This is a genomic window from Bacillus sp. N13C7 (genome assembly GCF_026790065.1).
In the GTDB taxonomy this organism is placed as follows: Bacteria; Bacillota; Bacilli; order Bacillales; family Bacillaceae; genus Bacillus.
In genome coordinates this window covers 50,181-107,851 of record NZ_JALAMO010000007.1, presented here as the reverse complement: position 1 = coordinate 107,851, position 57,671 = coordinate 50,181, and the positions used below count along the sequence as shown (strand labels likewise).

At 45.7% G+C, this 57,671-nt stretch carries 53 protein-coding genes and 5 pseudogenes (1 of these 58 only partly in view); 19 read left to right on the top strand and 39 right to left on the bottom strand.

Features of this window, described 5'->3' with window-relative positions:
• The 12 genes and pseudogenes from MOB98_RS08705 to spo0F all read right to left on the bottom strand — a co-directional run.
• Positions 1 to 187, bottom strand: the beginning of a protein-coding gene (locus tag MOB98_RS08705) for an AEC family transporter (RefSeq protein WP_268359990.1). 773 nt of this gene lie to the left of the window's left edge; the window shows 187 of its 960 coding nt (coding positions 1-187); the start codon lies at positions 185 to 187; its stop codon lies off the left edge, out of view.
• A gap of 80 nt (positions 188 to 267) precedes the next feature.
• Complete coding sequence (gene malS, locus MOB98_RS08700) at positions 268 to 1,965, bottom strand: oxaloacetate-decarboxylating malate dehydrogenase (RefSeq protein WP_268359989.1); 1,698 nt, start codon at positions 1,963 to 1,965, stop codon at positions 268 to 270.
• Between the two features lie 273 nt (positions 1,966 to 2,238).
• On the bottom strand, positions 2,239 to 2,841 hold the full coding sequence (locus MOB98_RS08695) for a thymidine kinase (protein ID WP_268359988.1): 603 nt from the start codon (positions 2,839 to 2,841) through the stop codon (positions 2,239 to 2,241).
• 86 nt (positions 2,842 to 2,927) lie between these two features.
• Entirely contained in the window at positions 2,928 to 3,128 is a 201-nt protein-coding gene (gene rpmE, locus MOB98_RS08690) for a 50S ribosomal protein L31 (protein ID WP_003151132.1), read from the bottom strand.
• A 118-nt stretch (positions 3,129 to 3,246) separates the two neighbouring features.
• Positions 3,247 to 4,530 carry a transcription termination factor Rho gene (rho, locus tag MOB98_RS08685; RefSeq protein WP_003221939.1) on the bottom strand — a complete coding sequence of 428 codons (1,284 nt, stop codon included), beginning with the start codon at positions 4,528 to 4,530 and terminating at the stop codon, positions 3,247 to 3,249.
• 30 nt (positions 4,531 to 4,560) lie between these two features.
• Positions 4,561 to 4,723 (bottom strand): annotated as a pseudogene (locus tag MOB98_RS08680) (hypothetical protein).
• A 212-nt stretch (positions 4,724 to 4,935) separates the two neighbouring features.
• Entirely contained in the window at positions 4,936 to 5,901 is a 966-nt protein-coding gene (glpX, locus tag MOB98_RS08675) for a class II fructose-bisphosphatase (protein ID WP_268359987.1), read from the bottom strand.
• Positions 5,902 to 5,931: 30 nt separating this feature from the next.
• Positions 5,932 to 7,221, bottom strand: a complete 1,290-nt coding sequence (locus MOB98_RS08670; RefSeq protein ID WP_268359986.1) for a UDP-N-acetylglucosamine 1-carboxyvinyltransferase — start codon at positions 7,219 to 7,221, stop codon at positions 5,932 to 5,934.
• Between the two features lie 211 nt (positions 7,222 to 7,432).
• Complete coding sequence (locus tag MOB98_RS08665) at positions 7,433 to 7,606, bottom strand: hypothetical protein (protein ID WP_268359985.1); 174 nt, start codon at positions 7,604 to 7,606, stop codon at positions 7,433 to 7,435.
• Positions 7,606 to 8,244: a fructose-6-phosphate aldolase gene (gene fsa / locus MOB98_RS08660; RefSeq protein WP_268359984.1), complete on the bottom strand. Its 639-nt coding sequence runs from the start codon at positions 8,242 to 8,244 to the stop codon at positions 7,606 to 7,608. Before fsa ends, MOB98_RS08665 begins: the two co-directional genes overlap by 1 nt.
• Before the next feature lie 118 nt (positions 8,245 to 8,362).
• Entirely contained in the window at positions 8,363 to 9,220 is an 858-nt protein-coding gene (locus MOB98_RS08655) for a class II fructose-bisphosphate aldolase (protein ID WP_268359983.1), read from the bottom strand.
• Between the two features lie 179 nt (positions 9,221 to 9,399).
• A complete protein-coding gene (gene spo0F / locus MOB98_RS08650; protein WP_003227621.1) occupies positions 9,400 to 9,774 on the bottom strand; it encodes a sporulation initiation phosphotransferase Spo0F in 375 nt (124 codons plus the stop codon).
• A 165-nt stretch (positions 9,775 to 9,939) separates the two neighbouring features.
• On the opposite strand from spo0F, the gene MOB98_RS08645 reads away from it, so the two are divergent.
• A complete protein-coding gene (locus MOB98_RS08645) occupies positions 9,940 to 10,461 on the top strand; it encodes a DUF2529 domain-containing protein (RefSeq protein WP_268359982.1) in 522 nt (173 codons plus the stop codon).
• Between the two features lie 81 nt (positions 10,462 to 10,542).
• On the opposite strand, the gene pyrG is transcribed toward MOB98_RS08645, so the two are convergent.
• From pyrG to MOB98_RS08625, 4 genes are all read right to left on the bottom strand, one after another.
• The gene (gene pyrG, locus MOB98_RS08640) at positions 10,543 to 12,150 is read right to left on the bottom strand and encodes a glutamine hydrolyzing CTP synthase (RefSeq protein ID WP_268359981.1); all 1,608 of its coding nucleotides are present in this window, start codon (positions 12,148 to 12,150) and stop codon (positions 10,543 to 10,545) included.
• 241 nt (positions 12,151 to 12,391) lie between these two features.
• The gene (rpoE, locus tag MOB98_RS08635; protein ID WP_268359980.1) at positions 12,392 to 12,913 is read right to left on the bottom strand and encodes a DNA-directed RNA polymerase subunit delta; all 522 of its coding nucleotides are present in this window, start codon (positions 12,911 to 12,913) and stop codon (positions 12,392 to 12,394) included.
• 182 nt (positions 12,914 to 13,095) lie between these two features.
• Positions 13,096 to 14,235: an acyl-CoA dehydrogenase AcdA gene (gene acdA / locus MOB98_RS08630; protein WP_268359979.1), complete on the bottom strand. Its 1,140-nt coding sequence runs from the start codon at positions 14,233 to 14,235 to the stop codon at positions 13,096 to 13,098.
• Positions 14,232 to 16,349, bottom strand: a complete 2,118-nt coding sequence (locus MOB98_RS08625) for a heterodisulfide reductase-related iron-sulfur binding cluster (protein WP_268359978.1) — start codon at positions 16,347 to 16,349, stop codon at positions 14,232 to 14,234. The genes acdA and MOB98_RS08625 overlap by 4 nt, the downstream gene beginning before the upstream one ends.
• A gap of 153 nt (positions 16,350 to 16,502) precedes the next feature.
• Here MOB98_RS08625 and cls (MOB98_RS08620) point away from each other — a divergent pair, with 153 nt between their 5' ends.
• From cls (MOB98_RS08620) to MOB98_RS08610, 3 genes are all read left to right on the top strand, one after another.
• Positions 16,503 to 17,693, top strand: a complete 1,191-nt coding sequence (cls, locus tag MOB98_RS08620) for a cardiolipin synthase (RefSeq protein WP_268359977.1) — start codon at positions 16,503 to 16,505, stop codon at positions 17,691 to 17,693.
• Between the two features lie 12 nt (positions 17,694 to 17,705).
• Positions 17,706 to 18,668 carry a UV DNA damage repair endonuclease UvsE gene (uvsE, locus tag MOB98_RS08615; protein ID WP_268359976.1) on the top strand — a complete coding sequence of 321 codons (963 nt, stop codon included), beginning with the start codon at positions 17,706 to 17,708 and terminating at the stop codon, positions 18,666 to 18,668.
• A gap of 80 nt (positions 18,669 to 18,748) precedes the next feature.
• Positions 18,749 to 19,021: a hypothetical protein gene (locus tag MOB98_RS08610; protein ID WP_268359975.1), complete on the top strand. Its 273-nt coding sequence runs from the start codon at positions 18,749 to 18,751 to the stop codon at positions 19,019 to 19,021.
• Between the two features lie 97 nt (positions 19,022 to 19,118).
• Here the strand turns inward: MOB98_RS08610 and MOB98_RS08605 are convergent.
• From MOB98_RS08605 to arfM, 9 genes and pseudogenes are all read right to left on the bottom strand, one after another.
• Positions 19,119 to 19,288 (bottom strand): annotated as a pseudogene (locus MOB98_RS08605) (dihydrofolate reductase family protein); the annotation flags it as partial.
• A 9-nt stretch (positions 19,289 to 19,297) separates the two neighbouring features.
• Positions 19,298 to 21,025 (bottom strand): ABC transporter ATP-binding protein, encoded by a 1,728-nt coding sequence (locus tag MOB98_RS08600; protein ID WP_268359974.1) that lies wholly within the window; start codon positions 21,023 to 21,025, stop codon positions 19,298 to 19,300.
• 88 nt (positions 21,026 to 21,113) lie between these two features.
• Positions 21,114 to 22,616 (bottom strand): cardiolipin synthase, encoded by a 1,503-nt coding sequence (gene cls, locus MOB98_RS08595; protein WP_268359973.1) that lies wholly within the window; start codon positions 22,614 to 22,616, stop codon positions 21,114 to 21,116.
• Positions 22,617 to 22,718: 102 nt separating this feature from the next.
• Positions 22,719 to 23,069: pseudogene (locus MOB98_RS08590) on the bottom strand (YitT family protein); the annotation flags it as partial.
• A gap of 82 nt (positions 23,070 to 23,151) precedes the next feature.
• Complete coding sequence (narI, locus tag MOB98_RS08585; protein ID WP_268359972.1) at positions 23,152 to 23,823, bottom strand: respiratory nitrate reductase subunit gamma; 672 nt, start codon at positions 23,821 to 23,823, stop codon at positions 23,152 to 23,154.
• On the bottom strand, positions 23,820 to 24,374 hold the full coding sequence (narJ, locus tag MOB98_RS08580) for a nitrate reductase molybdenum cofactor assembly chaperone (RefSeq protein WP_268359971.1): 555 nt from the start codon (positions 24,372 to 24,374) through the stop codon (positions 23,820 to 23,822). The genes narI and narJ overlap by 4 nt, the downstream gene beginning before the upstream one ends.
• A gap of 25 nt (positions 24,375 to 24,399) precedes the next feature.
• Positions 24,400 to 25,863 carry a nitrate reductase subunit beta gene (gene narH / locus MOB98_RS08575; RefSeq protein ID WP_268359970.1) on the bottom strand — a complete coding sequence of 488 codons (1,464 nt, stop codon included), beginning with the start codon at positions 25,861 to 25,863 and terminating at the stop codon, positions 24,400 to 24,402.
• Complete coding sequence (locus MOB98_RS08570; RefSeq protein ID WP_268359969.1) at positions 25,853 to 29,539, bottom strand: nitrate reductase subunit alpha; 3,687 nt, start codon at positions 29,537 to 29,539, stop codon at positions 25,853 to 25,855. Before MOB98_RS08570 ends, narH begins: the two co-directional genes overlap by 11 nt.
• Before the next feature lie 217 nt (positions 29,540 to 29,756).
• Positions 29,757 to 30,233 carry a Crp/Fnr family transcriptional regulator ArfM gene (arfM, locus tag MOB98_RS08565; protein WP_268359968.1) on the bottom strand — a complete coding sequence of 159 codons (477 nt, stop codon included), beginning with the start codon at positions 30,231 to 30,233 and terminating at the stop codon, positions 29,757 to 29,759.
• Positions 30,234 to 30,376: 143 nt separating this feature from the next.
• Here arfM and MOB98_RS08560 point away from each other — a divergent pair, with 143 nt between their 5' ends.
• Entirely contained in the window at positions 30,377 to 31,096 is a 720-nt protein-coding gene (locus MOB98_RS08560; RefSeq protein WP_268359967.1) for a YwiC-like family protein, read from the top strand.
• A gap of 33 nt (positions 31,097 to 31,129) precedes the next feature.
• On the opposite strand, the gene fnr is transcribed toward MOB98_RS08560, so the two are convergent.
• The 4 genes from fnr to MOB98_RS08540 all read right to left on the bottom strand — a co-directional run bounded on the left by fnr (position 31,130) and on the right by MOB98_RS08540 (position 35,364).
• Positions 31,130 to 31,846: a fumarate/nitrate reduction transcriptional regulator Fnr gene (fnr, locus tag MOB98_RS08555; protein WP_268359966.1), complete on the bottom strand. Its 717-nt coding sequence runs from the start codon at positions 31,844 to 31,846 to the stop codon at positions 31,130 to 31,132.
• Between the two features lie 100 nt (positions 31,847 to 31,946).
• Positions 31,947 to 33,134 carry a nitrate transporter NarK gene (gene narK / locus MOB98_RS08550; protein WP_268359965.1) on the bottom strand — a complete coding sequence of 396 codons (1,188 nt, stop codon included), beginning with the start codon at positions 33,132 to 33,134 and terminating at the stop codon, positions 31,947 to 31,949.
• A gap of 134 nt (positions 33,135 to 33,268) precedes the next feature.
• Entirely contained in the window at positions 33,269 to 34,939 is a 1,671-nt protein-coding gene (gene argS, locus MOB98_RS08545; RefSeq protein ID WP_268359964.1) for an arginine--tRNA ligase, read from the bottom strand.
• On the bottom strand, positions 34,936 to 35,364 hold the full coding sequence (locus MOB98_RS08540; protein WP_268359963.1) for a DUF1934 domain-containing protein: 429 nt from the start codon (positions 35,362 to 35,364) through the stop codon (positions 34,936 to 34,938). The genes argS and MOB98_RS08540 overlap by 4 nt, the downstream gene beginning before the upstream one ends.
• A 312-nt stretch (positions 35,365 to 35,676) precedes the next feature.
• On the opposite strand from MOB98_RS08540, the gene sboA reads away from it, so the two are divergent.
• The 9 genes and pseudogenes from sboA to MOB98_RS08495 all read left to right on the top strand — a co-directional run bounded on the left by sboA (position 35,677) and on the right by MOB98_RS08495 (position 42,615).
• On the top strand, positions 35,677 to 35,808 hold the full coding sequence (gene sboA / locus MOB98_RS08535; protein ID WP_003222002.1) for a subtilosin A: 132 nt from the start codon (positions 35,677 to 35,679) through the stop codon (positions 35,806 to 35,808).
• Positions 35,765 to 35,918, top strand: a pseudogene (gene sboX / locus MOB98_RS08530) (bacteriocin-like protein SboX). Before sboA ends, sboX begins: the two are co-directional and overlap by 44 nt.
• Positions 35,919 to 35,942: 24 nt before the next feature.
• Positions 35,943 to 37,289 carry a subtilosin maturase AlbA gene (gene albA / locus MOB98_RS08525; RefSeq protein ID WP_268359962.1) on the top strand — a complete coding sequence of 449 codons (1,347 nt, stop codon included), beginning with the start codon at positions 35,943 to 35,945 and terminating at the stop codon, positions 37,287 to 37,289.
• Between the two features lie 12 nt (positions 37,290 to 37,301).
• On the top strand, positions 37,302 to 37,463 hold the full coding sequence (gene albB / locus MOB98_RS08520; RefSeq protein WP_003222006.1) for an antilisterial bacteriocin subtilosin biosynthesis protein AlbB: 162 nt from the start codon (positions 37,302 to 37,304) through the stop codon (positions 37,461 to 37,463).
• Complete coding sequence (locus MOB98_RS08515) at positions 37,460 to 38,179, top strand: ATP-binding cassette domain-containing protein (RefSeq protein WP_268359961.1); 720 nt, start codon at positions 37,460 to 37,462, stop codon at positions 38,177 to 38,179. Before albB ends, MOB98_RS08515 begins: the two co-directional genes overlap by 4 nt.
• Positions 38,172 to 39,482, top strand: coding sequence for an antilisterial bacteriocin subtilosin biosynthesis protein AlbD (gene albD, locus MOB98_RS08510; RefSeq protein ID WP_268359960.1), 1,311 nt, complete (start codon positions 38,172 to 38,174; stop codon positions 39,480 to 39,482). The genes MOB98_RS08515 and albD overlap by 8 nt, the downstream gene beginning before the upstream one ends.
• On the top strand, positions 39,472 to 40,632 hold the full coding sequence (locus MOB98_RS08505) for a M16 family metallopeptidase (RefSeq protein WP_268360006.1): 1,161 nt from the start codon (positions 39,472 to 39,474) through the stop codon (positions 40,630 to 40,632). The genes albD and MOB98_RS08505 overlap by 11 nt, the downstream gene beginning before the upstream one ends.
• A gap of 4 nt (positions 40,633 to 40,636) precedes the next feature.
• Positions 40,637 to 41,917: a M16 family metallopeptidase gene (locus MOB98_RS08500; RefSeq protein WP_268359959.1), complete on the top strand. Its 1,281-nt coding sequence runs from the start codon at positions 40,637 to 40,639 to the stop codon at positions 41,915 to 41,917.
• Positions 41,914 to 42,615, top strand: coding sequence for a bacteriocin biosynthesis protein AlbG (locus MOB98_RS08495; protein ID WP_268359958.1), 702 nt, complete (start codon positions 41,914 to 41,916; stop codon positions 42,613 to 42,615). The genes MOB98_RS08500 and MOB98_RS08495 overlap by 4 nt, the downstream gene beginning before the upstream one ends.
• Before the next feature lie 5 nt (positions 42,616 to 42,620).
• Here MOB98_RS08495 and MOB98_RS08490 read toward each other — a convergent pair whose 3' ends face one another.
• Genes MOB98_RS08490 through MOB98_RS08480 form a run of 3 tightly spaced genes read right to left on the bottom strand, consistent with a single transcriptional unit; the run spans position 42,621 to position 46,788 of the window.
• A complete protein-coding gene (locus MOB98_RS08490; RefSeq protein WP_268359957.1) occupies positions 42,621 to 43,985 on the bottom strand; it encodes a YncE family protein in 1,365 nt (454 codons plus the stop codon).
• Positions 43,986 to 44,025: 40 nt separating this feature from the next.
• Positions 44,026 to 45,399, bottom strand: a complete 1,374-nt coding sequence (locus tag MOB98_RS08485) for a YncE family protein (protein WP_268359956.1) — start codon at positions 45,397 to 45,399, stop codon at positions 44,026 to 44,028.
• 33 nt (positions 45,400 to 45,432) lie between these two features.
• Positions 45,433 to 46,788, bottom strand: coding sequence for a YncE family protein (locus tag MOB98_RS08480; protein WP_268359955.1), 1,356 nt, complete (start codon positions 46,786 to 46,788; stop codon positions 45,433 to 45,435).
• Positions 46,789 to 47,018: 230 nt separating this feature from the next.
• On the opposite strand from MOB98_RS08480, the gene rapF reads away from it, so the two are divergent.
• The 3 genes and pseudogenes from rapF to MOB98_RS08465 all read left to right on the top strand — a co-directional run bounded on the left by rapF (position 47,019) and on the right by MOB98_RS08465 (position 48,780).
• On the top strand, positions 47,019 to 48,164 hold the full coding sequence (rapF, locus tag MOB98_RS08475; protein ID WP_268367185.1) for a response regulator aspartate phosphatase RapF: 1,146 nt from the start codon (positions 47,019 to 47,021) through the stop codon (positions 48,162 to 48,164).
• A complete protein-coding gene (locus MOB98_RS08470) occupies positions 48,148 to 48,267 on the top strand; it encodes a PhrC/PhrF family phosphatase-inhibitory pheromone (protein ID WP_024713860.1) in 120 nt (39 codons plus the stop codon). The genes rapF and MOB98_RS08470 overlap by 17 nt, the downstream gene beginning before the upstream one ends.
• A 97-nt stretch (positions 48,268 to 48,364) precedes the next feature.
• A pseudogene (locus MOB98_RS08465) lies at positions 48,365 to 48,780 on the top strand (YbaK/EbsC family protein).
• Positions 48,781 to 48,865: 85 nt separating this feature from the next.
• Here the strand turns inward: MOB98_RS08465 and speB are convergent.
• Together speB and speE are read right to left on the bottom strand one after the other, a co-directional pair.
• Positions 48,866 to 49,738, bottom strand: a complete 873-nt coding sequence (gene speB, locus MOB98_RS08460) for an agmatinase (protein ID WP_268358949.1) — start codon at positions 49,736 to 49,738, stop codon at positions 48,866 to 48,868.
• A gap of 60 nt (positions 49,739 to 49,798) precedes the next feature.
• Complete coding sequence (gene speE / locus MOB98_RS08455) at positions 49,799 to 50,629, bottom strand: spermidine synthase (RefSeq protein WP_003227543.1); 831 nt, start codon at positions 50,627 to 50,629, stop codon at positions 49,799 to 49,801.
• 201 nt (positions 50,630 to 50,830) lie between these two features.
• On the opposite strand from speE, the gene MOB98_RS08450 reads away from it, so the two are divergent.
• Positions 50,831 to 52,906, top strand: coding sequence for a transglycosylase domain-containing protein (locus MOB98_RS08450; protein WP_268358947.1), 2,076 nt, complete (start codon positions 50,831 to 50,833; stop codon positions 52,904 to 52,906).
• A 27-nt stretch (positions 52,907 to 52,933) separates the two neighbouring features.
• Here the strand turns inward: MOB98_RS08450 and MOB98_RS08445 are convergent, their stop codons facing one another.
• The 3 genes from MOB98_RS08445 to MOB98_RS08435 all read right to left on the bottom strand — a co-directional run bounded on the left by MOB98_RS08445 (position 52,934) and on the right by MOB98_RS08435 (position 54,699).
• Positions 52,934 to 53,371 carry a hypothetical protein gene (locus MOB98_RS08445; RefSeq protein WP_268425313.1) on the bottom strand — a complete coding sequence of 146 codons (438 nt, stop codon included), beginning with the start codon at positions 53,369 to 53,371 and terminating at the stop codon, positions 52,934 to 52,936.
• 136 nt (positions 53,372 to 53,507) lie between these two features.
• Positions 53,508 to 54,026, bottom strand: coding sequence for a YwhD family protein (locus MOB98_RS08440; RefSeq protein ID WP_268358944.1), 519 nt, complete (start codon positions 54,024 to 54,026; stop codon positions 53,508 to 53,510).
• Positions 54,027 to 54,039: 13 nt separating this feature from the next.
• A complete protein-coding gene (locus tag MOB98_RS08435) occupies positions 54,040 to 54,699 on the bottom strand; it encodes a site-2 protease family protein (protein WP_003243167.1) in 660 nt (219 codons plus the stop codon).
• Between the two features lie 108 nt (positions 54,700 to 54,807).
• Here MOB98_RS08435 and MOB98_RS08430 point away from each other — a divergent pair, with 108 nt between their 5' ends.
• The gene (locus MOB98_RS08430; protein ID WP_003222038.1) at positions 54,808 to 54,996 is read left to right on the top strand and encodes a 2-hydroxymuconate tautomerase; all 189 of its coding nucleotides are present in this window, start codon (positions 54,808 to 54,810) and stop codon (positions 54,994 to 54,996) included.
• A 39-nt stretch (positions 54,997 to 55,035) separates the two neighbouring features.
• On the opposite strand, the gene MOB98_RS08425 is transcribed toward MOB98_RS08430, so the two are convergent.
• Complete coding sequence (locus MOB98_RS08425) at positions 55,036 to 55,455, bottom strand: MarR family transcriptional regulator (RefSeq protein ID WP_268358942.1); 420 nt, start codon at positions 55,453 to 55,455, stop codon at positions 55,036 to 55,038.
• A 119-nt stretch (positions 55,456 to 55,574) separates the two neighbouring features.
• A complete protein-coding gene (gene thrS / locus MOB98_RS08420; RefSeq protein WP_268358941.1) occupies positions 55,575 to 57,491 on the bottom strand; it encodes a threonine--tRNA ligase in 1,917 nt (638 codons plus the stop codon).
• Between the last annotated feature and the right edge of the window lie 180 nt (positions 57,492 to 57,671).

Below are 57,671 nucleotides of genomic sequence, written 5' to 3'. Positions count from 1 at the left end.
AAAATTCACTTCTGGAAGTTGTCAAAATACCAGCGATAAAGTGAGCTGGAAGTGCGTATTTCGTTACTAACGTACTTACCCCTTTTGCTGACTTGGCATCATAACTTCCGAAATGTCCAGCAAACCATCCCAGCACGATAACAAAGAAGATCGGTGCCAGGAGGATTAAGATATCTAAGATGCTCAAAATATTCTCCTCCAAATCCTATGTCCGTATACTTTAGCTTTACAAAAAGCTTTCCCTCGGACGAAAAATTTACTCGCTAATTATTTCGCGATGACTTTTTTGTATTCCGGTGTCCACATTGCATCAAGAACAGCTTGTTTCACATCTTCAGGCTGACGATTTGCCACGCCGTCTTTAATTGCCGCTTCAGCAACAGCAATCGCAACTTGAATAGATACTTCTTGAAGCTTATCGATGCTTGGAAGCAATCCTGCTCCAGGTGTTTCAAGATCAACCATTTCTGCAATCGCATCAGCAGTTGCAGCAAACATTGCAGGCGTAATGATACGCGCTTCAGCTACAATTGAACCAAGTCCTAGACCAGGGAACGCGAATGCGTTGTTAGATTGTCCAATTTCATAAGAAACACCGTTGTATTCTACATTGTCAAATGGGCTTCCTGTTGCAATAAGCACTTTTCCGTCAGTCCATTTGAATAGATCTTCAGGCACTGCTTCAGCAAGGTGAGTCGGATTAGACATCGGCATGATAACCGGACGGTCTACGTGAGATGCCATCTCTTTCACAATTTCCTCTGTGAACGCACCTGAAACTCCTGAAGTACCAATTAAGATGGTTGGTTTCGCTTGGCGAACCACTTCATCGAATGGAATTTGGCCTTTTTCATCGCGTTTCCAGTCTTTCACTTCATCTGCAGTGCGAAGGTAAGGTTTTTGGAAATCAAGGATGCCTTCGATTTCCTCAGTCAGCAAGCCTCTGTAATCAAGTGTGTAAAAGCGTTTGTTAGCTTCCTCTTCAGATAATCCAGCAAGCACCATTGTGTCACGGATTTGGTCAGCAATACCGATACCGGCAGAACCAGCACCGAAGATAACAACACGCTGATCTTTAATAGAAGCGCCAGTTTTCTTCATCGCCGCAAGCACACCAGCAAGAGTGATTGCTCCTGTACCTTGGATATCATCATTAAATGTAAGAATTTCATGGTTGTATTTTTTCATGATATTGCGTGCATTTTTGTTGCCAAGGTCTTCCCAGTGAAGAAGCGCTTTAGGGAAGAATTTCAATGCCGCTTTGACATAAGCGTCAATGAAAGCTTCATAGCGTTCACCTTGAACACGTTCATGCTTATTACCGATATATAAAGGATCATTTAGAAGTTTTTCGTTGTTCGTACCGACATCAAGCACAACCGGGATAACACGGCTAGGGTCAATACCAGCTGCAGCAGTGTACACAGCCAATTTACCGATAGCGATATTAATACCGCCTACACCCCAGTCACCGATACCGAGAATACTTTCAGAGTCAGTAGCAACGATAAGATCGATATCGCCTGCTGTCGCATGAAGGTTTTCAAACGCTTTTTCAATACCGTCAATGTTGTCAATTGACAAGTAGATCCCTTGAGGTCTTCTATATTCATGGCTGTATTCCTGAATCGCTTCACCAACTGTTGGTGTGTACACAACAGGAAGCATTTCGCGAAGATGGTTTTGCAGCAATTTATAGAAAAGAACTTCGTTACGGTTTGCAAGATCACTTAAGTAAACATTTTGGCGAAGGCGGTCAGGCTGCGCTTGGAATTGCTCGTAAGCGCGTTGTGCTTGTTGATCAAGAGAAAGTACAGTTGGCGGCAAAAGTCCTTCTAAGCCGAGTTCTTGTCTTTCTTCTACTGAAAAAGCAACGCCTTTATTCAAAGTAGGAATAGATAAAACTTCTTTTCCTCTAAGAGTTGTCTCTAAGTGGCCTTCTTCTGTTTTTTTTATGTTATTCAAGCAAATCTCCTTCTTTCTCGAAATAGTTAACCAAGTTAAGTAATAACCCATCTAAAAAATAACCGATCATGATCTTTATGCGACTTTGTGACAATTATTCGAACAATGTCTCAAAACTATTTACATTACGTTAGCTATTTTATGCCTGTAAAAATCAAAATTCAAGAGAAGAAAATTACTTAATTTTTTAATACACTTAATTAAATTTTTTAATTGATTATTATCAGAATATAAAAAAAACACCGCTGTTTTCAGCAGGTGCTTTCTATCTTTCTACCCATGTTTTGGGTTATTTTTATTTTTTCCTGGGACTTCATGATGATGTCTGCATCTCGCTTCATACGATTCGGATGCGCCCACCAAAATGACCGGATCATCGTAAGAAGCAGGTTTACCGTCAATCAGGCGCTGTGTTCTGCTTGCCGGTGATCCGCAGACGGAACAGACGGCTTGCAGCTTCGTCACATTCTCCGCAATCGCCATAATGTCCGGGACGACGCCGAAAGGCTCTCCTCTAAAATCCATATCAAGACCCGCTGCAATCACACGGTAGCCTTTATCGGCTAGAGATGATAACACCTCAACAATTTCCCGGTCAAAAAACTGAACTTCATCAACCGCAATCACATCCGTACTTTCACTGATATGATCCCAAATGTCCGCAGCAGAAGAAATGGCATAACTCGTCATAGATGTTCCATTATGGGAGACAACAGCATCTTCGCTGTATCGATTATCAATCACAGGCTTAAATACCCTGACTTCCTGCTTGGCATAAGTCGCTCTCTTCACTCTTCTGATCAGCTCTTCAGATTTCCCCGAGAACATGCTGCCGCAAATCAGCTCAAGCCAACCGCTTTGTTTCATTATGTACATAGGCTCTGCTCCCCTCTCTGCCAGCTGTGTTTTAGACAATATAAAAAACAGGCAAGACTGCTTCTTGCCTGTTGAAAAATCTATTATTACTTAAGACCGTATTTTTTGTTAAAGCGATCAACACGACCATCAGCAGAAGCGAATTTTTGACGGCCAGTGTAGAATGGGTGGCACTCAGAGCAAATCTCAACGCGTACCTCTTCTTTTACTGAGCCTGTTTCAAATTCATTTCCGCAAGCGCATTTAACTGTTGCTTTTTTGAAATTAGGATGAATTCCTGCTTTCATTGTATCCATCTCCTTCCGCCCTGAATCCCGTGTGGAAACAGAGTTATTATTTCGGAGCATTGTCCGAAACGCATATGAGAAAATTATATCAGTGATTTACTTCTTTTGCAAATACAATTTATCTTCTAGCAGATGATAGATTTGCCTGTTTCCATTCCTGATTGAGAATATCGAAAAATTCCTGGTTTGTTTTGGTTTTTTTCATTTTTCTCATGAATTTTTCTGCGAAATCAGGTGAATCAGACATCGTTTTGCGGATCGACCATAAACGATCAAGATGCTCTTTAGGCACAAGCAGCTCTTCCTTGCGCGTTCCTGAACGGCGGATATCGATGGCCGGGAAGATGCGGCGCTCTGCCAGAGAGCGGTCAAGGTGAAGCTCCATGTTGCCTGTTCCCTTGAATTCTTCATAAATAACGTCATCCATACGTGAGCCTGTATCCACAAGAGCCGTAGCAAGGATGGTTAAGCTGCCGCCCTCTTCGATATTTCTCGCAGCTCCGAAGAAGCGTTTTGGACGGTGGAAAGCGGCTGGGTCAATCCCTCCGGAAAGCGTTCTTCCGCTTGGCGGAATCACTAAGTTGTAGGCGCGGGCAAGGCGAGTGATGCTGTCCATCAGGATGATGACGTCTTTTTTATGTTCCACGAGACGCATCGCGCGCTCAAGCACAAGCTCGGCCACTTTGATATGGTTTTCCGGCACTTCATCAAACGTTGAGCTGACGACATCCCCAGCTACAGAGCGCTCGATATCGGTTACTTCCTCCGGCCTTTCGTCGATCAGAAGCACAATGAGCTCTGCTTCAGGCTGATTCGCTGTAATGCTGTTGGCAATTTCCTTCAGAAGCATCGTTTTACCGGCTTTCGGCGGCGCAACAATCAATCCGCGCTGTCCAAATCCGACCGGCGCCATCATATCCATAATTCTAGTAGACAGGAAGTTCGGCTTTGTTTCAAGCACCATTTGACGATCTGGATAAAGTGGCGTAAGAGCCGGGAAATGCACACGCTCTTTTGCTGATTCGGGATCATCTCCGTTTACCGCTTCAACGTGCAAAAGTCCATAGTAACGTTCATTTTCTTTTGGCGGGCGAACCTTGCCGGATACTTTGTCTCCGTTCCGCAAATCGAAACGGCGGATTTGTGAAGCTGAGATGTAAATGTCTTCTGAGCTTGGAGAGTAGTTGATCGGTCTCAGAAAGCCGAAACCTTCAGACTGGATGATCTCAAGAACGCCTTCCATAAACAGCAGATCTTCCTGTTCTGCATTCGCTTTCAGAATGGCGAAAATGAGTTCTTTTTTTGTCAGTTTACTGTAGTAGGAGATTTTATAATGTCTTGCAAGTTCATAAAGCTCTTTCAATTTCATATTTTCCAAAGAGGAAATAGATACGTCTTTCATAAAAACACCACGCTTTTCATAGTCAATATCTTACTCTGCACATGTAATCTGCTGCTTTTGCACAACATCCGCCAAAGCACATTCTTTTTTTTAACATAAAGGAACTTCTATCGGTAACACTTCCACCCATGATCGGCGCTTTTGTTAAAAGGATTGTCTTAATGAGTTTTGAAGGAAGCGAGGACAAAAACATGAGAAGATCAATACTTATATCGTCTGTATGCGGTAGAATTGAAACTTTCCTAGTGCTTAAAAGAAGGAATTACGCAGTAAAATTCGCAGCACTCTTTATTTTTACCTTATTTCAAAAAATTATTCAACTGAAATAAGGTTTTGACACGGAATTGATAGAGTTGACTCTTTTCTGCAAAAGAAAAGCGGGCTCACACCCGCGTCTTCTGTTTGTTATGGACGGATTACAAGATTAGGTTTCTTTTTCAAGCTGTGTCTGCCGTCAACAAAGCGGACAGTTCCTGATTTTGCACGGATAACCAGGCTTTCGGTTGTGCCGACAGAGCCTTTGAATTGAACGCCCTTTAACAGCTCGCCGTCAGTTACCCCGGTAGCTGCAAAAATCGCGTCATCACCCTTCACAAGGTCCTCCATACGAAGAACTTTGCTTAAATCAAGGCCCATTTTGTTGCAGCGTGTGATTTCTTCTTCGCTTTGCGGAACGAGTTTACCGATAATTTCTCCGCCAAGCGCTTTTAACGCAACAGCAGAAAGCACACCCTCAGGAGCTCCGCCTGATCCGAACAGAATGTCAACGCCCGTGTGGTCGAAAGCCGTGTTGATGGCGCCTGCGACATCGCCATCGTTGATCAATTTGATCCTGGCGCCGGCCTCACGAAGCTCGGAAATAATGTTAGCGTGTCTTTCACGATTTAAGATGGTGGCAACAACGTCCTCAACATCTTTGTTTTTCGCTTTCGCCACCGCTTTAAGGTTATCAATGACAGGTGCTTCAATGTCAATGCAGCCCACCGCTTCCGGACCGACTGCGATTTTTTGCATATACATGTCAGGAGCGTTCAGAAGCGTGCCGTGGTCTGCGACCGCGATAACGGTCAGTGCGTTCCAGCCGCCGCTTGCTAAGATGTTTGTGCCCTCAAGAGGGTCAACTGCGACATCAACGCGCGGGCCATACCCGTTTCCGAGTTTTTCGCCAATATACAGCATCGGTGCTTCGTCCATTTCGCCTTCACCGATCACAACGGTCCCTTTCATCGGAACTGTATCAAAAACGTCTCTCATTGCACTTGTTGCCGCTTCATCAGCCTCATCTTTTTTCCCCCGGCCCATCCATCTTGCAGATGCCAATGCCGCGGCTTCGGTCACACGTACCAATTCCATAGATAAACTTCTTTCCATTTCAACACGATCTCCTCTCACAAGAAACCATTATGAATTTTGAAGCTGTTCTATCTCTTCGTCAGTCATTCTTTCACGCCAGATTGTCGCTCCAAGCCCCTCAAGCTTCTTCTCAAGGCTGCTGTATCCGCGGTCAATATGCTCCAGTCCCGTAATTTCCGTGACGCCGTCAGCCATCAGGCCGGCTACGACCAGACAGGCTCCGGCACGCAGGTCGCTCGCCTTCACTTTTGCGCCCTGAAGCTCGACAGGACCTGTGATGATGGCAGATCTGCCTTCTACTTTCATATTCGCACCCATCCGTCTCAGCTCGTCAATGTGTTTGAACCTTGCCGAGTAGATGGTATCTGTTACGACGCTTGTCCCTTTTGCTCTTGTCAAAAGCGCCGTCATCGGCTGCTGCAAATCAGTCGGAAAGCCCGGGTATACAAGGGTTTTGACGTCAACCGGCTTTAAGTGCTTCTGCCCGCCGACAATGAGAAGCTGGTCGTTGCTAGTTTCGATGTGATAGCCCATTTCTCTCAGCTTTGCCGTTAACGACTCAAGATGAGTGGGGATCACATTATCGATAATGACCTCCTTGCCCATTGCAGCCCCTGCAATCATAAATGTCCCGGCCTCAATTCTGTCGGGAATGATCGTATGCTTGCAGCCGTGCAGTTCCTTCACGCCGTCGATTCGGATCACATTGGTTCCCGCACCTTTGATTTTGGCGCCCATGCTGGTAAGCAGTGTCGCCACATCAATGATCTCAGGCTCCTTGGCAGCGTTTTCGATAATCGTTTTCCCTTCGGCTAAAACAGCGGCAAGCATAATGTTAATGGTTGCCCCTACACTCACGACATCTAAATAAATGCGTGCGCCTCTCAGCTTTTCAGCACGCAAATAAATGGCGCCCTGTTCATTGGTCACCTCAGCGCCGAGCGCTTCAAAGCCTTTGATATGCTGGTCAATCGGACGGGGGCCCAGGTGGCAGCCGCCGGGCAATCCGATGACGGCCTGCTTAAAGCGGCCGAGCATCGCCCCCATTAAATAATACGACGCGCGAAGCTTTTTTACTTTCCCGTTAGGAAGCGGCATGCTGATCATCGACGTGGGGTCAACAACCATTTCCCCATTCTCAAAATGCACGTTGCCGCCGATTTCCTTTAACAGGTCACGCAGCGTTTCAATATCTGAAATCTCTGGAAGCCCTTCAATTGTCACCTCGGAATTTGCCAAAATGGTTGCAGGTATTAATGCAACAGCACTGTTTTTAGCGCCGCTGATATGTACTGTACCGTTTAACGAGTCACCGCCGGCAATATTCAACTTTTCCATGATAGTCTCCTTCCATAAGAAGATAGCTGCGGAGCTAAATAAAATGTCATTTTATTCTGTCTCTGCAAATAAAGCTCATGTCCAAAATCTAGCCAATTCGAAGAGAAAGAATACAACACATTGTAAAATATCAGGAAGAAAATAGCGAAGCTTTGCGGGGCACAGGTTTCGAAAGTTACAGAGAGACCCGCCGGTTCGAGAGACATCGTCGTCATCCGGCAAAAGCAGTACGCAAACCCTTCATTCCGATATCAGCTTCTGCAGCCCAATGATTCCTTCTCTGTAAAGCGGCGTCAGCAATCAGCATCTGAAGGTCCGCTGTATCAGGACGGTGAAAAACAAAGGCTGCGGCAAACAGGCATAAGCTGTTTGCCGCCCTTTGCATTATTTATTCCAGTCTGCCAGGAATTGTTCGATTCCTTTGTCTGTTAATGGGTGCTTCGTGAGCGCATGAATGACTTTCAGCGGCATTGTGCCGATATGAGCCCCTCTTAGAGCTGCTTCTGTCACGTGCTGCGGATGGCGGATTGACGCCGCAATGATTTGCGTATCAAGGCCGTGAATGTCAAAAATCTGCTTGACTTCTGAAATCAGGTCAAGTCCGTTGTGGCCGATGTCATCTAAACGTCCCAGGAATGGAGATACATACGTTGCCCCTGCTCTGGCAGCAAGAAGCGCCTGGTTAGCATTGAAGATCAATGTAACGTTTGTTTTGATGCCTAATTCAGTAAGTGCGCTTACCGCTTTTAAACCGTCAGACGTCATCGGAATTTTTACCGTAATGTTCGGAGCGATTTTTGCCAGTTCTTTTCCTTCCTCGATCATTTCCTCAGCTTTCAAAGAAATAACCTCTGCACTTACAGAGCCTTTCACAACGTCTGTGATCTCGCGAAGACGGTCGTGGAATGATACGTTAGCTTCTTTTGCTACTAAACTAGGATTCGTCGTTACGCCGGCGAGAATTCCTAATTCATTCGCTTCTTTAATTTCATCGATATTGGCTGTATCAATAAAGAATAACATTTTCAAAAAGCCTCCTTGAGTCAGAAATTTTCTGAACTGTGAATATGATTGCGCTTTCTAAAGATAGACGGAAAACCGCCTGTCAAGCTGTCAGGCGGCTATAAAAGTTCCAATTGAATTAAGCTTGGTTTGAAGAACCAAATTCACGCATTTTACCGATAACTGTTTCTTTGATCGCTTCACGAGCAGGTCCAAGGTATTTACGAGGATCGTACTCGTTAGGCTTAGCTGCCAATGTTTCGCGAACAGCTTTTGCAGAAGAAATTTGGTTTTCAGTATTCACGTTGATTTTAGCTGTACCAAGTGAAATTGCTTTTTTGATGTCAGCAGTCGGAATTCCAGTACCGCCGTGAAGAACTAATGGAAGACCAGTTGTTTTGCCGATCTCTTCCATTTCTTTGAAACCAAGGTTTGGTTCGCCTTTGTAAGGGCCGTGAACAGAACCTAGTGCAGGTGCAAGGCAGTCGATGCCAGTGCGCTCAACAAGCTCTTGGCACTCTTTAGGGTCAGCGTAGATTACGCCTTCAGCGATAACGTCATCTTCTTGTCCGCCGACTGTTCCAAGCTCAGCTTCTACAGATACTCCGTGGAAATGAGCTAGCTCAACAACTTTTGAAGTTGTTGCAACGTTTTCTTCAAATGGATGGTGAGAAGCGTCGATCATTACAGATGTGAAACCTGCATGAATCGCTTTCGCACAAGATTCAAAGCTTGAACCGTGGTCTAAGTGAATCGCAACAGGAACTGTCACTTTGTACTCTTCCATAAGTGCTTTTACCATAGCAACGACTGTTTTGAAGCCGCCCATGTAGCGTCCCGCACCTTCGGAAACACCAAGGATCACTGGAGATTTTTCTTCTTCAGCTGCTTGTAAAATCGCTTGAGTAAACTCAAGGTTGTTTAAGTTAAATTGTCCTACAGCGTACCCTTTTTCTTTAGCTGTATTCAACATTTCCGTCATAGAAACTAAAGGCATGTCGAATGTCCTCCTTATGTAGCCTGATTGTCTTCTAGCGAAAAAAGCTTTCCACCCTAGCATGACCCATATATTGCTGTCATATGTAAATACCAGATCGCTTTTTCTCCATAACTAGAATACCAACTTTTCGACAAATCGGCAACACAATGACATGATTCATTTGTTTCTTCTTTTTGTCAGTTAGACTTCAGGGGCAGATATTTTTTGACGGCGTCTCTGATTTCGTCGATGTCAAATGGCTTCGCAAAATGCGTCAGAGCGCCCAATTCCTTTGATTCCTGGATCATGTCGAGCTCTCCGTATGCCGTCATGATGATCACCCGGATGTTTTCATCAATGACCTTCATCCGTTTTAGAATTTCAATTCCGTCCATGCCGGGAATTTTCATGTCCAGAAGCACAAGGTCGGGCCGTTCTTTTGTCACGATGTCAAGCGCCTGCAGGCCGTTTGCAGCCTGAAATGTCTGGTAGCCTTCTTTATTGAACACTTCGTTAAGCAAAATACGTATGCCGTATTGATCATCAACGATTAAAATTTTTTCATTCATCATTTTACACCCCAATATTATGATTTTCGTCAAAAGTAAGCAGTAGTGTATGTATTCTGTTTGATTTTATTATTTCCTTTAATTATAATAGTCTACTTTACGACATTTTCTGAGCATTTTCTCTTTTGTTGTATACTGATATTGTACGTTATAAAGGAGGATTCACTTATGTTGAAAATATTTACGACGCAGTTAACAGGTATTTTTTCCCGCATTCAGGATAAGGAATCTGACGCGATTGAAGATGGGGCACGGCTGCTTGCTCAAGCGGTGATCAGCGGGCATTCCATTTATTTATACGGAGCAAATGAGCTTCAGGGCGTCTATTATGAGGCAACCGAAAGCAGCGAACCATTCCCATCTGTCAAAGTCTTTCCAAAGAGCGCTGAGGAAGTGACAGAAAGCGACAGGGTGCTGATGTTTTGCTCAGGGACGGGCACAGCCGAAGAGCAGGCGCTCGCAAAAGAGCTTTATGAAAAAGGCGCGGGAGTCGTATGCGTATCGCCGGCAGCCAAAGACAGTGCGGGAATTGAACAGTATTGCGATGTGCATATTGATTCTAAATTAAAAATGCCGCTCGTTCCCGATGAAGACGGCACCCGTTACGGATTTCCCTCTTTAATGACAGCACTGTATGTCTACCATGCATTGTCGTTTACATTAAAAGAAATTCTGCAAGAGTATGCATAATATCTTATTGTACATGCTGTATCTAGCCGGAAACAAATAAAAAAGACTTGCCCGCTTTTGACAAACGGCAAGTCTTTTTTATTACTTCTGATTTGCAGCTTCGACAGACGCACCGATAAAGCCTTTGAATAGAGGCTGAGGTCTTGTCGGTCTTGATTTGAACTCTGGGTGGAACTGAGAAGCCACGAACCAAGGGTGGTCTTTCAGCTCGATGATTTCAACAAGGCGTCCATCAGGGCTTGTGCCTGAGAATACGAAGCCTTTTTCTTCCATTTGCTGTCTGAATTCGTTGTTGAACTCATAGCGGTGGCGGTGACGCTCGTACACCACTTCATCCTGATACACTTCAAAAGCTTTTGTGCCTTCTTCAAGCTTACAAGGATAAAGGCCGAGACGAAGCGTTCCGCCAAGATCTTCAACATCCTTCTGTTCAGGAAGAAGGTCGATGATCGGGTACTGTGTTGACGGATCAATTTCCGCTGAGTGAGCGCCTTTTAAGCCCAATACGTTTCGTGCGTATTCAATAGACGCAACCTGCATGCCCAAGCAAATGCCCAAGAATGGAATGTTGTTTTCGCGCGCGTATTTTGTTGCGACGATTTTGCCTTCAACACCGCGGTCTCCGAATCCGCCCGGCACGATGATGCCGTCCGTTCCGCTCGTGAGCTCTTCGATGTTGCTTTCTGTCACTTCTTCCGCGTTGATCCATTTCACTTTTACATCCGTGTCAAACGCATAGCCCGCATGGCGGAGAGACTCGACAACAGAGATGTATGCGTCAGGAAGCTCAACGTATTTCCCGACTAGGCCGATCGTGATCGTTTGAGACAGGTTGCTGACTTTATTCACCAGCTCTTTCCACTCGGACATTTCCGCCTCTTTGCACTCCAATTTCATGTGCTCGCAAACAAGCTTATCAAGCCCTTGTTTTTGAAGCTCAAGCGGAATGGAGTATAGGTTGTCCGCATCTTCACACTCGATAACCGCTTTTGTATCGATGTCGCAGAATAGCGCGATTTTATCTTTCATATCTTGAGAAATCGGCATTTCTGTACGAACGACGATAATGTTTGGCTGAATGCCCAAGCTGCGCAATTCTTTTACGCTGTGCTGTGTCGGTTTTGTTTTCAATTCGCCCGCAGCTTTAATGTAAGGTACAAGCGTACAGTGGATGTACATTACGTTTTCACGGCCTATATCGCTCTTCATTTGACGGATCGCCTCAAGGAATGGCAGTGATTCGATATCTCCGACAGTACCGCCGATTTCTGTAATGACAACATCTGCATTTGTTTCTTTTCCCGCGCGGTAAACACGGTCTTTCAGTTCGTTTGTGATATGCGGGATGACCTGTACAGTTCCGCCAAGGTAGTCTCCACGTCGTTCTTTTTTAAGAACTGTTGAATAAATTTTACCTGTTGTCACGTTGCTGAATTTATTCAAATTGATGTCGATAAAACGCTCATAGTGACCGAGGTCCAAGTCTGTTTCAGCGCCGTCATCCGTTACGAATACTTCACCGTGCTGGTACGGGCTCATTGTTCCCGGGTCAACGTTGATGTATGGATCGAATTTTTGAATCGTCACGTTCATTCCGCGGTTTTTCAGCAAACGTCCTAATGAAGCTGCTACAATACCCTTTCCAAGTGAGGATACAACTCCCCCAGTTACAAAAATATATTTCGTCATTTCGTTTGCTCCTCTCTTCGCTCTTAGCTACATTTTTAAAATGTACTATTTTATAAAAAATCATTTAGCCTTTTAAATGATTTATAAGAAAAATGAGGGGTGAAAATAAGAAAGCTCCCTTTCAATTTCTTGAAAGGGAGCATAACGTACTATGTTCTCTCTTCGTTTTTGAAGAGCCCAAAATACATACTACATAGTTCGACTATGAAAGTCAAGATCGTTTTGAAGATGAAATCTTATACTATTTGATATCCTCTTCTTCATCATCATAGTCTTCATCATCTTCATCAATCAGATCTTCTTCGATCTCAAGATCGTCGTCGTCTTCATCAAGATCTTCATCGTCAAAATCGTCAGCGTCAAGATCGAGTTCTTCCTCAACTTCATCCAAATCAAGGTCGTCTTCATCGATCTCTTCAAACTCGTCAAGATCAAGATCTTCTTCGACTGCTTTCTTCGCTTTTTTCTTTTTCGCTTTGACTGTCGGCTGAGTTTCTTCGTCAAGCTGATCATACGGATACCAGCTGCGAAGCCCCCACGTTTGGTCAGAAAGCGCCAGGAAGCGGCCGTCAATATTTAAATCTGTATAAAATTGAGCAATGCGGTCTCCAAGCTCTTCTTTTGTCACGCCGAGCAAAGATGCGATTTCATTTAAAAGCTCCTGAAAAGGAACTGGTTTTTTATGTTCTTCAAATAATTCGTGAGCGATTTCAACTAAAGCCATTTCCTTTAGCTCTTCCTGTGAATATTGTTTGATACCCAAGGTCGGACACTCCCTTTCTATTACTTATATGTATCTGTTTTATCAATAATGAAAGCGATTTTGTATCGTTCTTATACAAACCATACCTCTCATTATAAACAAAATAAAACAGAATATGCTACCCTTAACAGCGTTAATTTAAATAATTTTACAAGAGTGATCCGACTGATAGATGATTTGCGTCAATCCGCGAGCATTCTGGAGATGACAAGTCTTTGAATTTCTTGAGTGCCTTCATAGATTTGCGTGATTTTTGCATCACGCATATAGCGTTCAACCGGGTAATCTTTTGTATAGCCGTAGCCGCCGAAAATCTGCACGGCTTCGGTCGTCACCTTCATCGCCGTATCTCCCGCCAGCAGTTTGGACATGGCGGAAGCTTTTCCATATGGAAGGCCTGATGATTCCAGCCAGGCAGCCTGATAGGTCAATAGCCTTGAAGCTTCTATCATTGTAGCCATGTCCGCGAGTTTAAAAGCGATACCTTGCTGCTCGGCAATTGATTTTCCGAATTGCTTTCGCTCTTTTGCATATTGAAGCGCCGCATCGAGGGCACCCTGAGCGATACCCACGGCTTGTGCAGCTATGCCGTTTCTGCCTCCGTCAAGCGTCTTCATCGCGATTTTGAAGCCTTCCCCTTCTTCTCCGAGACGGTTTTCTGCGGGCACCACACAATCTTCGAACGTGATTTCCGTTGTGGGAGACGAGCGGATGCCCAGCTTCTTTTCTTTCTTGCCTGTCAAAAAACCTTCGAAATCTTTTTCTACTATAAAAGCGGATATGCCTTTTTTCTTTTTCTCGGGATCGGTGACTGCAAAAACAATGTAAACATCCGCAATCCCGCCGTTTGTGATAAACACTTTTGAACCATTTAATACATAGTCATCACCGATTCGTTCAGCAGTTGTTTTCATGCCGCCTGCGTCAGAACCTGAACCTGCTTCTGTTAAAGCGAAAGCGCCGATTTTCTCTCCAAGGGCCAGCTGTGTTAAGTAGTCTGTCTTCTGTTCTTCCGTCCCAAAGGCAAACAGCGGCCAGCTGCAAAGTGAAATATGGGCAGAAAGCGTCACACCGGTGGATGCGCACACTTTCGACAGCTCCTCCACCGCGATGACATAGGCCAGATAGTCACTTCCGATTCCGCCGTAATCTTCAGGCCACGGAATTCCCGTCAGCCCTAAATTTGCCATTTCCCGAAACAGCTCGCGGTCGAAGCGTTCATGTTCGTCGCGTTCTGCCGCTGTCGGGGCTACCTCATGCTTCGCAAAATCACGCATCAATTTTCGTATCATCTCGTGTTCTTCTGATAATGAAAAATTCATGGCCTCTCCCCCATAATCATATCAGCACCTAAGACGGATTGAGCCAGAAGCTCGGCGACGTCATATGTTTTGACTTGGTCTTCGGCTTCTTTCGCCTTTGTGCCGTCTCCAAGCATCGTGAGACAGTACGGACAGCCAGAGCTGATCACCGATGGGCTGACCGCGAGCGCTTGCTCTGTCCTGGCGACGTTAATCCTGTTGCCCGTTTCCTCCTCCATCCACATTAATCCCCCGCCGGCGCCGCAGCACATGCCGGTTTCCCTGTTTCTCTCCATTTCAATCAGCTCTACACCTGGAATGGCTTTTAAAATCTCCCTCGGCGGATCATAAACTTCGTTGTACCGGCCCAAGTAGCACGAATCATGGAAGGTAATCGTCTCATGAAGCGGGTGCTGCGGCTTTAATTTCCCATTCTTCACCAGCTCGGCCAGCACTTCTGTATGATGATAAACCTCGCCTTCAAAGCCGAAATCCGGATACTCGTTTTTAAATAAATTGTATGCGTGCGGATCAATCGTAACGATTTTTTTGACATCATTTTTTTCAAATTCAGAAATATTTTTTTCAGCCAGTTCCTGGAACAAAAATTCATTTCCGAGGCGGCGCGGTGTGTCTCCTGAATTTTTTTCTTTATTTCCGAGGATCGCGAAGGACACGCCCGCGTGATTGAGCAGCTTAGCAAAGGAGACCGCGATTTTCTGGCTTCTGTTGTCGTAAGACCCCATGGAGCCGACCCAAAAAAGGTACTCAAATTCTTTTCCTTCTTTTTTCATTTCTTTTACAGTCGGAATCTCAGCATCGGGGGCGGCGTCACGCCAATTTTCTCGCTCCTTGCGATTGAGGCCCCACGGATTTCCCTGCCGCTCGATACTCGTCATGGCGCGCTGTGCGTCACTGTCCATTTTTCCTTCTGTCAGTACAAGATAGCGGCGGAGATCGATGATTTTATCTACATGTTCATTCATGACCGGGCATTGATCCTCACAATTCCGGCAAGTCGTACACGCCCAAATTTCTTCCTCTGTTATGACGTCGCCGATTAAGCTCGGATTGTAATCCAGCGCGGCGGCAGCTTCCTGCGATCCGCTGCCCGCTGACGCTGCAGCCAGCTGATTGCCTCTCGTATGCCGGAACGCTGCCGCGGGCACCCATGGCGAACGTGAGGTGACGGCGGCGCCTTTTTCCGTGAGATGGTCTCTGAGACGCAAAATCAAGTCCATCGGCGACAGCATTTTTCCGGTGCCTGTTGCAGGGCACATATTGGTGCAGCGGCCGCACTCGACACACGCATACAAATCAAGCAGCTGGGACTGCCTGAAATCTTCAATTCTCCCCGCTCCATAGCTTTCTTTCGTTTCGTCGGTAAAATCGATTTTCTCAAGCTTTCCTGCCGATTCCATTCTGTTGAAAAAGACATTGGCAGGTCCGGCGATTAAGTGGGCATGTTTCGACTGAGGCACGTACACTAAAAAGCTCAGCAAAAACAGAAGATGCACCCACCATGCGATATAGAAAATGACCGCTGCGCCGGTTTTCCCGACTCCGCCAAGCAAAAACGCGATGCATGAAGCAATCGGCTCGCTCCACGAAAGCCCGTGCTCATGCCAGATCAGATTCATTCCGTTTCCAAGCAGAACCGTCAGCATTAACCCTCCGATAAAAATGAGAACAAGCCCTGCTTTGAAATTGCGCTTCAGCCTGACGAGCTTTTCAATATAACGTCTGTAGAATGCCCAGCCCACAGCGATTAAAATGAGAAACGTAACGATTTCCTGAAAAAAGGTGAAGGCGGGATAGACAGGGCCAAGCGGCAGATTCCGATCGGGAGCCAGTCCTTTGATGATAAAGTCAATCGCTCCGAACTGAACCAATATAAATCCGTAGAAAAACATAACGTGAATCATTCCGCTTTTCTTGTCCTTAAGCAGTTTTTTCTGCCCGAATACATTCACCCAAATGGCTTGGAGCCGTTCCTTAATCCGTTTATCAAATTGTTCTTTCTGGCCGAGCCTGATATAGGCCAGTCTCGTTTTGACCAAGTAAACAAACAAATAGACAGCGTAAGCGGTTACAACCAGAAATAACAAAGCATTTGCGATGAGAAAGCCGCTCATTTCAATTCCCCCTTTTTACTGATAAAGACCGCGATCCCCTACCCTCGAATCTGTTTAAGATTATCTTAATGATAAATAATGAATGAGTGTTCAGTCAATAATTAAATTCCTGCTGTTCGGGCACACTACCTTTACTACGAAAGGAGTGCCGGGATGAAGATATTTTTCGTCATTCTCATCATACTATTGGCTTTCATTCTGCTTGATATCTTCTTGGGACGCGCCGTTTATAAAAAAAACGCGTACGAGCCTGTTTTTTCAAAAAAGAAGAGTGATATTGAATTGATCCACTGCGGCGCTGATCTTGTCGATCGGCTGATGGAAGACATCCGCCGGGCCGTTTCCTCTGTTCACGTGATGTTTTTTATTATGAAAAACGATGAAGTCAGCCACAATATGTTTACGCTGCTGAAGGCAAAAGCTAAATCGGGCGTTTCCGTCTATTTGCTGCTGGATTGGTCAGGCAGCCAAAAAATAAAAAAACCGGCACTGAAAACGATGAAAAATGCCGGGGTTCATGTTCATTTTCTTAACAAACCTCGTTTTCCTTTTGTCTTTTTTCATATACAAAAACGGAATCACCGGAAAATTGCTGTGATAGACGGGAAGATCGGGTATATCGGCGGTTTTAACATCGGTGAGGAATACCTTGGGAAGAAGGCGAAGTTCGGCAATTGGGAGGATTATCATTTGCGCATGAAGGGAGAGGGTGTCCGCGATCTTCAGACGCTATTTACAGCCGACCTGAAACGAAATACCGGATCTGCTGAACTGAGTCCGGATGTTTGGCCGGAGCTTTCGCAAGGGAATATCTCTCATAAGATTTATGCGACTGACGGTTATTCACTTGAAAAAACGTATTTGGCAAATATCGCGCAGGCAAAAGAGCGCATTACCATTTGCACACCTTATTATATTCCGACAAAACCGCTTCAGCAGGCCTTGGTTAAAGCAAGAAAAAACGGTGTAGCGGTTACCATAATTGTACCGATGAAATCAGATCATCCGTTGGTCAGAGAAGCAGCTTTCACGTATTATTCGGAGCTCTTGGATGCCGGCTGTCTCATCTACCGTTTTTACCAAGGGTTTTATCATGTGAAAGCCCTGATCATTGATGATCATTTCAGCATTATCGGCACCGCCAATTTTGATCAGCGAAGCTTTTTTTTAAATGAAGAGGTGAATGTTGAAATCGATAATGAGGCATTTACAAAAGAAGTCTATGCGACGATTGAAGAGGATATGAAAAGGTCAGAGCTGCTGACAAAGGAGAATTTCAAAAAACGCACATTCAGGCAGCGCCCGGCTGAATGGATTGGCAGAGCAATATCTTATTTTTTATAAAGGAGAGTTCCTATGATTTTCAGATTCGGGTTCGTTTCAAACGCGATGAGCCTTTGGGATGCGTCTCCCGCTAAAACATTGACATTCGCACGTTATTCCAAGCTTGCAAAGGATGAAAGAAAAGAAGCGCTTCTGACTGTGACAAAAGCCAATTTGCGCAATACGATGAGAACCCTTCACTATATCATCGGCCACGACATTCCGTTGTACCGCTTTTCCAGTTCGATTGTGCCGCTGGCCACGCATCCCGATGTAATGTGGGATTTTGTGACGCCGTTTCAAAAGGAGTTTCGGGAGATCGGAGAGCTTGTTAAAACACATCATCTGCGAACAAGCTTTCACCCCAATCAATTCACCCTGTTTACGAGCCCGAAGGAGTCCGTCACACAAAATGCGGTAACTGATATGGCGTATCACTACCGTATGCTTGAAGCCATGGGCATTGCTGATCGCTCTGTTATTAACATTCATATTGGCGGCGCTTACGGAGATAAAGAAACCGCCACTGCTCAATTTCATCAAAATATGAAGCAGCTGCCGGAGGAGATCAAACAGCGGATGACGCTTGAAAATGACGATAAAACATATACGACGGAAGAAACGCTTCAGGTCTGTGAGCAAGAGAATGTTCCGTTTGTCTTTGACTTTCATCATTTTTACGCCAACCCAGATGATCACGCAGACCTGAATGAAGCACTGCCCCGGATGATCAAAACGTGGGAGCGAATCGGGCTGCAGCCAAAGGTTCACCTGTCTTCCCCAAAATCGGAGCAAGCCATACGCAGCCATGCCGATTATGTTGACGCCAACTTTTTGCTGCCGCTGTTAGAACGCTTTAGGCAATGGGGAACGAATATAGATTTCATGATCGAAGCAAAGCAGAAAGACAAGGCGCTTCTCCGCCTGATGGATGAGTTAAGCTCCATCCGCGGTGTCAAACGCATCGGCGGCGGGGCTCTCCAATGGAAATCATAAATGTGCAAAATTAGGTTTACAGTTCGTCCGCTCTGGGAACATACGCTATATAAGACAACAATCGATGGAGGAGAAAGATCATGAAAAACATCAAGTCTCTGAAAGTAGCCGCGCAGGCATTTACTTTAAGAAATTTGATTCATCTTTATAAAATGTGCCATTCCGGTAGCCACGAGGTTTATATTTATTCAAAGAAAACAATGTGCAAAATCAAAAGCTTAATTGAGCTTGAAACGTTCCGCATGGCTCATAATGAAAAAGAATATCTGATTGTAGTGGAAGGAACAAAAGCGTCACAGCTGGTTGAAAAATTCAAAAATATTATCGAGCCTGCTGAAAGAGAAGCGCTTTAACTTACATATTAAAAAGGATAGACATCTTGTCTATCCTTTTTGTTATGGTCTTACATAAACCGCCTGTCCGAATTTTAAGCGCAGCTTTTTTTCATTTGTGTTCATATGTGCTCCGGCCTAAGATGACGGTATCTACAGTCTGATAAAACGCAATGTACCGTTATTGCCTTCACCTTCAAATTCATCCAGCCAATCAATGCTTCCATCTTCTCTTGCGATCATCCCGTCCAACGAAACCGCAATGTACAGCACATTTTTCCTATCCATATTTCCCTCCTATTGCTGCACCATTTGCCCAAATTGCGCTTGATGCAGCCTGCTGTAAAGACCGCCGGCTTGAATCAGGTCATGATGGCGTCCTTGTTCTTCGATCCCGTTCTTTGTAACCACCACAATTCTGTCTGCGTCTTTGATCGTCGCCAGCCTGTGGGCGATGACGAGCGTCGTGCGCCCCTCCGACAATTCTTGAAGTGCCTTTTGAATCGCCGCTTCTGTTTCTGTATCAAGGGCCGAGGTCGCTTCGTCCAGAATCAGGATCGATGGATTTTTCAAGAACATCCGTGCAATGGACAGCCGCTGTTTTTGCCCGCCGGAAAGCTTCACGCCGCGTTCACCGATGATGGTATCCAATCCATCAGGCATGCTATGGACAAGCTCTTCCAGATGCGCCTGCTTCACAGCCTGCCAAATGTCTTCTTCCGATGCGCCTAAACGGCCGTAGGCGATATTTTCTCTAAGCGTGCCCGAAAATAAGAAAACGTCCTGCTGCACGACACCAATCTGCCCCCGCAGCGAAGACAGCGTCATGTCTTTAATATTGATGCCGTCGATGGTAATGTCACCCTCCGATGCTTCATAAAAGCGCGGAAGCAGACTGCAAAGCGTTGATTTTCCCGCGCCTGACGGGCCGACGAACGCAACCGTCTCCCCTGCTTGAATGGACAGGTTAATGTCTTTGAGGACGTTGTGATGGTCATCATAGCCAAATGAAACATGTTCATAGCGGATATTGCCCTTTAGGCCGGATACGTCTCTCGCATCAGGAGAATCCTGAATATCCGGTTCTGTTTCCATCAGTTCCATATAGCTTTTGAAACCGGCGATGCCCCTCGGATACATTTCGATAATGGCATTAATTTTGTCAATGGGCCTGAACAGCACATTCGTCAGGAGCACAAACGCCACGAATTCCCCATACGATAAGGAGCCGCGAATGACAAACCACGTTCCGCACAAGAGGACAAACAGCGTGACAAACCGGGTCAGCATATAGCTGATTGAACCGTTTTTCGCCATGATTCTGTATGAGGAAAGCTTTGTGATACGGAAACGCTGATTGTTGACGGCAAAGCGTTCCTTTTCAAACGCTTCATTGCCGAACGCCTGCACGAGCCGAATGCCGCCGATATTATTTTCTACACGCGCGCTGAAGTCTCCGATATCTTTGTTCAGTGTTGTAAATGCTTTGGTCATTTTTTTGTTGAAATAAAGCGCAAGCCAAATGACAATCGGCATGATGATAAACGTTAATAATGCCAGCTGCCAGTTAATGAACAGCATGACCCCGAACGCCCCGAGAATGGTCATGACGGCAATGAATAAATCTTCCGGTCCGTGATGGGCAACTTCGCCGATGTACATTAAATCGTTCGTCAGCTTCGACATCAGCGTTCCTGTCTTGTTGTTGTCGTAAAATTTAAATGATAGCTTTTGCAAATGGTCAAAAAGCGACTTTCTCATATCAGTCTCGATATTGATCCCAAGCATGTGCCCCCAGTATGTGACGATATACTGGAGAGCCGAGCTGAGCGCATACACCGCAAATAAGCCGATTGAGGTGGCGATAATCAGTCCCCAGTCTCTTCCAGGAAGCAAGGTATCAATAAAATAATTGACGATCAAAGGAAAACTCAGCTCCATTAAGCCTCCCGCAATCGCCGAGAAAAAGTCGAGAAAGAACAACGTTTTATATGGTTTATAATACGAAAAAAATTGCCGAAGCACCCTATCTTCCCCCAATGCATAAATAACTGATAATTTTTCTCAATTATACTATACACCGGCAGTTTTGAAAGATCAGATTTCTTTTTTCTTACAGAACCCCCGAAAACAGACGGGCAAACGATTCTTTTGTCCGGTCAGCCATTCCTCTTTTATAAAAGCCGACTGGGCTGAGTTTGTCACTATCCAGCATATCCTCTTCGAAATGGTCTTCAAGGGTACGAATGGCTTCCGTATCCGTGAAGAATACGTTCACTTCAAAGTTGAGCTGAAAGCTGCGCATGTCCATATTCGCGGTGCCAACCGAGGCGAGATCTCCATCCACGATGATGACTTTTTGATGCATGAAGCCTTTTTGATAGGAATAGACTTCAATGCCCTCAAGAAGCAGTTCTGGAAAATAGGATCTCGATGCGTATTCCGTTAAAAAGCTGTCATTCTTCTCCGGCACCATAATCCTTACCTCTACGCCTTTTGTCGCCGCAGCTTTTAGCGCCGTGCGTATGGACTCATTCGGGACAAAATAGGGCGTGGCAATCCATATTGATTTCTGTGCTGAGGAAATCATTTCATAATAGAGGTCGCTCATGCTTTCCTTCATGTCAGGGCCTGTTGCGACAATTTGATAAATGCCCCCTCCCTCAACAGGAACCGGCCTATTGTACTCTTCTTGATCAATTAACACTTCGTTGGAGACATATTCCCAATCCAGCATGAAAATAGCGTGAAGCGTTTGCACAATTTCTCCTTCCAGCCGCAGGTGAGTATCTCTCCAAAACCCGATGTGCGGATCTCTGCTGATATATTCCTTCCCGACATTTAATCCGCCCACAAAACCGATGTTTCCATCGATGATCACGATTTTCCGGTGATTTCTGAAATTCAGCTTCTGATTAAAAAATCCGTATTTCAGCGGAGAAAACGGAACAATGTCCACTCCCGCTTGTTTCATTTTCATGATATCTCTTCTTGCCAGCTTGATGCTTCCTGCAGCGTCATATAAAAACCGCACCTCGACACCCTGGCGCGCTTTCTCCATCATAATGTCCATCATGCCGCGGCCGAGCATGTCTGATTTAAACATGTAGTATTCAATATGTATATAGGATTTCGCCTTCCGCATCGCTTTGAAAATGTCCGGGAAGGTTTCCTCGCCGTTTTTCAGCACTTTGATATTGCTTTTCGTATTGATATTCATATGGGCAGCCCTGATGGAATACGTAAAGAACCGTTCTTGATTGTCCTTAAGCCCTGTCACTTCCGGCGTTTCCTCCATGTCAAACAGCTTTCTGAGCTTTTCCCTGTTGTACATTCGTTTTGTCTTAAACAGCTTCCCCTTCACATAGAGCTGTCCGGAAAACAGATAAAACATGTAGCCGACGATTGGAAAAAAGACAAGGATGTGAATCCATAACAGCGTGTGCTGCGAGGTGCGGTTCTCAAGAATTAACGAATAGATGCTGAACAAAATAATGCTTGTATAGCAAAGCACTCCCCCGTAAAATTCAAGCCTGGAAACCGGAAAAAACCATATGACATATGCCCCGATAAGCATCATATATAAAAAGAAAAACTCCAGTCTCCGTTTCAGCATCCATACTCTCTCCATTCTGATTCGATTACCTTCGTATTACCTCTTTTTTCTAATGTGTAAACCTTTGCAGAAGAATGGCCTCTCCGCCTAAGGCGGAAAGGCTTATGATGAGGCTTCCTGTGATTGGCCGGATGTGAGGTTCTGGAGCAAACCAGGCTTGAGGGAGTGGCCGCTTTTGATTTTATTTTTGAAGTAGCTGACGATCAGGCCCGTGACCGCAATCGACACTAAGGAGCAGCCCCCTATCAGCAAGCCGACGGAAAAGATGCCGGCCAGCACTACGGCTAAATCGAAGAGAAAATGAACTGTCCCGGGGTTCCATCCATACCGTTTTTGCAGAAATAAAGCAAGAATATTGGCGCCGCCGAGTGAAGCCTGATGATAAAACATGAGCGAAAGGCCGAATCCAATCAGCGCCCCGCCGCAAATTGCCCCGGCAAGCGGCGAAAAAGAGAGCCATTGCCTTGGCAGAAAATATCTTGCGTTTTTATTTTTTCACCAAGATAAAAAAATCCCCCTCTTTCAGGGGGGATTTTTACGAGCGTTTTCGATATACGACATAGCTGCGGGTCAAATATTTGAGCGGCAGGCTGAACACGTGAACCAATCTCGTAAACGGCCACAGAATAAAAACAACGTATCCGATAACAATATGAAACTTAAACCATAGCGGGACACTCTCCATCAAAGAGGCGTCAGGCCTGAACAAAGCGATTTCTCTGAACCACGGCCCGACTGTTGTCCGGTAATCGAATCCCTTCGAATCAATATTGAGAAACGTGGCCGCAACGCCCGACAGCATCATGAACAGCAGCAGAATGAGAATAAGAATATCCGCAGGCGAGCTGGTTTTGCGGATTCTTTTGTCAAACAGCCTTCTGTACGTCAGGATGATAAGTCCGATACAGGCCACAATTCCCGCCGGGAGGCCTGCGCCAATCGCCATTTTATGATACACATGCTCTGAAATGCCGATTCCAGAATACACGCCTACCGGGATCAGAATTCCCATGATATGGCCGCCGACGACACACAGTATGCCCCAGTGAAAAAGGGTGCTGCCCGCCGCGAGTTTTTTCTTTTCTAACAGCTCGCTTGATTTCGCCGTCCAGCCAAATTGATCATGCTGATAGCGGTAAATATGGCCGCCGATAAAAATCGTCAATACAATGTATGGCATCACGCCCCACAGGATCTGTCCGCTCATGCCTGAACAGCCCCTTCAATGCTTTCACGCACGCCGATGTTTCCCAGCGCGGCCAGCAGCACGTGCAGCAGCTCCGCATAGATGCTGTCATTTTTTTCGAGGCGGGATGCCAGCTCCCTCACATTGGACAAATATTTCTCAAACACACTTCTTGCTGCTTCAATTTCCGCAATCGCGGCAAATTCCAGCATAAGCGGCAGGTAATCAGGCAGCTCTTTCTCTGTCGGCAGGAAGCCGGATTGCTGGTATGTGTTTTTTAAATGCAGCAACTCAATGCCTCGTTCCCTTTGCTCGCCTGAGTTAAAGTAGGTGACATACATATTCGTTTTTTTCCCGAAGTCAAACGTATAGACGTAGTGTTCAATCAGAGCTTCCTGAGAAAAGCCGGCTGTCGCATCGAAAAAGTGCAACAGCTTCTCACACATTTGCTGATTGTTCATTTCATGGATAAGAGCCTTCCAATCGGGAAGCTCGGCTCTCCACTCTTCATCCGGATAAGAAAGAAGATAGGAAAGAGCAGAAAACGTGATTTGCCGGTCTGTGGTGTTCATCTTGTTACACCTCATTTATCAAAAGTTAGAAGCAAGAGCCTGGGCCGCCAGAAAATGACAAGCCGCAGCTCCCTTGTTCAGCATATAAATCTGACACTTCTTCCCGGTGGCTGCTTGGAATCACAAAGCGGTCATCGTATTTGGCGATTGCAAGCAGCCGATACATGTCTTCAATTTGCTGTTCTGTTAAGCCGACACTGGAGATCAGTGCCGGGTCGACGGTTTTATTCGTCTGGACCGCTCTCATATACTGGCGCATGACAGACATTTTCTTTAATGTTGACCGAATATGATCCGTATCACCGGCCGTTAACAGCTGCGCCAAATAGTTTATCGGTATTCTCATTTGGTCGATAGCCGGAAAAATATCTTCCGCGGACTGCCGGCTGCCTTTTCCTTCAAAGAGATTCATAATCGGGCTCAGCGGCGGAATGTACCAAACCATCGGCAGTGTGCGGTACTCAGGGTGAAGCGGCAGCGCAATCTTCCAGTCGATGATCATTTTATAGATCGGCGATTGCTGCGCGGCCTCTATCCATTCAGCCGGAATGCCTTGTTCTTTTGCCAGTTTGGCAATTTCAGGATCATTCGGATCAAGAAAAACATCCAATTGGGAAAGATAGAGATCTTTTTCATTTTCAACAGATGCTGTTTCCTCCACTTTGTCCGCGTCATACAGCATGACGCCGAGGTAGCGGATTCTGCCTACACACGTCTCAGAGCAGATGGTCGGCAGTCCCGCCTCCAAGCGCGGAAAGCAGAGTGTGCATTTTTCCGCTTTGTTCGTTTGCCAATTAAAATAGACTTTTTTATAAGGACAGGAAGAAACGCAATATCTCCATGAGCGGCATGCGTTTTGATCCACAAGCACAATGCCGTCTTCCTCGCGTTTGTACATGGCGCCGGACGGGCAGGAGGAAACGCAAGCCGGGTTGATGCAGTGCTCACAAATACGCGGCAGATACATCATAAAGACTTCATCGAATTCTGTTTTGATCGATTCCTCCATTTTTGGCACGTTTGGGTCCTCAAGCCCCGTTATGTGGCCGCCTGCGAGATCATCCTCCCAGTTCGGTCCCCATTCAATATTCATAAAGTCTCCGGTCAAGGACGATTTCGGGCGAGCCACTGGCTGGTTTTTTTTCTGCGGGCTGTTTGTTAATGTTTCATAATCATAGTTCCAAGGCTCATAATAATCATCAATCGTCGGCTGATTCGGATTATAGAAAAGGCCTGCAAGCCGATTCGTTTTCGGGCCGGATTTCAGCTCGAGCTTTCCTTTTTTCAATGTCCAGCCGCCTTTATATTTGTCCTGGTCCTCCCATTGCTTCGGATAGCCGATGCCCGGCTTTGTTTCTACATTATTAAAGTACATATATTCCGCACCGGCACGGTTTGTCCACGTGTTTTTGCAGGTGACGCTGCACGTGTGGCAGCCGATGCATTTATCCAAGTTCATGACCATACCGATTTGCGCTTTAATCTTCAAGCCAATCGACCTCCTTCAGCTTGCGGATGACGACGTTCAGGTCGCGCTGATTCCCTGTTGGACCGTAATAATTAAAGCCGTAGCTGAGCTGGGCATAGCCCCCGATCATCTGCGTCGGCTTGACGTGTATCCTTGTCGGGCTGTTATGGGTGCCTCCGCGGTTATTTGTCAGTTTCGTGCCGGGCACATTGATGTGGCGATCCTGGGCATGGTGCATAAACGCCATTCCTTTAGGAATCCGGTGAGACAAAACCGCTCTCGCGACGACAACACCGTTTCGGTTAAAGCATTCAATCCAATCGTTATCTTTGATATCCGTGTCCTCTGCATCATCTTTATTCATCCACACCGTCGGCCCGCCGCGGAACAACGTCAGCATTGGCAGGGAATCAAAATACATGCTGTGGACAGACCATTTATTATGCGGCGTCAAATAATTGAGGACAATTTCTTTCCCCTCTTGATCAGGCCGCTTGCTCAGAAACGGACGATGCTGGAGGATCGGTTTAAATGTCGCCATCGTTTCACCGAATTCCATCATCAGTTCATGATCGACATAATAGGATTGTCTGCCAGTCAGTGTTCGCCATGGGATTAATTTTTCTACGTTCGTCGTAAACGGCGAGTACCTGCGTCCGCCTTTTTCTGAGCCGGTAAATGCCGGAGACGTGATAACCGTTTTCGGCTGGGCTGTAATTTGTTCGAACGTAAAGCATTCTTCCTCGCGCTCTTCCGCCAGGTCTTTCAGTTTCAGGTTTGTGATGTTTTCAAGTGATTCCCATGCTTTGACGGCGACCTTTCCATTCGAAGTGGATGATAGGGTTAAAATCGCTTCTGCTGCCTGCTTTGCATCACTTATATTTGGACATCCCTTTGCGACGCTGTCCGAGGTGATGTCTCCCAGTCTCTTTTTGAGTGATTCATATTCATCGGCTATCGACCAGCTCATTCCTTTTGTTCCGCTCGGCTTTAAAGCGGCGTTAGGACCGAGCGCGGTCATTTTATGAAAAATGTGCTTGTAATCCCGTTCAACAACTTGGATATTTGGCATCGATTTTCCCGGTATGGCCTCACATTCGCCCTTGCTCCAGTCCTTGATTTTGCCGAACGGCTGGGCTAATTCCTGCATGGTGTCATGGAGGAGCGGCGTCGCGACCACTTCTTTCACCGGCTCCATATCGACTTCTTCTGCCAGATCGGAAACGGCTTTTGACAGAGCCTTAAAAATATCCCAGTCTGATTTCGATTCCCACGGAGCCGAGATGGCCGGAGCAAAAGGATGGATAAACGGATGCATATCCGTGCTGCTGAGATCGTGTTTTTCATACCATGTCGCCGCCGGCAGCACGATATCGGAATATAGCGCCGTACCAGCCATTCGAAAATCAAGATTGATTAATAAGTCGAGCTTTCCTTCCGGTGCCTGGTCCCGCCATTTGATTTCTTCCGGACGGATGCTGTCGCTGTCGTCATTCATCAAACCGTTCGTCGTCCCCAGCAAATGCTTGAGAAAATATTCGTGCCCTTTTCCTGAGCTGGAGATCAGATTCGCTCGCCATACGAAGAGATTCCTAGGAAAATTCACTTCATTGTCAGGATCTTCAATTGCGAATTTCAGTTTTTTCTCTTGGAGCTGTGAGGCCACGTACGCACCTACGTCTTCAGGTGTTGCCGCCCCTGCCTTTTCAGCTTCTTTGTACAGATCGATGCCGTTTTGATTAAAAGTCGGGTATGACGGAAGCCACCCTAGCCGCGCCGCCAGCACATTGTAATCGGCGTGGTGCTTGTAGCGGGATGACGCAGCGATCGGTGAAGCCAGGTCACTGATCGGCTGGTCCTCGTAACGCCACTGGTCTGTCGCAAAGTAGAAAAATGAGGTGCCGTTTTGCAGTTTAGGCACGCCTTCCCAGTCCTTTGCATTTGCAATCGTCTGCCATCCTTCAGCAGGACGGAGCTTTTCCTGCCCCACATAATGGGCCCAGCCTCCGCCGTTTACGCCTTGGGCGCCTACCAGTAAAACAAGATTTAACACTGCCCGGTAGATTGTGTCGGAGTTGAACCAGTGGTTAATCCCCGCTCCTACGATAATCATGGACCGGCCGTCTGTATCGATCGCATTCTGGGCAAATTCTCGGGCAATTTTAATGACAGCTTCTTTTTTGATTCCTGTCATCTGTTCCTGCCAGGCAGGCGTAAACGGCTCAGGATCATCATAGGAGAAAGCTGATCGTTTGCCGATGCCCCGGTTCACGCCGTAGTTAGCCAGGATCAAGTCAAACACAGTCGTAACGTACGTCTCTTCACCGTTCAGGTGCATTTTTTTAATAGGAAGATCCCGATCAAGCACTTTGTTTCCGTCATTTGAAAAATACGGGATGCGCACCGTGCCGATTTCGTCTTCTATTCCCAGCACAGAGAGACGGGGTTCAATCGGTTCCCCGGTTTCTTCATCAATCATGTGCAGGTTCCATTTCTGCTGCCCATCCCAGCGCGAGCCCATTGTCCCCTGCGGTATGGCAAATGCGCCTGTCTGTTCATTCCAGACTGCAGGCTTCCACTGATCATGCTTTGTCTGCCGCCCGATGTCCTTCGCATGAAGAAACCGGCCCGCTGTATATACGCCATTTTCCTTTGACAGGGTGACGAAGAATGGAAAATCGGTGTATTGCTTCGCGTACTCAATAAAACGTTCAGTTTCTTGGTTCACGTAAAATTCCTGCAAAATGACGTGACCCATGGCCATCGCAAGCGCCCCATCAGTCCCTTGGCGGATACTCAGCCAGTCATCCGCAAACTTTGAGGATTCTGCAAAATCCGGACTGATCGAAATGACCTTAGCGCCTTTATAGCGGGCCTCCGCCAAAAAATGCGCGTCAGGCGTTCTCGTTAATGGAACGTTGGAGCCCCATGTGATGATATAGCCCGAATTGTACCAATCACTGCTTTCCGGAACATCCGTCTGGTCACCCCAGATTTGCGGGGATGCCGGGGGAAGATCCGCATACCAGTCATAAAAACTGAGCATAGGGCCGCCGATTAACGACATAAACCGGGAGCCTGAGGCATGGCTGATCATGGACATAGCCGGAATCGGAGAAAAACCGACGTTCCGGTCTGGCCCGTATTTCATCACTGTATACAGCAGAGAGGCTGAAATCAGCTTCAGCACCTCCGGCCATTCAGCGCGCACAAAACCGCCTTTCCCTCTCGCCTGTTTATAGGACTTCGCTTTTTCAGGGTTTTCCACAATCGATTTCCAGGCTTCCAATGGATTTTGATGCGTCTGCAGTGCTTCCCGCCACAAATGAATCAGCACACCGCGCACGTATGGATATTTCACACGGAGCGGGCTGTAGATATACCATGAAAAACTCGCCCCCCGCGGACAGCCTCTCGGTTCGAAATCAGGCATATCGGGGCCTGTTGATGGATAATTTAGGTTTTGCCCTTCCCATGTGACAATGCCGTTTTTCACATAGATATTCCAGCTGCAAGACCCCGTGCAATTGACGCCATGGGTGGAGCGAACGACTATGTCGTATTGCCATCTGTTTCTGTATACATTCTCCCAATCGCGATCTTCGCGGGTGGTTTGGCTATGTTTATTTGAATGGTGTTCGATAGGAGAGAAATAATGTAATCTCCTAAACAACGGACTCATTTTCTTTTTCTTCATAAGAGTTCACTCCTTCCGAGTCAGGTGATGCTAAGTTCCACTATAAACAGAGACAGCGTGTTTCCTTGTGAACTATGTCACACACTCTGCTTTTTTCACAAAATGTTCACACATGGGTGAAGGAAGAACTTTCACAGGATGTAATGAACGCGGCGATCAGGAAGGCCTCCTCATTAGCCGCCTGTCATGTAAAGAAGATCAAAACACCCGGTTCTCATTAGGAACCGGGCTCGGCGTTTTCATCCTGTGAGGTATGCAGGTACCGCAAAAATAATTGATAGGAACAAAAGACATTTTGCTGAAGCATGGCCAAAAAGTTCATTTGCAGCTGCGCATTGTAAGACATCATTTTCTTAAATATGTAATAAGGGATATTGAGTATTAGAATATCAGGAGAGGCATTGACTGAGATAAATGGCGATAAATACAGCCCGCCTTTTTCATCAATCGGAAACACATCGCCTTTTTCCCACAGCGCAACGGTTTTCGATCCTTCAGGGAGCCTGCTGTCCATAAAACGGACACTTCCTTTTAATACAATATAGACGGATTGAGAATGAAGAAAGGATGGAGACTGATCACATAAGCCGCAGATAAATGTCCCATTTTTCAGCAAGGTTTCGACAATGGATTGAGGCACTTCATTAAACATGGGAAGTTGTTTCAGAAAAAATAAATAGTCACACTGATTCATAGGAAAGCCTCCTGTGTTAAGGATAGCTTTAGTGTAGCCCGATTGAGCCTGTACAGCAGTGATGTATTTCACAGCTTGTATGATGAATGTCACTCATCTGGAGGATGACAGCATTTATAATGAAATTAAAAAGGAGGATTTTGATGAAGGCGCTAATTCCGAAGCAGCACGGTGCATGGGCGATGCTGCTGATTCCATTTTTGCTCGGGATGGTCAAGGGAGGCCCTGTTTTCTGGCATATTCCGCTCTTCCTAGGCTGGCTTTTCCTTTACTTGGCGGTTTATCCCGTTTCGCTCGCCTTGAAAAAGAAACAAATCAAACCCTATCAAAAGTGGATATGGTTTTACGGTTTTCCGGCCTGCTGCTTTTTGATTGTCTCTGTTTTTCATAAGCCGCCGCTCTTCTGGGTTGGCGTTTCTTTATTGCCGCTGTTTCTCATCCATATGTATTATGCCCGCCGAAAAAACGAACGGGCGCTAGTGAATGATATTGCGGGTGTCTTGTTCTTTTGTTCAGGCGGGCTTGCAAGCTGCTGGCTGGGGACTGGAACACTCGACGGCTGGGCTTGGTTTATATTCATGCAATCCGCTTTATTTTTTATCGGGAGTTCCTTTTATGTGAAGTCGGTGATACGGGAGAGAAAAAACAGGGCATTTGCATACTGGTCATGGGGATATCACCTGCTGCTCCCCTTTCTAGCGGCTCTTCTCGGAGCAGGATGGGCTTTTCTTGCTTTTATTCCAAGCAGTTTGCGGGCATGGTTCTTTCACGGAAGGAATTGGCCTGTCAAAACGGTCGGCATTCTGGAAATCGTGAATGCCTGCGTCTTTTTCGCCGTCATGTGTCTCTTTATCACAAGATGAAAAACCAAGGACCGCCAGCGGCCCTTGGTTTTCTCAGTCAATATTGCAAATCTCCAGCGGACAGTTTTCACATTCAATCTCGCATCGTAAAAAATCCCGCTTGTGCAAAATAATTTTTCCGGATTCGTCTATCGAAATAACCCCTTGTTTGCGGAGATCTCCCAGCATGCGGTTGACACTTTCTCTTGCTGCTGCGCAAAATTTTGCCAAATCCTGATTTGTCAGCGTAATATTAATCAGAATGCCGTCGCTTCGTTCCACCCCATAGCTGTTTGATAAGCGGATAAGAGTGGAATAGAGCGCACCCTTTTTGCCGTGAAGCAGCAGATCCCTGATTTTGGACTGTATTTTCCGGAGATGGGTGCTCATCCATTTCATAAACTCAAATGTCAAAGCACCGTTTTGGATTAATTCCTTTTCCAGCTTGTTTTTATTAATGACGAGCACCTCGCCATCCTCTAGCACCTTTGCACTGAGCATATATCTCGGTTCCTCAGTAAAAAGTGTTAATTCCCCGACGATATCGTTTTTTTGGCAGATTCTAAGCGTCAGGTCTTTACCGTCAGACGTCAGCTTGCCAATTTCAATGAGTCCCGATTGAATCAGATAAAGCTCTTCTGCATCCATTCCTTCTCGAAACAAATACGTGTGTTTTTCCATTTTTCTTTTCGTGCTGATTGATTCCAGCAATTCATGCAGACTGCTGGAAAGAAAGTCACTATCAGATGGTCGGACAGAGAGAAAATTCATGAGCTCACCTCGAAGAAAGTCACGTTGCGTATGTTTATTGTAACGTGAATTGATTTGCACCCACCCAGAAAAAACTAACAATCTTGTGAATGCCCCATTGCTAGTTGACGCTCTGACTGTTTCTCTCCATGTGCGTTTTCATTCTTTCCTGCCAATACATCCATATGACAAGAACAAAGCTCGCTAACGCTACTTCTGAAAGCGCCATAAAGCCGATCGCGTATTGGCCTGTTGCCTGAAAGACACTCGCCAGTATCAGCGGAGGGAAAAAACCTCCTAATCCGCCCATAGCAGACACAATCCCGTTGGCAATTCCCGCTTGCTTCGAAAAATAGAAAGGCACCAGTTTAAAAACGGTCCCGTTTCCTATGCCTGAGCAGACTGCCACCGTTAATGACCCAAACGTATAAAGGCCGATCGTCGGCGAAAATGATAAGATGATGCCTGATAAAGTAAGCCCCGCAAATATGAACATCAAGATGCGGAGCGGGCTCATTTTATCAGCCAGGAATCCGCCCGCAGGCCTGAGCAGCGTGGAGACGGCAATAAAGCCAGCCGTCCGCAAACCGGCGTCCGCTGGATTCAGCCCAAAGTGCTCCGCCAGAAAGTTCGGCAGATAGATGGTGAAGGCGACAAAGGCGCCAAACGTAATAAAATAAAACAAGCTTAAAAACCACAGAATATGATTTCGATAAACGGCTTTGATTTGAGTTTTTACGGAAACATTCACTTTTTTCTCATGCCGGTCTCCAAACAATACGTGCAGCAATGCAAAGACAGCCAGCAGCACCATATACATCTGCACGGTTGCTTTCCAGCCCGCAGTTTGTGCGATAACAGGCGCCGCAAATGTGGTAATGGCGGTTCCGATGTTTCCGGCTCCATAAATCCCATTGATGACACCGTGCTTTTCTTTCGGATAATACTTCGGAAGGGATGTCACTCCAATGGAGAATACCGCTCCCCCGATCCCTAAGAAAAAACCGCCCGCGATTAAGTCAAACAAAGAATCCGCGATACTGATCCAAAACACCGGAAGCAAAAGCAGGATGAAGCTGATCATAAACATCAGCCGCGCGCCAAACCTGTTCGTCAAATACCCTAAAGGAATGCGGAGTAGCGATCCAAGAATCACGGGAATCGCCGTCACCAAAGAAATCTCGCCTTTGCTTAAAGGAATATCTAATGTGATTTGGGAAATAAGTGATGAAATCAGAACCCAAACCATAAACCCTGCCACCAAGCTTAATGACTGTAACGATAATTGAATGTGTTGACGGTTGATCATTTGGCTTGCCCCTTTCAATGATTCAATAATCAGTCTTATCATACAAAAACTCAGCAAACAGGATTGTGAATTACATCACACGTTTTCCTCATAAAAAAGGGCAAAGTCCGAAGACTTTGCCCTTTCGTCATCAATTACATTTTTTCCGGAGCCGATACGCCGATCAGCTGAAGCGCGTTGTTCAGCGTAATTTGCGTTGCCTTCATTAAAGCCAGGCGTGCGCGGCTCTTCTCTTTATTTTCAGGATCAATGACCTTCTCTGCATTGTAGAAGCTGTGCAGAGCAGAAGCCAGATCATAAATATAGTTTGTGACACGGTGCGGAATTCGCTTTTCCGCCGCTTCCGCCACTGCCTCTGGGAAGCCGCCGATCGTTTTCAGCAGGTCATATTCTTTTTCTGATTGAATATGGCTGAAATCAAGATCCGCCGCCGGCTTAAGTCCCTGCTCTTCCCCTTGGCGAAGCATGCTGCAAATACGGGCATGTGCGTATTGTGCATAATACACAGGGTTTTCGTTAGATGTTGATACAGCAAGATCTAAGTCAAAATCCATATGCGTATCCGCACTGCGCATCGCAAAGAAGTAACGAACGGCATCCAAGCCGACTTCTTCAATCAGGTCGCGCATCGTTACCGCTTTACCCGTCCGTTTGCTCATTTTCATTTTCTCGCCGTTTTTGTAAAGGTGTACGAGCTGAATGATTTCTACTTCAAGCGTTCCTTTTTCATAGCCCAGCGCTTCGATTGCCGCTTTCATACGCGGGATGTAGCCGTGGTGATCGGCGCCCCAAACGTTGATCAGCTTATCAAAGCCGCGGTCAAGCTTGTCCTTATGGTATGCGATATCAGGCAGCAGGTACGTGTACGTGCCGTCCTTCTTGATCAATACGCGGTCTTTATCATCGCCGAACGCCGTGGAGCGGAACCAAGTCGCGCCGTCTTCTTCATAGACATGGCCTTTTTCGCGGAGCGCTTCAAGCGCCGTGTCGATTTTTCCGTTTTGGTACAGTGACGTTTCGGAATACCACACATCGAACGGCACACGGAAGTTCTCCAAGTCCTTGCGAAGCTTTTCCAGCTCGTATTTCAGGCCGTATTCACGGAAAAACGCGAGGCGTTCGCTTTCCTCTTCGTTGACGAAACGGTCGCCGTATTCCTCAGCGAGACGCTTTCCGATTGCAATGATATCCTCGCCGCGGTAGCCATCCTCAGGCATCGGTTTTTCCAAGCCGAGCGCTTCAAAGTAACGGACTTCAACAGAAAGCGCCAGGTTGTTGATTTGGTTTCCGGCATCGTTAATGTAGTATTCGCGGCTCACATCATAGCCCGCTTTTGAAAGAACATTGCACAGGGAATCGCCGACAGCTGCACCGCGCGCGTGGCCGAGGTGAAGGTCTCCCGTCGGATTCGCTGATACGAATTCTACCTGGATGCGCTCACCTTTTCCGATGTTCGTTTCCCCGTATGCTTCCCCTGCTTCCAATACAGACGGAATCAGCTTTGTTAAATATTGATTGTTCATATAGAAATTGATAAAACCCGGGCCGGCGATATCCAGTTTTTCAATCGAAGCCTTTCCTTTATCAAAATGAGCGACAATTTCTTCAGCGATTTGGCGCGGCGCTTTTTTTGCGACTCTCGCCAGCTGCATCGCCATATTTGTTGAGTAATCGCCGTGTGTTTTATCTTTCGGTGTTTCTAAAACGACATTAGGAAGCTGGCTTTCTTCAGCCAGTCCCGCTTTCAGAACGGCCGCTTTGATTTCTTCTTTCAGCACGTCCTTCATTTGTTCCGCAATGTTCATGCGTGAGTTCCTCCCTCATACGTGATCGTCATATTATGTAAATGCTGCTGCTCGTCTCCGACATGCATGTCATATGCGATGCTGATACGGCCTTTTTCTTCACCGAGATCAGAATGTATCGATTTTGTGCTTGTTTTCAGCTCAAGCTCACCAAATGACATCTTATATTTAGCAATTGTGGCAGCTCCCGTTACGAAACGCTGATTCATTTTGACAGCGCCTGACCTCATGACCAGCACTTCGCCTTCGCTCACTTTCACAATCGTTTTTACTTTGCCTAAGTCGTGTTCTTCATAATAAGATAGATACACTTTATTTTGTTTTACATAGTAAAATCCGGTGGTGCGGAATTCGATGACTTCCTGATTACCGTCATCCTCGATCACAGACTTCACATGGATTGTTATCGGTGTCTCCTGCTTCATTCTGACACGTCCTTTTCATCATTCCACTTTGACTTGAATAGTATAATCATTCGGTTTGTAAACTTCAACTGCTTCTATCTTACCATCATTGCTCATCAGATTTGAAGATAAACCTCATAAAAAGCATTTCCTTAATAGAAGAGAAAATGATATCACTAATTACCCTTAGGAAATGTTACACTTTTCTGAAATCTAACGTTTTCATTTCACATTTTCTTCAAAATATATGTATTGAATTGGTAATTTAATAGTTTTATCATAAAAGTACAACATAGATCTGCTAGAAAAAACAAAAAAAGGGAGGATTCAATTATGAAAAAAGCTGTCATTGTGGAAAACAAAGGTTGTGCAACATGCTCGATCGGAGCCGCTTGTCTAGTGGACGGTCCTATCCCTGATTTTGAAATTGCCGGTGCAACAGGTCTATTCGGTCTATGGGGGTAAGGATCTCCCAAAAGGGCATAGTCATTCTACTATGCCCTTTTTAAGTAAATTACAATTTTTAACTAAAAATCTACCTCTTGGTTATACATACACAACCGTTTTTCATTTGAATCATATGCAGAGGGGATGGTATTTTGTTTATAGAGCAGATGTTTCCATTTATTAATGAAAGTGTAAGAGTTCACCAGCTTCCTGAGGGCGGCGTGTTAGAAATCGACTACTTGCGTGATAATGTTTCGATTTCTGACTTTGAGTATTTGGATCTTAACAAAACGGCTTATGAGCTTTGCATGCGAATGGATGGGCAAAAAACGGCTAAACAGATTTTAGCAGAACAATGCGCTGTGTACGATGAATCACCGGAAGACCATAAAGACTGGTATTATGACATGCTCAACATGCTCCTGAACAAGCAGGTCATCCAGCTGGGAAATCGGGCCGACCGCCATACAATTACCACGAGCGGAAGCAATGAATTTCCAATGCCGCTGCACGCCACCTTTGAGCTGACGCACCGCTGCAATTTGAAATGCGCCCACTGTTATTTGGAAAGCTCGCCGGAAGCGCTCGGCACCGTATCGATTGAGCAATTTAAGAAAACGGCTGATATGCTGTTTGATAACGGAGTATTGACATGTGAAATCACGGGCGGAGAAATCTTTGTCCATCCGAACGCCAATGAGATTCTTGACTATGTGTGTAAAAAGTTCAAAAAGGTCGCTGTCTTAACAAATGGAACACTCATGCGAAAAGAGAGCCTGGAGCTTTTGAAGGCATACAAGCAAAAAATCATTGTCGGCATTTCCCTTGATAGTGTCAATTCTGAGGTCCACGATTCCTTTAGAGGGAGAAAAGGCTCTTTTGCCCAAACTTGTAAAACGATAAAATTGTTGAGTGACCACGGTATATTTGTCAGAGTCGCCATGTCCGTTTTTGAAAAAAACATGTGGGAAATCCACGAGATGGCCCAAAAGGTTCGAGATCTCGGGGCGAAGGCGTTCTCTTACAATTGGGTTGATGATTTCGGAAGAGGCAGAGATATCGTCCACCCAACGAAAGATGCCGAGCAGCACCGCAAATTTATGGAGTACGAGCAAAATATCATTGATGAGTTTAAAGATCTGATTCCGATTATTCCCTACGAGAGAAAACGCGCGGCAAATTGCGGCGCTGGCTGGAAATCCATCGTAATCAGCCCGTTCGGTGAAGTACGTCCGTGCGCACTCTTTCCAAAGGAATTTTCATTGGGAAATATCTTTCATGATTCATATGAAAGCATCTTTAACTCCCCTCTCGTCCATAAACTGTGGCAAGCGCAGGCACCGCGGTTCAGCGAGCATTGCATGAAAGACAAATGCCCGTTCAGCGGTTATTGCGGGGGCTGTTACCTAAAAGGACTGAACTCTAACAAATATCACCGGAAAAACATTTGCTCCTGGGCGAAAAATGAACAATTAGAAGACGTGGTCCAGCTTATTTAGGAGGGAAACGATTTGTCACCTGCACAAAGAAGAATTTTACTGTATATCCTTTCATTTATCTTTGTCATCGGCGCAGTCGTCTATTTTGTCAAAAGCGATTATTTATTTACGCTGATCTTCATTGCCATTGCCATTCTTTTCGGGATGCGCGCGCGGAAGGCTGACTCGCGATGAGCATTTTGGATATACGTGATGTGTCCGTGTGGTATGAACGGGACAACGTCATCTTGGAACACGTGGATTTACATTTAGAAAAAGGCGCCGTTTACGGATTGCTTGGGGTAAACGGCGCCGGAAAAACGACATTGATCAATACACTGACAGGGGTGAACCGCAATTTTAGCGGGCGCTTTTCGCTGTGCGGCATTGAAGCAGAGCCCGGCATGCCGCAAAAAACATCAGATCAGCTGAAGATTCACCGCTACTTCGCCGCTGATTATCCGCTGCTGTTTACTGAAATTACGGCGAAGGACTATGTGTCTTTCGTCCATTCGCTTTATCAAAAGGATTTTTCAGAACAGCAGTTTACCAGTTTGGCTGAGGCCTTTCATTTTTCCAAATACACCAACAGGAGAATTTCGGAGCTGTCCTTGGGAAACAGGCAAAAGGTTGTGTTGATGACAGGCTTATTGCTGCGGGCTCCCCTGTTTATTTTGGATGAGCCGCTCGTCGGTTTGGATGTGGAATCGATAGAAGTGTTTTATGAGAAAATGCGCGAGTACTGTAAAGCTGGCGGAACCATTTTGTTTTCTTCCCATCTGCTCGATGTGGTACAGAGATTTTGTGATTATGCAGCCATTCTTCACAACAAACAGATCCAAAAGGTCATCCAGATTGAAGAGGAAACTGATCTGCGGCGGGAATTTTTTGAGGTGATCGGCCATGAATAACCTATTCCCCATCATGTCTCTGCTGTTCAAACAGCTGTACAGCCCGCAAGGGAAAAAGGACGCCATCCGCATTGCCGCAGGCCTTGTGATACTGGCCGTATTTGAAATCGGGCTGATCCGCCAGGCCGGCATTGACGAATCGGTGTTGGGAAAAACATATATCATACTCGCACTTCTCTTGATGAACGCATATATGGTGTTTCTATCCGTGACATCTCAATGGAAGGAATCTTATATGAAGCTGAGCTGCCTGCTGCCGATTTCTTCACGGAGCTTTTGGCTCGCCCAGAGTGTCGTTCTGTTTGTCGACACCTGTTTGAGAAGAACATTATTCTTTTTTATTTTACCGCTGTTCTTATTTGGAAACGGAACGCTGTCTGGGGCACAAACATTATTTTGGCTCGGCAGATTTTCGTTTTTTACCGTTTACTCGATTATATTTGGAGTTGTGCTAAGCAATTATTTCGCCAAAAAGAAAAGCTGGATGTTCCTGCTGCATGCGGCCGTATTCGCCTGTGTATGCCTCAGCGCTGCTTTTATGCCGGCCGTCACGATCCCGCTTTGCGCGGCTCATATACTGTGGGCGGTGATCATTGACTTTCCTGTCTTTCTGCAGGCGCCTCCGCAGCAAAGCAAGATGCATTCTTTTTTGCGGAGATCAGAATTTTCGTTTTACAAAAGAGAATGGAACCGATTTATTTCCTCTAAAGCGATGCTGTTAAATTACGTCGTAATGGCGGCATTCAGCGGCTTCTTTTCGTTCCAGATGATGAACACCGGCATCTTTAATCAGCAAGTGATTTATATTGTGATTTCCGCCCTTTTGCTGATTTGCTCGCCGATCGCCCTTTTATACTCGATTGAAAAAAACGATCGGATGCTGCTCATCACGCTTCCGATTAAATGGAGAACGTTGTTTTGGGCGAAATATCGCTTTTATTCAGGCCTATTAGCTGGCGGGTTTCTCCTTGTCGCTATGGTTGCGGGCTTCATCAGCGGCCACCCCATTTCAGCTCTCACTTTTGTGCAGTGTATGGAATTGCTGCTGGCGGGAGCGTTTATCCGGTTAACCGCAGATGAAAAAAGGCCGTCCTTCAGCTGGCAGACGGAGCAGCAGCTCTGGAGCGGATTCTCAAAATACCGGTCTTATCTATTTTGTCTTCCTCTTTTCTTAGCCACATTAGCCGGCACCGCTGTCTCCTTGGCGGTCATTCCGATTGCCGGGCTGATCATAGTCTATTACCTGCAAAAACAGGATGGTGGTTTCTTTGATACAAGCAAAAGAGAACGGCTTGGAAGTTAACCTGCTGAAGACTCATCAATTTTCAACAATCTCAATCGCCGCGAGCTTTCTGAAGCCGATCGAAAGCGCGGCGGAACCTGAAGAAGAAACGATTTATTTTTACGGCGCCGCAGCACACCTGAAGCAGCAAATCATTGACGCTTTTGGTTATGCCGCCGGCAGCCGTTTTATGTATTCAGCGAATCTCTTTTTTGACCAGCAGCTGAAAACCTGCGGAACCCGCTTGATTCACCCGTTATATAACAAGAATCTTCATGTTGACGCCCTGATGAAAACATTTGCAGACATGTCCTTCCCTTCCTCTCTTTCAGCCGAAGCGGTTGAAAAGGCAAGGAATGAGCTGCTTCTGAAAATCGAAAAGAAATTCGCTGATCCCTTCTCCTATTCGGCAGCCCGCTTAGCGGAGGAGGCCTTCGGAAACCCGATGTACGGCACAGCCATGTTTGGCCGAAAAGACAGGATACAGGCGATCCGCCCTTCACGCTTTCTCGACGCAACCGACTTCATCATTGATTTATTGTCCCAGCAAAAACAGCTGAACATATTAGGACATGTACAAGCATGCGATGTTCCGGGACATGCTCCGCACACGTCCGCTGTGACAGCCGGAAGAATACCCGTAAACCGGCATGTTTTTGAAACAGAGACACGCAGCCCAGCAGGCCCTTCCGTCATGACACTCGGATTTGACTGCGGAGAGATGAAAGATGCCAGCGATTATATCAAAATACAGCTGATAGACGGATTGCTCGGAAAATACGGACATTCCGCTTTATTCAAGCATTTCCGCGAGAAGGATCTGGCCGTCTATCATGCCATCACCCGTTACGACATCATGAACAATTTGCTGCTTGTTTCAATATGTACAGATCAGCTTCATGAGAAAGAGATACCCCCGCGCATTTTGGAAGCTGTCGCGCATTTTCACGTAGATGAGCCGGAGCTGGAACAGGCAAAACAATTTCTGCGCAATGAAATGCTGCTGCAATTTGATTCTCCCGAAGGGCTTTTGGCCTATATGGGAACCCTGCGCCGCTTCTCCTGCACAAAAGAGGACCTGCTGGATGGCATCTCGGCGGTTACGTGCCGTGATGTACTGCGATTCATAGCGTCTATCGATTATATCGGAGCTCATGTAGTAAGGGGATGAAGAGATGGAAAAGAAAGCTTTTTTTCAACAGCTGGATGAACGAACCGATATCAGATACACAGAAAGCGGGCTGAAAATATTCAGATTGAAATTTCCCCGCGCAAATCTGCGGCTGTGCAATGTAAAAACCGATTTCGGAAGCCGGGATGTCTGTTTACAGACAGAATCAGGCGACACGCTGCTTCCGTATGGCACAGCACATTTTTTAGAGCATCTTCTCTTCTGGCATAATGGGCGCAATCTGTACAGTGATTTCTTTGCGCATGGTGCGCTTTTAAATGCGTTTACCACCTACACCGACACCAATTTCATGTTTACTTCATTGCCAGATCGGCTCAGACAGACGATCCCCATCCTGCTTGATGCTTTATGGAACCACTCATTTGATAAAAAGGTTGTCACTCAGGAAAAAGCTGTGATTACAAGTGAAATTGAAACCGCACACCTCAATCAACAGCTCTCTTACCATTATCAGCTGATCAGCATGCTTTCTCCCGCCTCACCTGCTGCTGTCTTTCCCGCAGGCAGAAAAAAAGATATTGAGGCGTTCACCATTCAAACCTTGCAGGAAGCCTACAAGTCTGCCTATCAGCCTCAGCGGATGACGCTGTTTTTGATTGGGGGCTCAGAAGATTCGGAAACCCTTTTGCCTTCTGATCTACGGCTCGAAAAGCGGCCAGATGAGAAAGCAGAGCAAAAAACCATATCCGCATGCCCTCCTTTCCTCTCGCAAAAAGAGGTGCTGGGTGATGAAGAGAAGCCTCAAGACACATGGACCGGACTGCAAATCGGCGCACTCCCCGGACAAAATGATCTGTTAACGTTAAAGCTTTATTGGGATATCGCGTCTCGCATTCTATTTCAAGCAGGTTCGCCGTTTTTCCAAGAGATTCAGCAAACATACCGTCTGGAAATTGATCGCTTGTCGGCTGAAGCGCACCTTTATGAGGATGGCGGTTTTTTGATCCTTCACTGTCAAGGGAACCATTCTCCGGCTTATATCGACGTCGCCTCCTACTATGTCACACAGCAGAAAGAACAAATTGCGGCCTGGCTCCAATATGGCAAGGATGCTTTGACGGACGCCATTATTTATGACAGCGATTATGTGCGCAAATGCTTTGAATGGGCGGCCGAGTGTGACAGGTGCGGCTGCTCGTTTCTCGACATGTACCGCATCATTCAAGATATGAATACCAAGGATTTCTTGTCTCTCATTGATGCATTGGCATCTTCTAAAAAAGCGGTCATTCACGTTCCACAGAAAGAGGCGATCGGACAATGAGAAAAAGCACTGTCTTTACCGTGTTATTGCTGCTCATGGGAATGGCGGCTTATTCCTTCGGCTGGTTTCAGGCCGCTGCCGAAGCCGCTGCCCAATATGTACAGATGATCAACAATGATGCTGTGCGGCTTGGACTGCTGGCTTGTATCGCTTCCGTCCTGATGCTGCCCGCTTTTCTTTATCTTCACTTTGTCACCCAAGCCGTGAAAAACATGACAGCAGCTTTTCAGAAACTCACACAGTCTCATCAAAGCTGCTGTGACTTCCAGCATCACAGATTGTGCAGCCGCTACGCCGACGATGTCAAATCGCTGCGTGACAGCTATAAAAACGTCCGGCAAGCATACGTAGTGGCTGCTGTCTTATGCCAAGTCATCATATTCGGCTGCATGTTCGAAATCGTCAAAGCCGTCCCTTTCCGTTTTCACACGCCTCCTGCCATTTCAACAGGGCTTGCGGTGCTTCTAATTTTATATTTATTGTTTTATATGCGAACGTACTTGATGCAGCTTTTCCAGCATGGCAGCCTGTTCAGGAAAGTGCTTGTGGTCATGCTGACAGGAGCGGGGATATGGTGGATGCTCAGTTTCTCTATAAGTGAACTGCTGTTTCTGATTATCCTGGCTGCCATCCAGCAAATCGGATCATTGATTTATAAACGATTCTCTTATCGCAGCACCGCTTCTCTTGATCTATAAAATAGCTACATCGCAATCGCAGACGGACCCGCGCCAACCGGAATCACCGTCACGGCTGTATAATCACTCGTGCGGTACACGGTCACGGTATTGTCGCCGGGCTGTGCCGCGTAAATATACTGATTGTCTGGTGTAACTGTTAGATCAAAGGCATTAGGAAATGACACGTTTGCAATGATGCTTTGGGTAGCTGTATCAACGACATGTAAATTGTCAATGAGAAACGGTTCACTATAAGTCTCTAAAAAGTAGGCTCTAGTGCTATCCGCAGAAAATACAATCGTCCTCAGGGTGTCAAATAGGCGGTCAAAGTCGTCTCCCCTGCTTAATGGTGACAAACTGATTTCCGTTACATTTTTCGGCCACAGTTCATTATTCATCACGTAAGCAAAATTACCAGCGTAAGGAGTTTGAATTAAGCTTGGATATTCAAATGTATTCATGATACTTGCTGCCAACTGGCCTGTATTCACATCATATTGATCGACCGACCATCTACTTGTATTGGCGATATAGACAAACTGTCCATTTGGATCTAGCGCAAAGTCTGAGGCACCGGGTACTGGGAAGACATTAATCACCGATTGGAAGGCCATGTTAATTATATAAATAGAGCCAGCGGCCATCACATACGCGAACTCATTTGTTGAATCAAATTCAATCTTTCTTGGCCCTCCTCCAACAGTAATGGTATTTATAATCGTTAGTGTTTTGTTATCAATTATTGAGACAAGGTCGGTATTCCCATGGAGGACATACGTGTATGCTTTATCAAAAGTAACGCCTAAATGAGTCGGCACAGCAGCAAATGGGATCGTTTTTACAACAGTGTTTAATTCTGCATCAATAACCGAAACTGTGCTGTCTCCAGTATTGGCAGTAAACACGTAAGAACGTTTCTCCTGCTCCGGCACTAGAATGAATGTTCCCGTTACGGTCAGTGGATTTCCGTAAAAAGGCGGTACAATCACTATATTTTCTACTGTAACTTGGCTCAGATCCGGACAGTCCTCAGCCTGTCCGGAATAATAAACAATTTGATCAATTTCCACTGTCTCAACCTCAGAGATTGCGGCCTCTCCCTGTCCATTCTTATTCCGTACGGGTTCAACACTAACCAATAATTCAATCGTTCCTTGAAGGCGAATGCCATATACAACCCCCGCCTCGGTTAAACAAGGTTCACTGATACATGCAAGATTATCAGTATTCCATGTCACGTTTCCAACTGCCTCAGCCGGATCAACAGTAAAACCCAGCGGCACTTCAATAGGAACTTGAAATGGCGCTTCACGGCTGCTATCTTCCTCACAAAAACATAGACAACCTTCCTGATTTATCCCCGCTTTTCCTTTAACACCCTTCTTCATAGTCCTTCACTTCCTTAGAGGCATTTTTCAATTCAAATCTTTATATCCCTATGGCCATCGGCCCGCCTACGACAGTGATCACCGTTTCAACAGATAAATCGTCAGTCCGATAGACGGTTACTGTGTTTTGCTCCGGCTGCGTGGTATATATAAATGCCTGATCAGGTGTGAGCGCGAAATCATTGGTACCAAGAAGATCGGCATCGGCAATCTCTGTATAACTGGCTGTATCAAACACATAGAGCTGTCCTGGAACAAGCAAATATGCTCGTGTGCTGTCAGATGAAAAGATCATTTTCGGACTTCCAAGGAACAAGTCGCTAAGTAAAGCTTTTTCCGCAAACGTATTTAAATCAATCACACTAACGTAACTCAAGTTCAAATCGTTTGGTTCTCTTGTCGTCACATAAGCAAATTGATTGTTTGGCGCTATCGCCATGTTATTAGGAGAATACAATCCAGTCAGAACTCCTGCGCTCGAACCGGCTGCTAGATCAATTTTATGAATAGATCCGCTTGCATTATCCACTACATAGGCAAACTGTCCAGTTGTATCGATCGCAATACTTGCTGGCAGAACAGCAACATTGTCAATCACACGATCTACTGATTTTGTTTCGGTATTAATGACAAAAATAGAATCAGAAAAATTGGTTAATACATATGCAAATGCACCGGCAGGATCAAAAGCGATTTGAAACGGTCTGCCCTCAATCGGGATGAATGCTGATGCCCTTAATGTGGTATTATCAATTACAGTTACGAGATCATAGTTATGATGCAGAACATAGGTGTATCGTTTATCAGGTGTAACTCCAAGCTCATATGGTGTATAAGGAACAGAAATTGTTTTTACGACAGTGTGAGTATTCGTATCAATGACTGTTACCGTCTGGTTGCTTTGGTTAGCTGTAAACGCATAAGATCCAAGTTCCGGCTCAGGGACAAGAACCATTGTGCCCGTCACAGTTAAAGAGCTTCCATAAAACGGCGGAACGACGACGAGATTTTCTATGGTAATGTTGCTGAAATCAGGGCAATCGTTAGATTCATCCGAATAATAAACGACTTGATCAATTTCTTCCGTGTGAATGACTGATACAGACCCGTTCCCTTGTCCATATTGATTTCGTACAGGCGATACACTGACAAGAAGCGTGATGGTTCCTTGAAGGCGCATTCCATAGATCACCCCAATATCCTCAGTACCAGGTCCTATCTCTGTTAAGCAAGGCTCACTGACACAGGAAAGATGATCTGTACTCCATGTAACCGCAGCGACTGCTTCCGCAGGATCAACGACAAACCCCTCCGGAACTTCAATCGGCACTTGAAATGGCGCTTCACGGCTGACTTCTTCATCACAAAAACAGAAACAATTTTCCTGTAAAACAGAAAGATCATTCTTTTTCATGATTTCACATCCCTTTTAGAAATGAATAGTTGGTTAAATCGCAATATCACTCGGTGAAACGCCAAGCGATATGACAGTTTCCACAGAATAGTCATCCGTGTTGTAAACAATGATGCTTTGCTCTATAAAACGAGTTGCATACAGAAATTCACCATTCGGGGTAAACGCAAAATCTCTTGCCGATTGCGGAAGATTTCCTATTACGCCTGCACCACTTGGACTGACGGAATATAGATTGTGAGTGAAACCATCAAACAAATACAATCCTGAACCGCTCTTAAACATTTGATACTCACCCTCATACTCCAGCTCTTGGGTGCTACTGATCGTAAACGTATCTAAATCAATAATCGTCAAATAATTTAAGAAGAGATCTTGTTCTAATACATAGGCATACCGCTCCGGCGGCTTTGTTTCTATAGAATTGACAATAAGCTCTCGTTCAATTGTTCCTGTAACGTCACCGGTAGATAAATCCACTTTTTGCACTAAACCAAAATCAAGAACATAAGCGAACAACCCATTAGGATCAATTGCAATATCATACCCTTCAACAGGAATAGACCTTTCTACAGTTGAGGTTTGCATTCTGATCACATAAATGGCATTACCGGCGAGAACATAAGCGAAATCGTGCTCAGGCCCAAATTTAATTGTTTCAGGCGGCTCATCTAGCAGTATGGATGCAGTAACAGTCAATGTGTCATAATCGATGACAGAAATCATATTATTGTTAAAATGCAAGACAAACACAGAGCTTTTATCCGGGGCCATCTCAATACCTGTCGGCTCGTACGGAAGAGCAATCGTTGTCACAACAGTATGAGTGTTTGTATCAATCACAGAAACTGATTGATCATTTGGATTCGCTGTAAACGCATAAACAGGCTCCGGCTCAGGAACAAGCACAATTGTTCCCGTCACCGATAAAGGACTACCGTAAAACGGCGGGACGACAACAAGGTTCTCGATCGTGATGTCACTGATATTTGGGCAATCATTCGGTTCATCAGAATAATAGACGACTTGATCAATCTCTGCATTGTGAATGACAGAAACAGCCCCCTCCCCTTGTCCATATTGATTTCGCACAGGTGAGACACTGACAAGAAGCGTGACGGTTCCCTGCAGGCGGACTGCAAATTGAACACCGATTTCATCAGGCTCAGGCCCCGTCTCAATTAAGCAACGTTCACTGACACAAGAAAGGCTGTCCGCATTCCATGTGACGTTTGCAACAGCTTTAGCCGGATCAACGACAAACCCCTCAGGCAATTCAATCGGCGCTTGAAACATGGCTTCACGGCTTGCTTCTTCCTCACAAAAACATAAACATTCTTCTTGTGCAGCTCCTGCTTTTTCTTTAAAGGAAAGCTTGCTTATTCTCATCCCTTCACTTCCTTTTTCAGACATACACTGCTCACGCAGATACAACAGAATATGGAGGGAGGATGTGTTTGCTTGTACACATCACCGGGGACATAAGTGGTTTTTTGAATTTTTTTCCTCTAGCATGCGGTGTAACGAAAGAAAAGATTGCGGTTTTTTTGCGCTTCTCATAAGAATGATAATGATAAAATATGACATATATAGAATAATGAAGGGAGGGATTTACAAACGTGACAGGTGTCATATCTTCTTCTTCCGTTGGAGAAAAGATTAACGAATGGTATATGTACATACGCCGATTCAGCATACCCGATGCAGAATATTTGCGAAGAGAAATCAAGCAAGAGCTGGATCAAATGGAAGAAGATCAAGATCTTCATTTGTACTATTCACTGATGGAATTCCGGCACAACCTGATGCTTGAGTACCTTGAGCCGTTAGAAAAAATGCGGATCGAGGAACAGCCGAGACTGTCTGATCTGCTGCTTGAGATTGATAAAAAACAGGCTCGTTTAACTGGAGTCCTTGATTATTACTTTAATTTCTTCAGGGGCATGTATGAACTGGATCAGCGGGAATATCTGTCGGCTATTAAATTTTTCAAAAAGGCCGAAAGCAAGTTGATATTCGTTAAGGATCGGATAGAGAAAGCTGAGTTTTTCTTCAAAATGTCTGAATCTTATTACTATATGAAACAAACATATTTTTCAATGGACTATGCACGGCAAGCATATGAAATATACAAAGAACACGAAGCTTATAATATAAGATTGCTGCAGTGTCATTCTTTATTTGCCACCAATTTCTTAGATTTAAAACAATATGAGGATGCCATCTCACATTTTCAAAAAGCTTACTCTATGGCAGAAGCTGAAAATCAGCCCCAATTAATGGGAAGAACTTTGTACAATATCGGGCTTTGTAAAAACAGCCAAAGCCAGTATGAGGATGCCATAACTTATTTCAAAAGAGCAATATCTGTTTTTGAAGAATCAAACATTCTTCCTTCCTTGCCTCAAGCATATTTTTTAATTACACAGATTCATTATAAATTAGGAAAAATGGATAAAGCCCGTGAATATCATAGTAAGGGAATGGCTTATTCTCAAAAGGCCGAAGATGCAATATATTTATCAGAGTTTGAATTTTTGAAATCTTTATACTTATCAGGCCCGGATGAAGAAGCAATTCAAGGATTTTTTGATTTTCTCGAAAGTAAAATGTTGTACGCTGATCTTGAAGATTTCGCTATTGATGTGGCAAAATATTATCATGAACGTAAAAATTTTCAAAAAGCTTCTGCTTATTTTTTGAAGGTGGAACAAGTAAGGCAACTTATTCAAGGAGGAGTGAAATTGTATGAAATTGAAGTCTAAATTATTACTCTCTTGCCTGGCCCTAAGCACTGTTTTCATCGCAACGAATATTGCAAACGCACCTGCACACCAAATTGAAGTTGCACAACGAGGAATGATTTAACCGCCGTCCATCGGCGGTTTTTTTGTCCTCTCTTTGCCCAGTCTTCCAATCATGCTATGATTTTTCAATACATCATAACGGAAGATGGCAAGGTGTTATGTCTCTGGAAAGTGCAAAACCCCACTTTAAACAGCGGCATCGGGAACAGGATGTCATGGAATTCGAAACGTCAAGCGCGACAGTTGACTAGCGGCTGAGACGATCGGCGTGAGCCCGGCAAGGATCGCCAAAACACTGTCCTTCAGAGGAGAAGGAGATCAGGCGATTCTGATTGTGGCAGCCGGAGATGCCAAGATCGACAACAATAAGTTCAGGCAAACATTTGGCTTTAAAGCAAGAATGCTCTCTCCTGATGAAGTACTGGAGCAGACAGGCCATGAAATTGGAGGAGTTTGCCCGTTTGGATTGGCTCATAATCTGGAGAGTTATTTCGATGTATCGCTGAAACGGTTTAAGACTGTTTTCCCTGCTTGCGGCAGCAGAAACTCTGCTATTGAATTAACACCAGAATAGTTATCTGAATTTTCTTTCTTAAAAGCATGGATTAATGTGTGCAAAGACTGGGAATAAAAAAAATCCAGACATGGTCTGGATTTTTTTATTTCACAAACCCAAGCAGCATTTCACGGATGATTTTGCTGGCTGTGTTTGCCGTTTGTTCTGAGTGGTCATACACCGGTGCGACTTCCACTAAATCAGCGCCCTTCACGTTTACCTCTGAGCGAGCGATTTCATGGATAGATGCAAGCAGTTCTTTAGACGTGATGCCGCCGGCGTCAACCGTACCTGTACCCGGTGCGTGTGCAGGGTCTAATACGTCAATGTCAATTGTGACATAAACCGGACGGCCCGCCAGCTTCGGAAGCACCTCTTTCAGCGGTTCAAGCACTTCAAATTTTGAGATGTGCATGCCGTTTTCCTTCGCCCATTCAAACTCTTCTTTCATGCCGGAACGGATTCCGAATGAATACACATTGTGCGGTCCGATCAATTCTGCGGCTTTACGGATTGGCGTTGAGTGAGAAAGCGGTTCTCCCTCATAATCAACGCGAAGATCTGTATGTGCATCAAAATGGATAATCGCAAGGTCTGGGTATTTCTTGTGCATTGCTTTAATGACAGGCCATGACACGAGGTGCTCCCCGCCCATGCCCATTGGGAATTTCCCTTTTTCTAAAATGCTGTCCACATATTCCTCAATCATATCAAGGCTTCTCTGCGGATTTCCGAACGGCAGCGGAATGTCGCCGGCGTCAAAGAAGTTCAGATCTGCCAGATCACGGTCTAAATACGGACTGTATTCTTCAAGGCCGATTGACACCTCGCGGATTCTGCCTGGGCCAAAGCGTGAGCCCGGGCGATAGCTGACTGTCCAGTCCATCGGCATGCCGTAAAGGATGGCGTCCGCTCCCTCCCACTCGGGACGGCTCGCAATAAATACTTTTCCTGAATAAGCTTCATCAAATCTCATCTATAATACCCTCGCTTTCCTGTAAAAAAGCGCAAGATTCGCTCCTGCGCCATACCAACATTATTTAATCAGATCACTCACAAATTTCGGAAGAACAAACGCCGCTTTATGAATATCTTTTGTGTAATATTTTGTCTCAATATCGAAGAAACGGCTATCTTCCACTGCAAGCGGATCATATTTTTTCGAGCCGATTGTAAATGTCCACAAACCGCTTGGGTATGTCGGAATGTTCGCCGTATACAGCTTCGTGATCGGGAAGATTTCCTTCACGTCGCGCTGTACATTTGTGATTAATTCCGGCGTAAACCATGGGTTGTCCGTCTGAGCGACGAAAATGCCGTCTTCTTTCAGCGCCTTCGCGATTCCCGCGTAGAATCCTTTTGTAAACAGGTTTACAGCCGGCCCTACAGGTTCAGTTGAATCTACCATGATTACATCGTATTGATTTTCAGATTTTGCAATGTGCATAAATCCGTCATCTACCTGCACGTCAACACGCGGATCGTCGAGTTTGCCTGCGATTGAAGGAAGAAACTTTTTAGAGTATTCGATGACCTTGCCGTCAATATCAACAAGTGTCGCTTTTTTCACGCTCGGATGCTTCAGAATTTCTCTGATGACGCCGCCGTCACCGCCGCCGACTACAAGAACGTGCTCCGGATTTGGGTGCGTAAATAACGGCACATGCGCCACCATTTCGTGATAAACGAATTCGTCTTTTTCAGATGTCATCACCATGCCGTCCAAAAACAGCATGTTGCCGAACTCTTCTGTTTCCACCATTTCTAAATGCTGAAACTCCGTTTGTTCTGTATGTAACGTTTTGTTAACCTTCATCGTAATGCCAAAGTTTTTCGTCTGCTTCTCTGTGTACCAAAGTTCGCTCAATTGTCATCTCCCTTTCAAGGCTGTATTCATTTATTGTAAGCGTCTTATCAGCTTTTATTCTCGGTTGAAATCTCATTTTCACCTAAGGAAAAAGTATAGAGGATGGCAGGGAAAAAGTAAAGATGCGTCCTGTTCTGTGATGTTTAAAAATGATCTTTTTTTCTCATAATAGTAGAAACATAAAAAAAGGGGGAACCCGTTGTGGATGCAATGACAAATAAACGGCTGAGACTGACGCTGAAAACCGTTCGCGCCTTTATCTTTTTAGGGGCTTTTGCGGCGTTGGCGGCAGCTGCCGTGTTTATGACTGTCATTTTGATAGCCAAATACCAGGGCGCTCCCTCGGTGCAAGTGCCGCAATCCACAATTTTGTATGCGAGTGACGGCTCAAAGCTCGGGGAAACGAACTACGGCGAAAAGCGCTATTGGGTCCCCTTAAAGGACATGAATCCGACGATCGTAAAAGCGACAGTGGCGATTGAAGACCAGAATTTCTACGATCATCACGGCTTTGATTATAAACGCATGGCCGGCGCGGCGCTTGCTGACCTGAAAGCATTTGCCAAGGTTCAGGGTGCAAGCACCATCACCCAGCAATATGCCAGAAATTTATACCTTGAACACGACAAAACGTGGAAACGGAAATGGAATGAGGCGTTCTACACGATCCGTCTGGAACAGAACTATTCTAAGGACGAGATATTAGAAGGCTATTTAAATACGATTTACTACGGACACGGCGCCTACGGCATTGAAGCCGCTTCCCGCCTGTATTTCGGCAAGCATGCGAAAAACCTGACGGATGCGGAGTCGGCGCTTTTGGCAGGAATCCCGAAAGGCCCATCCGGCTATTCACCGTATGTTAATGAAACGAAGGCCAAGGAGCGCCAGAAAACGATTGTGCGGATGATGGAAAAGCAGCGGATGATCAGCCATAAGAAAGCGAATGAACTGATCAAGGAACCTCTTTCCTATCAGCCTTTGAATAAACAAGTTTCCAAGAGGAAAGCCCCTTATTTCTATGACAATGCGATGAGAGAGCTGGAGAAAAAGCTCGGCATGACGCGGGAGCAAATTGAAACGAGCGGGTTAAACGTCTATACAACGGTAGATAAACGGATGCAGCGCATCGCCGAGGAGACCATTACCGAAACCGTCAACGCCGGCTCTGACATTCAAGTCGGGTTTTCGGCCATTGATCCCCGCACAGGAAACGTTCTCGCCCTTGTCGGCGGCAGGGATTATCAAAAAAGCCCGTTTGACAGGACGACCCAGGCGAAACGCCAGCCTGCATCGACGATCAAGCCGTTACTGTACTATAAAGCGATTCAGAGCGGATTTACGCCAGTCACTTTGATGAAAAGCGAAGAAACTGAGTTTCAAATTGATGCAAAAGGAGATACCTATTCTCCCAGCAACTATAACGGATACTACGCCAACAAGCCGATTACGCTTCTGCAGGCGCTGGCGCTTTCCGACAACATTTACGCAGTGAAAACCCATCTCTTTCTCGGCATGAACAAGCTTGTGCAGGCGGCAAAGGAATTCGGCATTACTGCGCAGCTTCAAGCATTGCCGTCCCTGGCGCTCGGCACCGAACCCGTGCGTCCGATTGAAATGGTCAACGCTTACGCCATGCTTGCAAATGGCGGGAAGAAAATCGAACCGACGTTTATTTCGCGAGTTACGGACGCGGCGGGCCATGTCCTGTACGAAAACCCGAGTCAGCATAAACAGGTGCTTGATGAAAAAGCTGCTTTTGTCACGGCGAATATGATGACAGGCATGTTTGATACGGATTTAAACGGCTATACATCAGTAACCGGACGGACGATCGCCAACCGCCTGACAAGAACGTACGCGGGAAAATCAGGAACCACCAGTGCAGACAGCTGGATGATCGGCTTCAACCCGAAGCTGGCCGCAGGCGTTTGGACTGGGTATGACAAAAACAGCACCATCGACTCAGTCGAAGAAAAAAGCTATGCCAAAACCATTTGGGCGGACTTCATGGAGGATGCGCTCAAAGGTGAACCGGAAACTGCGTTCAAACCGCCAAAAGGCGTAACCGGCGTGTACATTGATCCAGAAACAGGCTACACATCCGGCCCCGGCTGCGCCGCCAAGCATTACACGTATTTTGTCAAAGGCACTGAGCCATCAAACGTCTGCTACGGGGCAGAACCCGCTAAACAAACAAAAGGCCGGCTTCCAGCCAAAGAAAAACCCGCTTCCGAGAAAAAATGGTGGGACAAATGGCTGGGGCGGACTCATTAAAAATAACCCGGCTGCTCGGAGGCCGGGTTATTCGTATGGTTGGTCAATGACCCATGGAAGAAGCGTAACACAATCAAGCTGAATAATTGGCTTTGGGAAACCTTTAGGAATGTAAATTTGGTGATGCGGCACTGAAAATGAAATATGCCATGAGAAATCAATCTTTTTCGGGTTCATTTCTAGTCTCCCCTCAACAATACTGCCTACAATAAAATAACTCGCTATATAAAAGTGCAAATGATCTTTTATCCCATGGTAATTTATATCTGTGCATTTGGACGGAATGAGACCTAAACCCTCTAATACTTGAGCTTTTTGAACCGGCAGTTCATTCACTGCCTCATAGTAGTTAAGACAGTTACCGCATTCACACATATCCTCTATATCTTTCTTATACTGCTTACTCGTTTCTTCTACATCGGCTTTTATCACCCAATCGCCGACTCGAATGGTTTCGTACATCATATCCCCCTAAAAATGAAAAACCCCGAGTCTTGTTTCGGCTCGGGATTTTCCATGTCCTCATTTCTGTATCACCAGTTTACTCAATGTTTACAACAAATAGTTCAAATTTTCTAAAAGTTCATAGAAAGTTCACAAATTAATTGTCTTCCGGAAGCAGGCCTGTTTTTAATTCATCTGAGGACCGGTCCCATAGGCCCTGATCGTGTTTTTTCAGAAACTCGCCTAGTACACGCTTCGAGCTGTCGTCCATTTTATCAATGATAATTTTCCGTTTCATGGATTTATCCATCAGATTCACATGCTCAGGCAGTGATTTGTAGCCTCTTCTGATGCTTCTGTCGACCGTCATTTCACAGGCTGTCACACCAGCGTAATAAGGCCCCTCTTCTTTTCTGTCAATCGTTACCCACACAAGCCAGTATGGTTTGCCGTTTGGAACTTCTTCTTTGTTCGGCAAAAATTTAATTCCTTTTTCAACGGTGCTGCGGGCATGCATGGCGCCGATGTCTACGAACGCTTCTTTTTCGTCTACATCAACGAATACGGGAGAAATGTTGTCAAGGCTGAGTGCCCCTACGCCAAAACCGCCGTGTCCGTCTGTCGGATCACTTTTGATAATATTAAACCCGATTGATTTTTTCTTTTTTTCTTCCATGAAGTTCTACCTCCTACAAAAGCGGTTGAAATATCGCTGAAAACAGCTTTAAAATCGAATCTCTTCCTGCATTGAGCATCGGCCACAGCACGTAAGATCCTAGCGGTGTCACAAACAGCACCAAAAATACGATAAAGCCGTAGCTCTCCGCCTGCGTCATTTTGGCACGCACGCCCGGCGGAACGAGATCTTCTATAATTCGATAGCCATCGAGCGGAGGAAGCGGCAGCAGATTAAATAAAAACAAGACAAGATTCAGCTGTATCCAAATAGAAAAAAACTGATCCAGCCCCGTGCTGAACGCCGCAAGCATTTCCATTCCGTACGCATGCATCAACACTAACAAAAAGAAACCAATAAACGCAAGAATCAGGTTACTGACGGGCCCGGCTATAGATACGAGCACACCGGCAAGCCGAGGCTTCTTAAAGAAGCGTCGATTCACGGGAATGGGGCGCGCCCACCCGAAGCCGGCCACCAAAATCAAAATGGTTCCGAACGGATCAAGGTGTTTAATGGGATTCAGCGTCAGTCTTCCTTGTTTTTTCGCCGTATCGTCACCGAATTTGTATGCGACATAAGCGTGGGCAAGCTCGTGCATCGTAAACGACACAATTAGCGTGATGACGAGGTATGGCATTAAAGATAACGGATAATATAAAAAACGGTCCAAGTGAGATATCCCTCTTTCTCAAAATGCAAGAATTTACTTTATTCAGTATACTATAAGAAGCCTCTTTTTCTAAAGAGAGGAAACGAGATAAAGGAGGATTCAGCACCCATGCCATACGTAACTGTCAAAATGCTCGAAGGCCGTACAGACGAGCAAAAACGCAATCTTGTCGAGAAAGTAACAGAAGCCGTAAAGGAAACAACCGGTGCTTCTGAAGAAAAAATTGTTGTCTTTATAGAAGAAATGAGAAAAGACCATTATGCCGTTGCAGGCAAACGCCTGAGCGATATGGAATAATCTCTATAAAGCCGGCGCTTCGCGCACCGGCTTTTATCCCTATTGGGTCAGCTTTGCAATAATCGCCAATAACGCCTTTTTCTCTTCGTCTGTCAAACGTTCAAACATGTCGTCAATCAGCCCCTGGCGGTTTTCGATCATTTGCTCAGCCGCTGCCCGGCCCGATGCAGAAAGCGTAATCCAAACTGTGCGGCGGTCATTGTTATTTCTGGATCTCTCAATAAACCCCTCCTGCTCTAAATGATTCAGAGCCGTGGTCGTGGCAGAGGGAGACAGAGTGACCTCCTTCAGAATATCCTTTATGGTACAGCTCCCATGTCTGTATATGATCCGCAGAATAAATCCTCTTACATTATTTACGTGTTTCGGAACGGTGGCTTCATCTAATTGCTTCGTGCTTTTCAAATATTTTGTAAGTGCGTGATCCAGCAAATTTGCTTCCAGTTTGTCATGGTCCATGTAGATTTCCCCATTTCGAGATGCATTCATAACATACGAACGATATGATTTACTTATTATTTTACTGATTCCGAATAGGGAAAGTCAAAAAAGCAAAATGAAAATTTGCTGCTTTTCTCCTACATGTCTCGATTTTTCACCTGTTTGACAAGTTTTTCTTTAAATGTCTGAAAAGGAACATGTTCATTCTGCTGATGGCCGAATTGGCGGACGTTTACCGCACCTTCCTCCTCTTCATGATCTCCAAGCACCAGCACGTACGGAATTTTCTGCACCTGTGACGCTCTGATCTTGTAGCCCAGCTTCTCATTGCGCTCATCAATGCCTGCTCTTATCCCCAGCTGTTTCAGCTCCGCCTGTACCTTTCTGCAATAGTCCAAATGAACGTGCGATACCGGTATGATCTGAACCTGAATCGGTGCGAGCCAAACTGGAAAAGCCCCGCCATAATGCTCAATCAAAATGCCGAAGAAACGGTCAATCGAGCCGAATACCGCTCTGTGTATGACAACAGGACGAACCTTTTCATTTTGTTCATTAATATATGTTAAATCAAATTTTTCCGGCATTTGAAAATCAAGCTGAATTGTCGCGCATTGGTGGCTCCGTTTGAGGGCATCTTTTATGTGAAAATCAATTTTCGGTCCGTAAAACGCCCCATCGCCTTCATTGATCTCATAAGACAGGCCAAGCTCCTCAAGGACGTGTGCCAAGGCACTCTCCGAGGCTTCCCAAAGGCTGTCATCGCCTAATGAGTCCTCCGGGCGTGTTGAAAGCTCAACTGAATACTCGAAGCCAAATGTGCGATATACCTTATCAATCAGCCGTATTGCTTCTTTGATCTCACTCTCAATCTGATCCTCCCGAACGAAAATATGGGCGTCATCCTGGCAAAACGTCCGGACGCGAAGCATTCCATTTAAGGCACCGCTGTATTCATGGCGATGCACCTGCCCGAATTCCGCCATGCGAATCGGCAGATCCCGATAAGAATACAGGCTGTTTTTAAAGATGAGCATGTGGCCGGGACAATTCATCGGCTTCATTGCGAAGCTTGTGTCATCGACTTCTGAAAAATACATATTGTCGCGATAATGATCCCAGTGGCCTGACTGCTCCCATAACCGCTGATTCATCATAAATGGCGTACGCACCTCATCATAGCCGGCATTGGTTTGCAGCTCACGCGAGAAACGTTCCAGCTCATTGCGGACAATCTGCCCTTTCGGCAAATAAAACGGCATCCCCGGCGCTTCCTCAGAAAACATAAACAGTTCCAACTGTTTACCCAGCTTGCGGTGGTCTCGTTTTGCCGCTTCTTCCAGCAAATGCAGATGTGCATCGAGATCTTTTTTCTTTTGAAACGCAACCCCGTATACCCGCTGCAGAACTTCATTTTCACTGTCTCCGCGCCAATAAGCGCCTGATACTCTTATTAGTTTGAACGCCTTGATCATCCCTGTAGAAGGGAGATGCGGCCCACGGCACAGGTCAACGAACTCTCCCTGCTGGTACAGTGTGATAACCTCTCCGCGCGGAATATCCTTTAACATCTCCAGTTTAAACGGCTCGCCTTTTTTGGCAAACAGCTCTTCAGCCTCTTGATAAGAAATCTCCATTCGTTTGAGTTCAAGGTTCTCATTTATAATGCTCTTCATTTCTTTTTCGATGGCCTCTAAATCTCCTGATGTCAAGCTTCGATCCAGCTTCATGTCATAGTAGAAGCCGTCTTCAATCACTGGACCTATGCCCAAGGACACGTCGCCGTATAGCCGTTTCACCGCTTGAGCCAGCACGTGTGCTGATGTGTGGCGGAGCACCTGCAGGCCTTCTAGCGAATCAAGTGTGACAATCGAAAGCTCAGCATCCTCCCCCAGCTTGAAGCTGAGATCCACAAGCTTGCCGTTGACCTGGCCCGCAGCCGCCTTCTTTTGCAGGCTGGAACTGATAGAACCAGCCGCTTCTTTGATAGTGATGCCTTTCGGAAAGTCCTTCATCTGACCGTCCGGAAGCTGAATGTGCACTTGTTTACTCATTTTTAAAACACTCCTTATCAATCGTTATATATAAAAAAACACACCCGTCCCGCTGAAAGGGACGAGTGTGTGATGACCCGTGGTTCCACCCAAGTTCCCGACAAACGATATATTGTCGGCTCGGTGCTGTAACGCAGCATAGACGGCATTGGATACTTCAGTTCCCCAATGCTGCTCCAA

Coding starts and splice junctions, on each gene's coding strand:
- MOB98_RS08695 (WP_268359988.1), bottom strand. CDS start 2,841: ATGTACATAATGAAACAAAGCGGTTGGCTTGAGCTGATTTGCGGCAGC.
- MOB98_RS08445 (WP_268425313.1), bottom strand. CDS start 53,371: ATGATGTACGAAACCATTCGAGTCGGCGATTGGGTGATAAAAGCCGAT.
- albD (WP_268359960.1), top strand. CDS start 38,172: ATGAATAACCTATTCCCCATCATGTCTCTGCTGTTCAAACAGCTGTAC.
- narK (WP_268359965.1), bottom strand. CDS start 33,134: ATGATCAACCGTCAACACATTCAATTATCGTTACAGTCATTAAGCTTG.
- thrS (WP_268358941.1), bottom strand. CDS start 57,491: ATGAGTAAACAAGTGCACATTCAGCTTCCGGACGGTCAGATGAAGGAC.
- arfM (WP_268359968.1), bottom strand. CDS start 30,233: ATGAATCAGTGTGACTATTTATTTTTTCTGAAACAACTTCCCATGTTT.
- narI (WP_268359972.1), bottom strand. CDS start 23,823: ATGAGCGGACAGATCCTGTGGGGCGTGATGCCATACATTGTATTGACG.
- acdA (WP_268359979.1), bottom strand. CDS start 14,235: ATGAATTTTTCATTATCAGAAGAACACGAGATGATACGAAAATTGATG.
- MOB98_RS08645 (WP_268359982.1), top strand. CDS start 9,940: ATGTTGAAAATATTTACGACGCAGTTAACAGGTATTTTTTCCCGCATT.
- MOB98_RS08470 (WP_024713860.1), top strand. CDS start 48,148: ATGAAATTGAAGTCTAAATTATTACTCTCTTGCCTGGCCCTAAGCACT.
- MOB98_RS08485 (WP_268359956.1), bottom strand. CDS start 45,399: ATGAAAAAGAATGATCTTTCTGTTTTACAGGAAAATTGTTTCTGTTTT.
- fnr (WP_268359966.1), bottom strand. CDS start 31,846: ATGAATTTTCTCTCTGTCCGACCATCTGATAGTGACTTTCTTTCCAGC.
- cls (WP_268359977.1), top strand. CDS start 16,503: ATGAAGATATTTTTCGTCATTCTCATCATACTATTGGCTTTCATTCTG.
- speB (WP_268358949.1), bottom strand. CDS start 49,738: ATGAGATTTGATGAAGCTTATTCAGGAAAAGTATTTATTGCGAGCCGT.
- MOB98_RS08430 (WP_003222038.1), top strand. CDS start 54,808: ATGCCATACGTAACTGTCAAAATGCTCGAAGGCCGTACAGACGAGCAA.
- MOB98_RS08500 (WP_268359959.1), top strand. CDS start 40,637: ATGGAAAAGAAAGCTTTTTTTCAACAGCTGGATGAACGAACCGATATC.
- MOB98_RS08515 (WP_268359961.1), top strand. CDS start 37,460: ATGAGCATTTTGGATATACGTGATGTGTCCGTGTGGTATGAACGGGAC.
- MOB98_RS08540 (WP_268359963.1), bottom strand. CDS start 35,364: ATGAAGCAGGAGACACCGATAACAATCCATGTGAAGTCTGTGATCGAG.
- MOB98_RS08440 (WP_268358944.1), bottom strand. CDS start 54,026: ATGGAAGAAAAAAAGAAAAAATCAATCGGGTTTAATATTATCAAAAGT.
- MOB98_RS08480 (WP_268359955.1), bottom strand. CDS start 46,788: ATGAGAATAAGCAAGCTTTCCTTTAAAGAAAAAGCAGGAGCTGCACAA.
- MOB98_RS08665 (WP_268359985.1), bottom strand. CDS start 7,606: ATGCAAAGGGCGGCAAACAGCTTATGCCTGTTTGCCGCAGCCTTTGTT.
- fsa (WP_268359984.1), bottom strand. CDS start 8,244: ATGTTATTCTTTATTGATACAGCCAATATCGATGAAATTAAAGAAGCG.
- MOB98_RS08570 (WP_268359969.1), bottom strand. CDS start 29,539: ATGAAGAAAAAGAAAATGAGTCCGTTGTTTAGGAGATTACATTATTTC.
- MOB98_RS08490 (WP_268359957.1), bottom strand. CDS start 43,985: ATGAAGAAGGGTGTTAAAGGAAAAGCGGGGATAAATCAGGAAGGTTGT.
- sboA (WP_003222002.1), top strand. CDS start 35,677: ATGAAAAAAGCTGTCATTGTGGAAAACAAAGGTTGTGCAACATGCTCG.
- cls (WP_268359973.1), bottom strand. CDS start 22,616: ATGCTGAAACGGAGACTGGAGTTTTTCTTTTTATATATGATGCTTATC.
- MOB98_RS08655 (WP_268359983.1), bottom strand. CDS start 9,220: ATGCCTTTAGTTTCTATGACGGAAATGTTGAATACAGCTAAAGAAAAA.
- MOB98_RS08625 (WP_268359978.1), bottom strand. CDS start 16,349: ATGAGCGGCTTTCTCATCGCAAATGCTTTGTTATTTCTGGTTGTAACC.
- MOB98_RS08610 (WP_268359975.1), top strand. CDS start 18,749: ATGAAAAACATCAAGTCTCTGAAAGTAGCCGCGCAGGCATTTACTTTA.
- spo0F (WP_003227621.1), bottom strand. CDS start 9,774: ATGATGAATGAAAAAATTTTAATCGTTGATGATCAATACGGCATACGT.
- argS (WP_268359964.1), bottom strand. CDS start 34,939: ATGAACATTGCGGAACAAATGAAGGACGTGCTGAAAGAAGAAATCAAA.
- MOB98_RS08495 (WP_268359958.1), top strand. CDS start 41,914: ATGAGAAAAAGCACTGTCTTTACCGTGTTATTGCTGCTCATGGGAATG.
- rpmE (WP_003151132.1), bottom strand. CDS start 3,128: ATGAAAGCAGGAATTCATCCTAATTTCAAAAAAGCAACAGTTAAATGC.
- MOB98_RS08670 (WP_268359986.1), bottom strand. CDS start 7,221: ATGGAAAAGTTGAATATTGCCGGCGGTGACTCGTTAAACGGTACAGTA.
- narJ (WP_268359971.1), bottom strand. CDS start 24,374: ATGAACACCACAGACCGGCAAATCACGTTTTCTGCTCTTTCCTATCTT.
- pyrG (WP_268359981.1), bottom strand. CDS start 12,150: ATGACGAAATATATTTTTGTAACTGGGGGAGTTGTATCCTCACTTGGA.
- uvsE (WP_268359976.1), top strand. CDS start 17,706: ATGATTTTCAGATTCGGGTTCGTTTCAAACGCGATGAGCCTTTGGGAT.
- rho (WP_003221939.1), bottom strand. CDS start 4,530: ATGAAAGACGTATCTATTTCCTCTTTGGAAAATATGAAATTGAAAGAG.
- glpX (WP_268359987.1), bottom strand. CDS start 5,901: ATGGAAAGAAGTTTATCTATGGAATTGGTACGTGTGACCGAAGCCGCG.
- MOB98_RS08425 (WP_268358942.1), bottom strand. CDS start 55,455: ATGGACCATGACAAACTGGAAGCAAATTTGCTGGATCACGCACTTACA.
- MOB98_RS08560 (WP_268359967.1), top strand. CDS start 30,377: ATGAAGGCGCTAATTCCGAAGCAGCACGGTGCATGGGCGATGCTGCTG.